Annotated in this window: 47 protein-coding genes, 20 tRNA genes and 3 rRNA genes; 61 read left to right on the forward strand and 9 right to left on the reverse strand. The window is 39.1% G+C overall.

Going from position 1 to position 48870, the window contains the following annotated elements; genetic code table 11:
* From BMZ31_RS18625 to rocF, 12 genes are all read left to right on the forward strand, one after another.
* Window positions 1–91, forward strand: a 23S ribosomal RNA gene (locus BMZ31_RS18625); the annotation flags it as partial.
* 133 nt (window positions 92–224) lie between these two features.
* Window positions 225–341, forward strand: a 5S ribosomal RNA gene (gene rrf, locus BMZ31_RS18630).
* A 30-nt stretch (window positions 342–371) separates the two neighbouring features.
* Window positions 372–446 (forward strand) — tRNA-Asn (locus tag BMZ31_RS18635).
* 45 nt (window positions 447–491) lie between these two features.
* Window positions 492–564: transfer RNA gene (locus BMZ31_RS18640), tRNA-Thr, on the forward strand.
* A 22-nt stretch (window positions 565–586) separates the two neighbouring features.
* Window positions 587–661: transfer RNA gene (locus BMZ31_RS18645), tRNA-Glu, on the forward strand.
* Between the two features lie 38 nt (window positions 662–699).
* Window positions 700–775: transfer RNA gene (locus tag BMZ31_RS18650), tRNA-Val, on the forward strand.
* Window positions 776–804: 29 nt separating this feature from the next.
* A tRNA-Thr gene (locus tag BMZ31_RS18655) sits at window positions 805–880 on the forward strand.
* Window positions 881–894: 14 nt separating this feature from the next.
* Window positions 895–979, forward strand: a tRNA-Tyr gene (locus BMZ31_RS18660).
* A gap of 56 nt (window positions 980–1035) precedes the next feature.
* Window positions 1036–1110, forward strand: a tRNA-Gln gene (locus tag BMZ31_RS18665).
* 135 nt (window positions 1111–1245) lie between these two features.
* A tRNA-Lys gene (locus tag BMZ31_RS18670) sits at window positions 1246–1318 on the forward strand.
* Window positions 1319–1389: 71 nt separating this feature from the next.
* Window positions 1390–1465, forward strand: a tRNA-Ala gene (locus BMZ31_RS18675).
* 467 nt (window positions 1466–1932) lie between these two features.
* A complete protein-coding gene (gene rocF, locus BMZ31_RS18680; RefSeq protein WP_090833445.1) occupies window positions 1933–2829 on the forward strand; it encodes an arginase in 897 nt (298 codons plus the stop codon).
* A 138-nt stretch (window positions 2830–2967) separates the two neighbouring features.
* Here rocF and BMZ31_RS18685 read toward each other — a convergent pair whose 3' ends face one another.
* A complete protein-coding gene (locus BMZ31_RS18685; RefSeq protein WP_090833446.1) occupies window positions 2968–3138 on the reverse strand; it encodes an aspartyl-phosphate phosphatase Spo0E family protein in 171 nt (56 codons plus the stop codon).
* Between the two features lie 223 nt (window positions 3139–3361).
* Between BMZ31_RS18685 and sigW the strand changes: the two genes are divergently transcribed.
* The 14 genes from sigW (at window position 3362) to BMZ31_RS18755 (ending at window position 16687) form a co-directional block, all read left to right on the forward strand.
* Window positions 3362–3925, forward strand: a complete 564-nt coding sequence (gene sigW, locus BMZ31_RS18690) for an RNA polymerase sigma factor SigW (protein WP_090833447.1) — start codon at window positions 3362–3364, stop codon at window positions 3923–3925.
* A gap of 15 nt (window positions 3926–3940) precedes the next feature.
* The gene (locus tag BMZ31_RS18695; RefSeq protein WP_090833448.1) at window positions 3941–4585 is read left to right on the forward strand and encodes an anti-sigma factor family protein; all 645 of its coding nucleotides are present in this window, start codon (window positions 3941–3943) and stop codon (window positions 4583–4585) included.
* 252 nt (window positions 4586–4837) lie between these two features.
* Entirely contained in the window at window positions 4838–5656 is an 819-nt protein-coding gene (cdaA, locus tag BMZ31_RS18700) for a diadenylate cyclase CdaA (RefSeq protein ID WP_090833449.1), read from the forward strand.
* A complete protein-coding gene (locus BMZ31_RS18705) occupies window positions 5649–6881 on the forward strand; it encodes a CdaR family protein (protein ID WP_090833450.1) in 1233 nt (410 codons plus the stop codon). Before cdaA ends, BMZ31_RS18705 begins: the two co-directional genes overlap by 8 nt.
* A gap of 40 nt (window positions 6882–6921) precedes the next feature.
* Window positions 6922–8271, forward strand: coding sequence for a phosphoglucosamine mutase (glmM, locus tag BMZ31_RS18710; RefSeq protein ID WP_090833451.1), 1350 nt, complete (start codon window positions 6922–6924; stop codon window positions 8269–8271).
* Window positions 8272–8765: 494 nt separating this feature from the next.
* Window positions 8766–10568: a glutamine--fructose-6-phosphate transaminase (isomerizing) gene (gene glmS / locus BMZ31_RS18715; RefSeq protein WP_090833452.1), complete on the forward strand. Its 1803-nt coding sequence runs from the start codon at window positions 8766–8768 to the stop codon at window positions 10566–10568.
* Window positions 10569–10674: 106 nt separating this feature from the next.
* Window positions 10675–10827, forward strand: a complete 153-nt coding sequence (locus BMZ31_RS18720; RefSeq protein WP_090833453.1) for a YpzG family protein — start codon at window positions 10675–10677, stop codon at window positions 10825–10827.
* Between the two features lie 219 nt (window positions 10828–11046).
* Window positions 11047–11373 (forward strand): PadR family transcriptional regulator, encoded by a 327-nt coding sequence (locus BMZ31_RS18725; protein ID WP_090833454.1) that lies wholly within the window; start codon window positions 11047–11049, stop codon window positions 11371–11373.
* On the forward strand, window positions 11363–11920 hold the full coding sequence (locus BMZ31_RS18730; RefSeq protein ID WP_090833455.1) for an HAAS signaling domain-containing protein: 558 nt from the start codon (window positions 11363–11365) through the stop codon (window positions 11918–11920). The genes BMZ31_RS18725 and BMZ31_RS18730 overlap by 11 nt, the downstream gene beginning before the upstream one ends.
* Window positions 11917–12870: a DUF4097 family beta strand repeat-containing protein gene (locus BMZ31_RS18735; RefSeq protein WP_090833456.1), complete on the forward strand. Its 954-nt coding sequence runs from the start codon at window positions 11917–11919 to the stop codon at window positions 12868–12870. Before BMZ31_RS18730 ends, BMZ31_RS18735 begins: the two co-directional genes overlap by 4 nt.
* Window positions 12871–12934: 64 nt before the next feature.
* Window positions 12935–13813 carry an alpha/beta fold hydrolase gene (locus BMZ31_RS18740; protein ID WP_090833457.1) on the forward strand — a complete coding sequence of 293 codons (879 nt, stop codon included), beginning with the start codon at window positions 12935–12937 and terminating at the stop codon, window positions 13811–13813.
* A gap of 145 nt (window positions 13814–13958) precedes the next feature.
* Window positions 13959–14804 (forward strand): MurR/RpiR family transcriptional regulator, encoded by an 846-nt coding sequence (locus BMZ31_RS18745; RefSeq protein WP_090833458.1) that lies wholly within the window; start codon window positions 13959–13961, stop codon window positions 14802–14804.
* A 163-nt stretch (window positions 14805–14967) separates the two neighbouring features.
* Window positions 14968–15309 carry a YckD family protein gene (locus tag BMZ31_RS18750; protein WP_090833459.1) on the forward strand — a complete coding sequence of 114 codons (342 nt, stop codon included), beginning with the start codon at window positions 14968–14970 and terminating at the stop codon, window positions 15307–15309.
* A 199-nt stretch (window positions 15310–15508) separates the two neighbouring features.
* Window positions 15509–16687, forward strand: coding sequence for a NupC/NupG family nucleoside CNT transporter (locus tag BMZ31_RS18755; RefSeq protein WP_090833460.1), 1179 nt, complete (start codon window positions 15509–15511; stop codon window positions 16685–16687).
* Window positions 16688–16995: 308 nt separating this feature from the next.
* Here the strand turns inward: BMZ31_RS18755 and BMZ31_RS18760 are convergent, their stop codons facing one another.
* The 3 genes from BMZ31_RS18760 to BMZ31_RS18770 form a co-directional block, all read right to left on the reverse strand.
* The gene (locus BMZ31_RS18760; RefSeq protein WP_090833461.1) at window positions 16996–18273 is read right to left on the reverse strand and encodes a cation:dicarboxylate symporter family transporter; all 1278 of its coding nucleotides are present in this window, start codon (window positions 18271–18273) and stop codon (window positions 16996–16998) included.
* 338 nt (window positions 18274–18611) lie between these two features.
* On the reverse strand, window positions 18612–19193 hold the full coding sequence (locus BMZ31_RS18765; RefSeq protein ID WP_090833462.1) for an undecaprenyl phosphate transporter UptA: 582 nt from the start codon (window positions 19191–19193) through the stop codon (window positions 18612–18614).
* Between the two features lie 154 nt (window positions 19194–19347).
* A complete protein-coding gene (locus tag BMZ31_RS18770) occupies window positions 19348–20976 on the reverse strand; it encodes a mechanosensitive ion channel (protein WP_254778922.1) in 1629 nt (542 codons plus the stop codon).
* A 211-nt stretch (window positions 20977–21187) separates the two neighbouring features.
* On the opposite strand from BMZ31_RS18770, the gene BMZ31_RS18775 reads away from it, so the two are divergent.
* On the forward strand, window positions 21188–22111 hold the full coding sequence (locus BMZ31_RS18775; protein ID WP_090833464.1) for a diacylglycerol/lipid kinase family protein: 924 nt from the start codon (window positions 21188–21190) through the stop codon (window positions 22109–22111).
* 36 nt (window positions 22112–22147) lie between these two features.
* Here the strand turns inward: BMZ31_RS18775 and BMZ31_RS18780 are convergent, their stop codons facing one another.
* The gene (locus BMZ31_RS18780; protein ID WP_254778924.1) at window positions 22148–22621 is read right to left on the reverse strand and encodes a putative metallopeptidase; all 474 of its coding nucleotides are present in this window, start codon (window positions 22619–22621) and stop codon (window positions 22148–22150) included.
* A gap of 255 nt (window positions 22622–22876) precedes the next feature.
* On the opposite strand from BMZ31_RS18780, the gene BMZ31_RS20515 reads away from it, so the two are divergent.
* Window positions 22877–23017, forward strand: a complete 141-nt coding sequence (locus BMZ31_RS20515) for a hypothetical protein (protein ID WP_175480308.1) — start codon at window positions 22877–22879, stop codon at window positions 23015–23017.
* 123 nt (window positions 23018–23140) lie between these two features.
* Here BMZ31_RS20515 and BMZ31_RS18785 read toward each other — a convergent pair whose 3' ends face one another.
* Together BMZ31_RS18785 and mgtE are read right to left on the reverse strand one after the other, a co-directional pair.
* Window positions 23141–24331, reverse strand: coding sequence for an FtsW/RodA/SpoVE family cell cycle protein (locus tag BMZ31_RS18785; protein WP_254778926.1), 1191 nt, complete (start codon window positions 24329–24331; stop codon window positions 23141–23143).
* A gap of 232 nt (window positions 24332–24563) precedes the next feature.
* Complete coding sequence (gene mgtE, locus BMZ31_RS18790; RefSeq protein WP_090833467.1) at window positions 24564–25922, reverse strand: magnesium transporter; 1359 nt, start codon at window positions 25920–25922, stop codon at window positions 24564–24566.
* A 261-nt stretch (window positions 25923–26183) separates the two neighbouring features.
* Between mgtE and BMZ31_RS18795 the strand changes: the two genes are divergently transcribed.
* From BMZ31_RS18795 to uvsE, 6 genes are all read left to right on the forward strand, one after another.
* On the forward strand, window positions 26184–26960 hold the full coding sequence (locus tag BMZ31_RS18795) for a hypothetical protein (protein WP_090833468.1): 777 nt from the start codon (window positions 26184–26186) through the stop codon (window positions 26958–26960).
* A gap of 229 nt (window positions 26961–27189) precedes the next feature.
* Window positions 27190–28266, forward strand: coding sequence for a D-alanine--D-alanine ligase (locus BMZ31_RS18800; RefSeq protein WP_090833469.1), 1077 nt, complete (start codon window positions 27190–27192; stop codon window positions 28264–28266).
* Between the two features lie 77 nt (window positions 28267–28343).
* A complete protein-coding gene (murF, locus tag BMZ31_RS18805) occupies window positions 28344–29732 on the forward strand; it encodes a UDP-N-acetylmuramoyl-tripeptide--D-alanyl-D-alanine ligase (RefSeq protein ID WP_090833470.1) in 1389 nt (462 codons plus the stop codon).
* 437 nt (window positions 29733–30169) lie between these two features.
* Entirely contained in the window at window positions 30170–30856 is a 687-nt protein-coding gene (locus tag BMZ31_RS18810; RefSeq protein WP_090833471.1) for an alpha/beta hydrolase, read from the forward strand.
* Window positions 30857–31111: 255 nt separating this feature from the next.
* A complete protein-coding gene (locus BMZ31_RS18815; protein ID WP_090833472.1) occupies window positions 31112–32584 on the forward strand; it encodes a degradosome RNA helicase CshA in 1473 nt (490 codons plus the stop codon).
* Window positions 32585–32696: 112 nt separating this feature from the next.
* A complete protein-coding gene (gene uvsE, locus BMZ31_RS18820) occupies window positions 32697–33662 on the forward strand; it encodes a UV DNA damage repair endonuclease UvsE (RefSeq protein WP_090833473.1) in 966 nt (321 codons plus the stop codon).
* A gap of 275 nt (window positions 33663–33937) precedes the next feature.
* On the opposite strand, the gene BMZ31_RS18825 is transcribed toward uvsE, so the two are convergent.
* Complete coding sequence (locus tag BMZ31_RS18825; RefSeq protein ID WP_090833474.1) at window positions 33938–34534, reverse strand: rhomboid family intramembrane serine protease; 597 nt, start codon at window positions 34532–34534, stop codon at window positions 33938–33940.
* 127 nt (window positions 34535–34661) lie between these two features.
* Here BMZ31_RS18825 and acpS point away from each other — a divergent pair, with 127 nt between their 5' ends.
* The 14 genes from acpS (at window position 34662) to BMZ31_RS18895 (ending at window position 46087) form a co-directional block, all read left to right on the forward strand.
* On the forward strand, window positions 34662–35012 hold the full coding sequence (acpS, locus tag BMZ31_RS18830; RefSeq protein ID WP_090833475.1) for a holo-ACP synthase: 351 nt from the start codon (window positions 34662–34664) through the stop codon (window positions 35010–35012).
* A 213-nt stretch (window positions 35013–35225) separates the two neighbouring features.
* A complete protein-coding gene (locus tag BMZ31_RS18835) occupies window positions 35226–36239 on the forward strand; it encodes a LolA family protein (RefSeq protein ID WP_090833476.1) in 1014 nt (337 codons plus the stop codon).
* A gap of 219 nt (window positions 36240–36458) precedes the next feature.
* Window positions 36459–37622, forward strand: a complete 1164-nt coding sequence (gene alr, locus BMZ31_RS18840; protein ID WP_090833477.1) for an alanine racemase — start codon at window positions 36459–36461, stop codon at window positions 37620–37622.
* Between the two features lie 171 nt (window positions 37623–37793).
* Window positions 37794–38075: a CopG family ribbon-helix-helix protein gene (locus tag BMZ31_RS18845; protein WP_090833478.1), complete on the forward strand. Its 282-nt coding sequence runs from the start codon at window positions 37794–37796 to the stop codon at window positions 38073–38075.
* 4 nt (window positions 38076–38079) lie between these two features.
* Complete coding sequence (gene ndoA / locus BMZ31_RS18850) at window positions 38080–38430, forward strand: type II toxin-antitoxin system endoribonuclease NdoA (RefSeq protein ID WP_009795787.1); 351 nt, start codon at window positions 38080–38082, stop codon at window positions 38428–38430.
* A gap of 330 nt (window positions 38431–38760) precedes the next feature.
* On the forward strand, window positions 38761–39594 hold the full coding sequence (locus BMZ31_RS18855) for an RsbT co-antagonist protein RsbRA (protein ID WP_090833479.1): 834 nt from the start codon (window positions 38761–38763) through the stop codon (window positions 39592–39594).
* On the forward strand, window positions 39591–39947 hold the full coding sequence (locus BMZ31_RS18860) for an STAS domain-containing protein (RefSeq protein WP_090833480.1): 357 nt from the start codon (window positions 39591–39593) through the stop codon (window positions 39945–39947). The genes BMZ31_RS18855 and BMZ31_RS18860 overlap by 4 nt, the downstream gene beginning before the upstream one ends.
* Window positions 39948–39951: 4 nt before the next feature.
* Window positions 39952–40353, forward strand: coding sequence for an anti-sigma regulatory factor (locus BMZ31_RS18865; RefSeq protein ID WP_090833481.1), 402 nt, complete (start codon window positions 39952–39954; stop codon window positions 40351–40353).
* A gap of 14 nt (window positions 40354–40367) precedes the next feature.
* On the forward strand, window positions 40368–41378 hold the full coding sequence (locus tag BMZ31_RS18870; protein WP_090833482.1) for a PP2C family protein-serine/threonine phosphatase: 1011 nt from the start codon (window positions 40368–40370) through the stop codon (window positions 41376–41378).
* A 60-nt stretch (window positions 41379–41438) separates the two neighbouring features.
* The gene (locus BMZ31_RS18875) at window positions 41439–41771 is read left to right on the forward strand and encodes an anti-sigma factor antagonist (protein ID WP_090833483.1); all 333 of its coding nucleotides are present in this window, start codon (window positions 41439–41441) and stop codon (window positions 41769–41771) included.
* Window positions 41768–42241 (forward strand): anti-sigma B factor RsbW, encoded by a 474-nt coding sequence (gene rsbW, locus BMZ31_RS18880; RefSeq protein ID WP_090833484.1) that lies wholly within the window; start codon window positions 41768–41770, stop codon window positions 42239–42241. The genes BMZ31_RS18875 and rsbW overlap by 4 nt, the downstream gene beginning before the upstream one ends.
* Window positions 42219–43010: an RNA polymerase sigma factor SigB gene (gene sigB / locus BMZ31_RS18885; protein ID WP_090833485.1), complete on the forward strand. Its 792-nt coding sequence runs from the start codon at window positions 42219–42221 to the stop codon at window positions 43008–43010. Before rsbW ends, sigB begins: the two co-directional genes overlap by 23 nt.
* Complete coding sequence (locus BMZ31_RS18890; RefSeq protein WP_090833486.1) at window positions 43007–43603, forward strand: PP2C family serine/threonine-protein phosphatase; 597 nt, start codon at window positions 43007–43009, stop codon at window positions 43601–43603. The genes sigB and BMZ31_RS18890 overlap by 4 nt, the downstream gene beginning before the upstream one ends.
* Window positions 43604–43906: 303 nt before the next feature.
* Window positions 43907–46087, forward strand: coding sequence for a Tex family protein (locus BMZ31_RS18895; protein WP_090833487.1), 2181 nt, complete (start codon window positions 43907–43909; stop codon window positions 46085–46087).
* 53 nt (window positions 46088–46140) lie between these two features.
* Here the strand turns inward: BMZ31_RS18895 and cmpA are convergent, their stop codons facing one another.
* The gene (cmpA, locus tag BMZ31_RS18900) at window positions 46141–46272 is read right to left on the reverse strand and encodes a cortex morphogenetic protein CmpA (RefSeq protein WP_090833488.1); all 132 of its coding nucleotides are present in this window, start codon (window positions 46270–46272) and stop codon (window positions 46141–46143) included.
* A 133-nt stretch (window positions 46273–46405) separates the two neighbouring features.
* Between cmpA and BMZ31_RS18905 the strand changes: the two genes are divergently transcribed.
* From BMZ31_RS18905 to BMZ31_RS18965, 13 genes are all read left to right on the forward strand, one after another.
* Window positions 46406–46879: a SprT family protein gene (locus BMZ31_RS18905; RefSeq protein WP_090833489.1), complete on the forward strand. Its 474-nt coding sequence runs from the start codon at window positions 46406–46408 to the stop codon at window positions 46877–46879.
* A 211-nt stretch (window positions 46880–47090) separates the two neighbouring features.
* A tRNA-Asn gene (locus BMZ31_RS18910) sits at window positions 47091–47165 on the forward strand.
* 4 nt (window positions 47166–47169) lie between these two features.
* Window positions 47170–47260: transfer RNA gene (locus BMZ31_RS18915), tRNA-Ser, on the forward strand.
* 18 nt (window positions 47261–47278) lie between these two features.
* Window positions 47279–47350 (forward strand) — tRNA-Glu (locus BMZ31_RS18920).
* A 211-nt stretch (window positions 47351–47561) separates the two neighbouring features.
* Window positions 47562–47637 (forward strand) — tRNA-Asp (locus BMZ31_RS18925).
* Between the two features lie 73 nt (window positions 47638–47710).
* A tRNA-Gln gene (locus BMZ31_RS18930) sits at window positions 47711–47785 on the forward strand.
* Window positions 47786–47958: 173 nt separating this feature from the next.
* Window positions 47959–48034, forward strand: a tRNA-Lys gene (locus BMZ31_RS18935).
* A gap of 10 nt (window positions 48035–48044) precedes the next feature.
* A tRNA-Leu gene (locus BMZ31_RS18940) sits at window positions 48045–48129 on the forward strand.
* A 62-nt stretch (window positions 48130–48191) separates the two neighbouring features.
* Window positions 48192–48277 (forward strand) — tRNA-Leu (locus BMZ31_RS18945).
* Window positions 48278–48337: 60 nt separating this feature from the next.
* Window positions 48338–48414 (forward strand) — tRNA-Arg (locus BMZ31_RS18950).
* A 9-nt stretch (window positions 48415–48423) separates the two neighbouring features.
* Window positions 48424–48500: transfer RNA gene (locus BMZ31_RS18955), tRNA-Pro, on the forward strand.
* Between the two features lie 23 nt (window positions 48501–48523).
* Window positions 48524–48597, forward strand: a tRNA-Gly gene (locus BMZ31_RS18960).
* Window positions 48598–48711: 114 nt separating this feature from the next.
* Window positions 48712–48870 (forward strand): 16S ribosomal RNA (locus BMZ31_RS18965); the annotation flags it as partial.

A 48870-nucleotide genomic window follows, 5' to 3' on the forward strand; every position in this document is an offset into this window, starting at 1 on the left:
TCCCTGAAAGATGATCAGGTTGATAGGTCAGAGGTGGAAGCGCGGCGACGTGTGGAGCTGACTGATACTAATAGATCGAGGACTTAACCAAAGTCAAAGATTTAAAAAGGTGAACTCGTTTTTACTCTTCTTCTAACATTATCTAGTTTTGAGGGAATGAAAAAAAATCATTTTACCTCTTGAAAAAAATCAAAAAGGCATTATAATAAAATATGTCTTCATAGTCTGGTGACGATAGCGAGAAGGTCACACCCGTTCCCATACCGAACACGGAAGTTAAGCTTCTCAGCGCCGATGGTAGTTGGGGGCTCTCCCCCTGTGAGAGTAGGACGTCGCCGGGCTGGTTGATTTTTTAAACCACATAATATTGTTCCGCAGTAGCTCAGTGGTAGAGCATTCGGCTGTTAACCGAACGGTCGTAGGTTCGAGTCCTACCTGCGGAGCCATACTTCTTTAAGTGAAAAACAGCTAATGAGAAGGTAAGCAAATATGCTTCCATAGCTCAGTAGGTAGAGCACTTCCATGGTAAGGAAGAGGTCAGCGGTTCGAGCCCGCTTGGAAGCTTGCCTAACATTTAATTTTATACGGCCCCTTGGTCAAGCGGTTAAGACACCGCCCTTTCACGGCGGTAACACGGGTTCGAATCCCGTAGGGGTCACCATTATTTTTTCGCAAAAGCGAATATTGCTTTCATTATTTGGAGGATTAGCTCAGCTGGGAGAGCATCTGCCTTACAAGCAGAGGGTCGGCGGTTCGATCCCGTCATCCTCCACCATTTTTAACTTTAAGACAAGTTATCAATATGCCGGTGTAGCTCAGTTGGTAGAGCAACTGACTTGTAATCAGTAGGTCGTGGGTTCGACTCCTATCGCCGGCACCATTTTCTTCATATGTGGAGGGGTAGCGAAGTGGCTAAACGCGGCGGACTGTAAATCCGCTCCCTCCGGGTTCGGCGGTTCGAATCCGTCCCCCTCCACCATTTATATTTTTTCAAAAAGTGGACAAGATAATTAGTGTCCTTTTTATTTTGAACATTGGGCTATAGCCAAGCGGTAAGGCATCGCACTTTGACTGCGACATGCGTTGGTTCGAATCCAGCTAGCCCAGCCATTTGTTTGAGCCATTAGCTCAGTTGGTAGAGCAACGAGCATAACTTCTATGAAATGCTGCGAGTTGTGGAGTTTACGTCTTGCAAAGAGGTAAACGGAACATCTGACTTTTCTAATTTAGGTTCCAAAAAATCATGAGCCATTAGCTCAGTTGGTAGAGCATCTGACTTTTAATCAGAGGGTCGAAGGTTCGAGTCCTTCATGGCTCATAAATAAGTTTGAACTCTCAGGTGGTATATCCTAAGGGTTCGTTTTTGTAAATGTAATACATAGTTGTCATGGGGCCTTAGCTCAGCTGGGAGAGCGCCTGCCTTGCACGCAGGAGGTCAGCGGTTCGATCCCGCTAGGCTCCACCATCACACTACATATTTTACCTTAAGCAATTATGCTTAAGGTTTTTTTATTTTGCTCGACTTATCCACTGTTGTCCCTATTTTATCCACTATTGTTGAAAAGAGTGAACTTTTTAATAGGTTGTCCACAACATACTCTAATTTCTTTGTTAAATGCTCTCTAATACGATACAGTTGACGATTTTTATTAAGTAATCAGCCCGACTCCTGTGGAAAACGGGCTTGAATGACCCCGCAGTGCGTTATGGCGAGAGGATTTCAGTTTATCCAAGGAAAAAGAGTGGATTCCCAACCTGTACTCAAAATACCACTAAATGAAAAGACAAATCCTCTCTGAAAATAATAGGAGACCATCAATCATAACTGAAAATTAAGAAAAAATCGCATATATATGCATGATTTTGTTGAGTTGAGTCATTTGTTTGAAAGCGGTTAAAATAGTAGTAATAGTGAATAAGGGGGAAATAGAGATGAAGAAGCTTTCAATCATCGGTATGCCTATGGACTTAGGACAAATGAGACGTGGCGTAGATATGGGACCTAGTGCAATTCGATATGCCGGGATCAATGAAAACCTAAAAGAACTTTTTGATGAAATCGAGGATTTAGGCGATATTCCTATTGGGAGACCTGAGGTTCAAATTAAAGAGGGAACAAATTTAAGAAATCTTGACTTGGTTGCAGAGAAGAACGAAATGTTAGCAGAAAAAGTCGATGAAGTTATCAAATCAGGTTCTTTTCCCCTTGTTCTAGGCGGAGATCATAGCATCGCTATAGGCACTTTAGCAGGTGTGGCTAAGCATTATAAAAATCTAGGTGTGATCTGGTACGATGCTCATGGAGACTTAAATACGGCTGAAACTTCTCCATCTGGAAATATTCATGGAATGCCATTAGCAGCAAGTCTAGGGATCGGACATTCAGTACTAACTGAACTTGGGGGATATAATCCAAAAATTCGCCCTGAGAATGTCGTAATCATTGGAGCTAGGGCTCTAGATGATGGCGAAAAAGAACTAATCAAGGAAATTGGTATGAAAGTCTATACTATGCACGAAATAGACCGTCTAGGAATGGCAAAGGTAATGGAAGAAACGATTTCTTATTTAAAGGAAAAAACGGATGGGGTTCATTTGTCTTTGGATCTTGATGGCTTAGATCCTAACGATGCACCAGGTGTAGGTACTCCAGTAATTGGTGGTATCAGCTACAGGGAGAGTCATCTTGCAATGGAGATGCTTGCGGAAGCAAATATTATTACTTCTGCGGAGTTTGTAGAGGTTAACCCAATTCTTGATGAAAAGAACAGGACGGCAACAGTAGCAGTTGCGTTAATGGGGTCTTTATTTGGTGAAAAGCTTTTATAGAATAATAATGAAAAACGCCTGTATTCGATAACAGGCGTTTTTATCTATTCGCATCAAATGATGAGATTATTTGGTTCTTCTGCAAAGAGAGTAGAACCCCAAGTTTAAATCTTATTTATTAAATTCCTTATCCTAAAGTTATTGATTCCGTCCCACAGCTAAAGAATAATATTGATTAAGGAGAGAATCTAGTTTCGCACTTGCTTGTACTACGTCACGGTCTGTTAATGATGAATGTGAAGCAAGTGTTATCATATCTTGTCGACATCTCTCAATTTCTCTAAGCAAGGAAATCCTTTGCTTTCCCATTGAAACCAAACCCCTTTTCCAATTTGTATAAAACTCATATTCCCCAAACTGGACTAGTTAAACTTTATTAGTAAATATTTGTTAATTTTTTTTGATTATTTTAAAGGCTAATCAGCATTTATTTGTTAAAATACTATTTATCAAAGTTTTTTTACATAAAATGAAACCTTTTCCGCTATCGATTCGTAATATCGTATAGCCGCATTAGAGCGGAGGTAAATAAATGGATGTAATCGTAAAGAAAAGGATAATGGAAGTCAAAAAAGGTGACCAAAATGCCTTTTCTGAAATTGTCGAAATTTATAAAGATAAAGTGTTTCAGCTATGTTATAGGATGCTAGGTAACCGGCATGAAGCAGAAGATATTGCTCAAGAAGCATTTATTCGAGCCTATGTTAACATCAACAGCTTTAATATGAATTTAAAGTTTTCAACCTGGTTATATCGAATTGCTACCAATCTCTGCATTGACCGAATTCGTAAAAAGAAACCAGATTATTTTCTCGATGCGGAAGTTTCCGGAACGGATGGTTTGACGATGTATTCACAAATTCCGTCGGACACACCACTTCCCGAAAAAGAATTGGAAAGTCTCGAACTGCAAGATACGATTCAAAAGGAAATACTTAAATTACCTGAAAAGTATCGAAGTGCAATCGTATTAAAATACGTGGAAGAACTTTCACTAAATGAAATTAGCGAAATTCTTGATCTTCCATTAGGAACCGTAAAGACAAGGATTCATAGAGGCAGAGAAGCATTACGACAACAATTGCGGTATGTTTAATGAGAGGTGAGAACATTGAAATGTCCGGAAGAAATTATAGCCTATATGCACGAGTATTTAGATGAGGAGCTTCAGCCAAAACAGGAAGAGGAGTTAAGAAAACATCTTCAAGAATGTAACGAGTGCCAAGTGATTTTTAATGAGTTGAAGAAATCGGAGGCACTTGTAAGAAGCATTCCTTTCATGCCTGCATCTGCAGATTTTACTGCGAATGTCATGGCAAAACTGCCTAAGGAAAAAAGAAAAGTAGGAATTCAGCGTTGGTTTAAACACCATCCAGTACTGACCGCTGCTTCATTATTCCTTCTCTTAATGTCGGGTACCTTATTTTCTGCATATAATCAGGAAAATGATTTTTCTGTTTCCAAACAAGAGAATGTCATTGTACAAAATGATACCGTCATTGTCCCAAAGGGAGAAGTAGTTAAAGGCGATCTGGTCGTTAAGAATGGGAACATAGAAATTGAAGGTGAAGTTCAAGGCGATGTGACGGTTATTAACGGCGAGAAATACCTTGCTTCTGCCGGGAAAGTAACTGGAGAAATCGAAGAAGTAAATGAAGCTTTTGACTGGCTTTGGTATCAGATAAAGAGTACGGCAAAAAGTTTGATTCATGTATTTAAATCAGAATCAAATAATGAGGACAAGTCACTCGAATAGAGTGACTGTTTTATTGTACAGAAGTTCATTGGTTTTTCAGACAACTATATTTTCTGCATACATCAAGTTGCTACCAATCGTATTATTGGATATGCTAACGGTTAGGGTATAGTAAGACGTCTAGATGTACATATAATTGGTACAGGACAAAATTATGTTATAATATAAAAGTTACATATCGTTTGGGAAAGTTTGGACTATGAAGAAAGATCCTGGGGGTCGTTCTTTGACTAATCATACGGAGGAATAACAATGCCGTTTGAAAATATCGCGTTATTGAAGTATTTGGCAAGTATTGTAGATGTTCTCCTAGTGTGGTACGTCATCTACAAACTGATTATGGTGATAAAAGGAACAAAAGCCGTTCAATTATTGAAAGGGATTTTTGTCATTTTAATTGTTAGGGTAGTCAGTGAATTTTTCGGCTTAAGCACGCTGAGTTGGATGATGGAACAAGCCATTACATGGGGCTTCCTTGCCATCATCATTATCTTCCAACCTGAATTGAGAAGAGCGCTCGAACAGCTGGGACGAGGACGCATTTTCTCCAGAACAGGTGGACAGGAAGAAGAGGAACAAGAAAAAACGATCGAGGCCATCTTGAAAGCTACGGATTATATGGCAAAGCGCCGAATTGGGGCATTACTTTCAATTGAGCGTGAAACGGGAATGAGTGATTACATAGAAACAGGCATCCATTTAGATGCTAGAATATCTTCGGAATTGCTAATTAATATCTTTATCCCTAATACGCCACTTCATGATGGAGCGGTCATCATCCAGAAAAACAATGTGGCTGCCGCTGCTTGTTACTTACCGCTATCTGAGAGCCCATTTATATCAAAAGAGTTAGGTACAAGGCATAGGGCAGCATTAGGCATAAGTGAAGTCACTGATAGTATTACAATTGTTGTTTCTGAGGAAACAGGAAATGTTTCATTAACTAGAAATGGTGAGTTACATCGAAACTTGTCTCCTGAGACTTTTAGGGAAATGATTACAAGTGAGTTCATGGCCACAAATTTCGCTTCTTCAACTCGTTGGAACTGGAGGGTGAAGAAAAATGGATAAATTGATGGATAACCGCTGGTTCATGAAAATAGTAGCCTTATTGTTAGCGCTACTTTTATATTCATCTGTACCGGAAAGCACAAGCACAAAAACATCCGAAGTGAATGTACCTGGTGAGCAAAATACAGAAACGATCGCAGACGTTCCTGTAAAAACTTATTACGATACTGAAAATCTTGTGGTATCTGGTATACCTGATACGGTAGAGGTTACGCTGAAGGGTCCAAACAGCCATGTCCAGTCGGCTAAAGCCTTACAGAACTTTGAAGTGTATATAGATTTGACGGATGCAAAGGTCGGTAAACAAACAGTCAAATTGCGCATTAAGGACTTATCAGACAAGTTGACTGCTACTCTAGAACCGGCATTTGCCAATGTTACGATTCAAGAGAAAGTAACAAAGGAATTTAATGTTGAAGCAGAATTCAACAATAGTATGATAGCTGAAGGCTTTGTGGCAGGCCAAGCGGTCGTTGAGCCTAATAAGGTAAAAATAACAGGCGCTAAAGATGTTATTGAAAGAATCGCATATGTAAAAGCAACCCTTGATATGAAGGGAACAATTCAAGATACGGTAACTAGAGAGGCAAGGATTCGTGTCCTCGATCGTGAGCTAAATAAATTAGAAGTTGTGGTAGAGCCTGAAACTGTAGAAGTAACTGTACCAGTAAAGAGTTCTACGAAGGAAGTTCCTATCAATGTAGTGCAAAAAGGTACACCGCCCACAGGGGTCACTATTACGGGCATTGATTTAGATATCGATAAGGCAACCATCATAGCTAGTGAAGAGGTCTTGAAAAACACTGAAGCTGTAAGAGTAGAAGTGGATGTAAGTAAAATTGATGAAGATACAACACTCACTCTGCCTGTCATCATATCGAATGGCATTTTAAAAGTAACGCCTGAGACAATTAAGGTGAATGTCAGAGTCAATAAGCAAGAAGGAAAAGAATTGAGCGGTATCCCATTAAAAACGCAAGGGTTATCCGAACAATATAAAGCAGCCTTTAAAGACCCTGTAAATGGAACAGCCAATTTATCTATCTATGGACCGAGTGAAACAGTCAGAGAGTTGGATGAGAGTGACTTTACTTTATACGTAGATCTGTCAACTCTTGAAGAAGGCGAACATGATGTGAAAATCCAGGTTAAAGGTCCATCAAATGTAAGCTGGCGTCTAGTAAAACAAATCGCTAAACTTACGATTACAAAGAGTGAAGTCTAGCTATTATTAGTAAGTTTGATAATGAAGGAGAGAAACATAAATGGGTAAATATTTCGGTACCGATGGGGTGCGCGGAGTTGCAAATAGCGAATTAACACCTGAATTAGCATTTAAATTAGGACGATTTGGAGGTTACGTTTTAACAAAAAACCAAGACCGTCCTAAAGTATTAATTGGAAGAGATACTCGTATTTCAGGTCATATGCTTGAAGGTGCTTTAGTTGCGGGATTATTATCAATTGGAGCGGAAGTTATGCGCTTAGGTGTTATATCTACACCGGGTGTGGCTTACCTGACGAAAGCACTTGGAGCTCAAGCGGGAGTAATGATTTCAGCTTCTCATAATCCAGTGGCTGACAACGGAATCAAGTTTTTCGGTCCTGACGGATACAAATTATCTGATGAGCAGGAACTGGAAATCGAGGGTTTGATGGATATGGATACAGATCAATTGCCGCGTCCTGTTGGTGCTGAATTAGGACAAGTTAATGATTATTTCGAAGGTGGTCAAAAGTACCTTCAGTATCTTAAACAGTCTGTCGATGAAGACTTCTCTGGCATCCATATTGCTCTTGACTGCGCTCACGGTGCTACTTCATCATTAGCAACACACCTATTTGCCGACCTTGATGCAGATTTATCAACGATGGGAGCATCTCCTAACGGTTTAAATATCAACGAAGGTGTAGGATCAACCCATCCTGAAGCACTTTCAGCTTTCCTTAAGGAAAGAGGTGCTCATCTTGGACTAGCATTCGATGGAGACGGAGATCGTCTTATTGCCATTGATGAAAATGGGGATATCGTAGACGGCGACCAAATCATGTACATATGCGGTAAGTATTTGAAGGAAACAGGTCGACTCAAGAAAGGCACAGTGGTTTCTACAGTTATGAGTAATCTTGGCTTCTACAAAGGTCTCGAAGCACATGGAATCCAAAGTGTACAAACAGCTGTAGGCGATCGTTATGTTGTAGAAGAAATGAAGAAAAATGGCTTTAACCTAGGTGGAGAACAATCGGGTCATATCATTTTCCTTGATTACAACACAACTGGTGATGGACTATTAACTGGTTTGCAACTAGCGAATATTATGAAAGTGACAAAGAAACCTTTGTCAGAACTTGCAAATGAAATGAAGAAGTTCCCACAAAAACTTGTTAACATCCGTGTAACGGATAAGCATCATGTTACCGATAACGATAAAGTAAAAGCTGTGATTGAAAGCGTAGAATCGGAGATGGCAGGAAATGGCCGTATCCTTGTCCGCCCATCAGGAACTGAGCCATTGGTACGTGTTATGGCAGAAGCTCCTTCTGAAGAACTTTGCGCAGAATATGTAGAACGAATTTCGGCTGTTGTTCGTGAAGAAATGGGATTAAAAGAATAGATGGACATCATATGCATAAAGGAACCTGATGGAGCCTTTATGCATATTTTTTATTATGGCCACTTCTCTGTTTTCTTGTTTTGAGAATTGGGTAAACATTGCAGGACGGTCAATTATAGTTTTTTGTTGACGTATATCAATTAATACTGTAAGATTATCCTGTTTTATGGAAACTCGTTTCCGCTTGATTCCAATTAGAAAGGTGGGTAGACGTTAACTGAATAACTTAAAGCGCCTGGACTAATCATGATGAGGATTAGTTGACGAGGAGGAGGTTTATCGAAGTATCGGCGGATGCCTCCCGGTTGATGACGCACAACCGAAGTTTCTTCTTTAAAACACTTTGGCAACAAGGTGAACAAAGAGAAGAAAATGCGCATACTAGAAGTACGGTTATGTTTAGCCGGCTTCCTTGAACATAATATTACGGAGATAAGGGGGCAAGGGATGCCTCCGAGCTTGCTTGCCCCCTGATACAGGGAGGAAAAGAAAATATGTGTGGTATTGTTGGATACATCGGTACAAATGATTCAAAAGAAGTTTTATTAAAAGGCTTAGAGAAGCTTGAATATAGAGGATATGACTCTGCAGGTATTGCGGTCATGAATGAAAACGGAGTTCAAGTATTTAAAGAAAAAGGGCGCATTGCAGACCTACGTTCGATCGTGGACTTGGACGTAATGGCTAATACGGGAATTGGACACACTCGTTGGGCAACTCATGGTGTTCCTAGCCGTAGAAATGCACATCCACATCAAAGTGCTTCTACTCGTTTCACACTTGTTCATAACGGCGTAATCGAAAACTACGACCTATTAAAGCGTGAATACTTGAAAGACGTTACTTTAGTGAGCGATACGGATACAGAAGTAATCGTTCAGATGCTTGAGCTATTCGTTAAAGATGGCTTAGAAGTGGAAGAAGCATTCCGTAAGACGTTAAAGTTGTTAAAAGGTTCTTATGCTTTAGCGTTATTGGATGAGCAAAACAACGAAACCATCTTTGTTGCAAAAAATAAAAGTCCATTACTTGTTGGTTTAGGAGAAGGTTTCAATGTTGTTGCAAGTGACGCAATGGCAATGATCCAAGTAACAAACCAGTACGTAGAGTTAATGGATAAAGAAGTTGTAATCGTTAAAAAAAATAATGTTACAATCAAGAACTTAAACGGTGAAGAAATTAGCCGTGCTCCATATACAGCTGAGCTAGATGCAAGTGACATTGAAAAGGGAACATACCCTCACTACATGTTAAAAGAAATCGATGAGCAGCCATTAGTGATGCGTAAGATTATCCAAAAGTATCAAGATGAAAAGGGTCAATTGACGATTGACTGGAACATCACGGAAGCAATGAAGGAATCGGACCGAATCTACATTATCGCTTGCGGAACTTCTTATCATGCTGGCCTAGTTGGTAAGCAGTTCATTGAGAAAATGGCTCAAATTCCAGTAGAGGTTCACGTTGCGAGTGAGTTTGTATACAACATGCCTATGTTGTCTGAAAAACCATTGTTCATCTTTATTTCCCAAAGTGGAGAAACAGCTGATAGCCGTGCAGTTCTTGTACATGTGAAAGAATTGGGCTACCGTGCGCTGACAATCACAAACGTTCCAGGTTCTACTCTTTCTCGTGAAGCGGACTACACTTTATTGTTGCATGCAGGTCCAGAAATTGCTGTTGCTTCAACTAAAGCTTACACAGCACAATTAGCTGTCCTCGCTATCCTTGCAGAAGTAACAGGAAGAAGCCGTGGAATTGAACTAGGATTTGATCTTGTAAGAGAATTCGGTATCATTGCTAATGCAATGGAAGTTCTTTGTGATTCAAAAGAACAACTAGAAAATATCTCTCGTGAATTCCTTTCAGTAACACGCAATGCATTCTTCATTGGTCGTGGAATTGATTTCTACGTAGGCTTAGAAGGAGCTCTTAAGCTGAAAGAAATCTCTTACATTCAAGCTGAAGGTTTTGCTGGCGGAGAATTGAAACACGGAACAATCGCTTTGATTGAAGAAGGAACTCCTGTTATTGCTCTTGCAACTCAGGAAAACGTAAACCTTAGCATTCGTGGTAACGTGAAAGAAGTAGTTGCCCGTGGAGCTAACCCATGCATCATCTCTATGAAGGGTCTTGAAACAGACGGAGACAGCTTCATTATCCCAGAAGTGCATGGTCTATTAACACCGCTTATCTCTGTAATCCCATTGCAATTGATTTCATACTATGCGGCATTACACCGCGACTGTGATGTTGATAAGCCACGTAACTTGGCGAAGAGCGTAACAGTAGAATAATCAATCATTACCAATCATAATTTTGGTCTTTATGACAGACTCTATAAAGGATGGTATTCATACTGAATACCATCCTTTGATTTATATCCTACTAAGAGGTGATTCGATGAGTATCAAAGATCAGTTAGATCCGCATTCTCAGCTTTTTCACCATAATTGGACGAGGCCGAAACGTTCAAAATCACAAGTGAATGGGCATACGATGGAGTCCCAAAACAACATTATTTTGAGATCCAATGCAAAAGCCCATCGCTGGTAAGGATGTAAATGAAGTGTATGATTATAGAAAAAGACTCCTTTATGGGGTCTTTTTCTATATTTAAGACTTTTTTTGATAAAATATGTAAAATATTTAACTCAGTACCTTGCATTATTCACTAGTGTGACTTAATATTTCATATATGGGAATTATTTCTATTGTTGTTATGCTATTAATCATTAATTAGTAGTGATTATTAATTAAGAGAGGGAGAGAAACATGAATGTTCAATTCAAAAAAGGCGTCCTCGAATTATGTGTACTCCTTCTTATTTCTAAAAAGGATCAGTATGGTTACGAATTAGCACAAAACATATCCAATAAAATTGAAGTTGCGGAAGGAACATTATATCCGTTATTAAGAAGGTTAACGAAGGAAGATTACTTAACGACTTACTTAGCAGAATCGACTGAAGGACCTCCGAGAAAATACTATTCGTTAACGGAAAAAGGCAAGGTGTACATGGATATGCTAGTGGTCCAATGGCAACAGTTTTCGTTTGCTGTGGATGAATTTATCGAGGAGGGGATGAGGCATGTTGAATAACGAATATATGTCTAAATTAGAATCTTTGCTGAGCAAAGTTCCGGAAAAGGACCGAAGAGAGATGCTTTATGACTATGAGGAGCATTTTCAGGTGGGTATGACGAATGGGAAGAGCCAGGCCGACCTGATTGCCGAGTTAGGCGATCCGCATGTGATAGCCCGTGATTTGCTTTCAGATTATCATGTAGGAAGGGTGGAAAAGGTTCAAACAACATCCAAAACAAGGGCCATTATCGAGACCATTAGTTTAGTTTTTTTTAATCTTATTTTTGTTGTCGGACCTTTAGGTGGGATATTCGGAGCCTTTATTGCACTATGTGGAGTATCATTAGGTTTGTCCGTAATGCCATTTGCTATTTTAGGGTCTTATTTCCTCGGATATAGTTATGAAAGCTTTGCTGTTAACTTTTTTGCTTCCCTTACAGTGTTAAGTTTAGGGTTATTAATGGGTATCGGGATGATGGCCATAGGCAAAGTTTTTTACAGACTATTCGTAAGTTATATCAAGTTCAATTTTAAAATTGTTAAAGGGGGGAAAGCGGCATGAAGAAATTTGTATATCTGTTGCTAGTTATGTTTGCCATTGGAGTTACGGGAACATTGCTTTCGGTTAGTGCTGCAGGTGGATTTTCTTTAGATACATATTCAGTTTCAGACAAGGAAGTCATCTCCGCCCAAGACATTCAAAGGATCTCAGTAGATTTGTCTTCAACTGATATAACGGTTATCCCGACGGAGGATAAAGAAATTACAGTTGAACTAGAAGGTAAGATCAGCAAAAAATTGAAAAAGAAGATTGAGTTGGTTGTGAAAGAGAGCGGGAAGACCTTAAAGGTTGGTTTAAGAAATGAAAATCAGATTAAGTTTAATATTGGGGTCTTGATTGTAGATACAAAAGTGAATATATTTTTACCTGAAAAACTCTATGAGTCTATTGATTTAACCACATCTTCGGGGGACATTACGATACAAGATCTTGAAGGGAAAGGGTTATCTTTAAAGGCAAGTTCTGGGGATATCGTGGCAGAAAATTCGAAGGCAAAAGAAACCTTTAAGATTAAAACCTCAAGTGGTGAGATTACATCTAAAAATAATGAAGCAGACCGTTTTGAAATGAGTGCGAGTAGCGGGGACTTGTTGGTTGTTGATCAGAAGGCAATAGAAACTGTCCTTGAAACTTCTTCTGGAGAGATGAAACTGGAAAATATAATTGGTGGTTTATCTGCTCAAGCCTCGTCTGGAGATATATTTGTAGTAAATGAAGAAGTAGCAGGTAATATCCATGCGGATACATCGAGTGGAGATATCAAAATTGAGTTCGTCAATAAACCAACATCATTAGCATTAGAGTTTAGAGGCAGCTCTGGTGAAGGTAACATCGGCTTAGAAGGGCTTCATTATGATGAAAAAAATGAGCATGAGATAAGCGGGAAAATTGGCTCGGGGAAATACCAATTGATAGCCAATACGAATTCAGGAGATTTTTATTTAGACTAGGACATACTGTGGATTCGCTATAGCAAGTGTCTAGTTTGTATTTTTCCAAGATGGGATGTGTGAAATGAAGGAGCATAAGATTTACAAAAATGAGCATGGAAAAAAGGAAATCTTGAATTCCTATGAGGAGTATTTGCCTTCTCTTGATGTCCCAATAGAAAGAGAGTATGTAGATACCCAATATGGTAAGACTCATGTACTCATACTAGGACCCAAAGATGCAAAGCCGCTATTTATCTTTCAAGGGGGCAATTGTATTAATCCTATGACACTTTCTTGGTTTTACCCATTGTTCGAGGAATATAGGATTTATGCACCTGACACGATTGGTCATCCAGGTTACAGTGATCAAATGAGAATATCAGCAAGTGATAATAGTTTTGCTATGTGGACAACAGAGTTACTTGAACATTACTCCATTGAAAAATGTGCATTTCTTGGTCCCTCGTTTGGGGCTGGAATTATACTGCGATTGGCAACTTTTATACCTGATAAGATTGCTTGTTCTGTTTTGGTTTCGCCTGCAGGGCTCAAATTAGGTTCAAAGATTGGAATGATTAAGAAAATACTATTGCCTCTCCTACTGCTAAAAGTGACATCCAATCGGAAGTACATGGCTAGAATTGCTGACAACATGTCATATGAAAGCATGAAGGACATGGATAAAAGCATAATAGCCAATATTTTTAAGCACGTAAAACTCGAACGGGAAATGCCAAAGCTTACGACAAAGGGGGAACTGAAAGATTATTCCGCGCCAACACTAGTCATGGCTGGCAATTATGATGTATTCTTTCCTGCTGAGAAGATTAAGAATGCAGCTGCAGATGTTATTCCAAATCTAGTCACCTTTAAATCATATGACATGGGGCATTTTCCGTCACCTGAATATGTAGTTAAAATTAACGATGAAATAAAATCGTTTCTAAGGGAACATTATTAATTAAAACATAAACCTTAAATAGAAGCGGTTTATGATATACTTTTTTTATTAAAAGGCTATGTTAAAGTACATTGTTGATTTTCTGCAATTTGGTGACTGGAGCGTAAATCAACAGAGCCTATTAAAAATGAGGGGCAAGTTCTGGATGGTTGATAATTGTTTAGGAAGAATCAGGTCTTATTATGCAAGATTAAGCGAAAAAGAAAAGCGAATTGCCGATTATATCTTAGCACATCCAGAAAAGATCATTCATTGTACGATCAGTGAGATTTCTGAGGATCTTGGAATCGCCGACGCGACCGTTTTTCGCTTTAGTAAAAGAATTGGCTACAAGGGGTATCAGGCGTTTAAGATAGCATTAGCTTCAGAAATGGTCAGCCCTAGTCAGGCTATATATGAGGAAATTCATGATGAAGATGATGAAAAGTCGATTACCCAAAAAGTATTTCAATCCAATATACGTACACTTGAAAATACATTAAATATGTTGGATCGCCAAATGTTGAAGCAGGCTGTACATATGCTTTTAAATGCTAAACGAATTGAGTTTTATGGGACTGGTGGATCGGCTGTAATCGCTTTGGATGCCTACCATAAATTTATTCGATCCGGCATTCAAGCATATGCATTTCCCGATTCGCATTTTCAACTCATGGCTGCGTCACAGTTAACTTATTCAGATGTGGCTGTCATTATTTCTCATACCGGTAAGAATAAGGATACGCTGGCCATCCTGCAGGCAGCAAAAGAGAATGGTGCCAAAACGATAGGGATAACAAGTTTTCCAAAGTCTCCACTTGGTCAGAATGTTGATGTTGCCCTGTTTTCGAGTTCAGAGGAAACGGAATATCGCCCCGAAGCGTTGGCGTCCCGAATCGGACAATTAAGCATCATTGATGCTCTTTATGTGAACGTGATGGCATTAAACAAAGATCACGCAAGCACTTCCTTTGGGAAAGTAAGTAGAGCCATTTCGCAAACGCGTTTATAAAAAGTGATAAACCTGGTCCGGGTGGGATCAGGTTTTTTGTTTTGGATTTATTCACAGTTGAATTCAAATCAAAGGAAGCTTAGATTATTCTCCGTTATTGAATAAATTTTCCTTCCATGAAAGATAATATTTTCAAGTCAAACAAAAAAAGGAGAATTTAAAAATGAAACGTTATAGCTTTATGATGATGGCCGTTATGTTTTTGATTGGCCTTACTGGATCGGTTTCTTATGCAGCACCAAATACCGCTGACTGTCAGGAAACCCTAAAAGTTCAATTAACGGATAAACAGAAAACAGAATTAGATGTTCTATATCGAGCTACTTTCGCAAAAAAGAAACAAATCGTGGACAAATACGTGGAATTTGGTGCCATTACGAAGGAAATGGGTGACAAAAAGAAGCAATGGCTTGATAAGAAATATGAAAAGTTAGTTGCAAATGGTTATGTACCACATAAGTGTCATTACAAGCATCGAATGCACAAAGCTCAAAATGGTCAATAACGTCATAGTGTGAATAATTTTAATTGCATGAAATTAATGCAAAGCGTTGAATTACGAAAGCATTTTCATTACAATAAGTTCGAGGTCTGACGTCTAATCAGTCAGGCCTTTTTATTAGTTAGAATTGTATATCTCAGGTTAGGGAAGTATAGAAAACAATGACATCATTGTTATTACAAAAACAAGGAGAGAAGAAGAAATGAAATATTTGCTATTTTTGGTTGCGCTTGCATTAATTTTCGTTTTAGCATTTGTTGCTAGTAATGATAAGAAGAAAATAAAGTTCAAGCCGATTGCTATCATGCTTGTGCTTCAGTTAGTTTTAACATTCCTACTCTTAAATACAGGAATTGGCTTAATCATAATTAAAGCGATTTCACGTTTGTTTGATCGCTTGCTAGCATTTGCCGCTGAAGGTGTAAACTTTGTATTTGGTGGACTTGCAAACGAGGGAGCTATGTCTTTCTTCTTGAATGTACTTCTTCCAATCGTTTTCATTTCAGTATTAATTGGGATTGCGCAACACTTACGAATTCTGCCTGTCATTATTAAAGGTCTTGGACTAGTTTTAAGTAAAATAAATGGTCTTGGTCGACTTGAATCATATAATGCTGTAGCTTCAGCTGTTTTTGGGCAATCTGAAGTATTTATCTCTGTAAAGAAACAACTTGGTCATCTTCCGGAACGCAGATTATATACGCTTTGTACATCTGCGATGTCAACTGTTTCTGCATCAATCCTTGGTGCATACATGACGATGATCGATCCAAAGTATGTAATCACAGCTCTTGTTTTGAACCTTTTCGGCGGGTTCATCATTGCGAATATTATCAATCCTTATGAAGTGTCTGCAGAAGAAGATAATATTGAAATTCAACAAGAAAAGCAAACGTTCTTCGAAATGCTTGGCGAATACATTATGGACGGATTTAAAGTAGCGATTATCGTTGGAGCGATGCTAATCGGTTTCGTTGGACTGATTGCGATGATCAACTTCGTTTTCGATCTTATCTTCGGAATGAGTTTCCAAACACTGATTGGTTATGTATTTGCACCACTTGCGTTCATCATCGGTGTTCCATGGTCTGAAGCGGTAAGCGCGGGTACGATTATGGCAACAAAGCTCGTTTCTAATGAATTTGTCGCGATGATGGATTTAGCTAAAATTACAGGAGATTTGTCAGCAAGAACAATCGGCATTATCTCAGTATTCCTTGTTTCTTTCGCTAACTTCTCATCTATCGGTATCATTACAGGTGCAGTTAAGGGATTGAACGAAGAAAAAGGAAATGTAGTAGCTCGTTTCGGTTTAAAATTACTTTACGGTGCAACGCTTGTCAGCTTGCTTTCTGCAGCGATCATCGGGATTATGTTATAAGAGGGAAGAGGCGACTGCACTCAGTGTGGATGCCTCTTTTTTTTGATATCGTTTTCTGAATTTTTCCGAGAACTCATATATTTAGATGAACATAACAAATAATGAAAAAACACCGCATATTTATCAGATATACTTACATAAAGTTCTCTGAACATAACATAAGTTTATGTACCAGCCATTCGATAAAAATTAGAACTTAATTAGCGACGAACTCAGCTAATATCTCATTGAAAATCGCTATAAGCAACGGCACGCCAAAATTTGAAACAAAAAAGAATCCGAGCACCTATGCTCGGATTCTTTTTTGTTTATTCTGTAGCTAATTTCTTTTCTTTTACTTCATTTAAATAAGCAATTGCTTTGGTTTCGTCGTACTGTTTTTCCCATTTTGAAAGTACGATTGTTGCTAGAGAGTTACCGACTACGTTTACAGCCGTTCTGGCCATATCAAGGATGCGGTCGATTCCTGCAATAAAGGCTAAACCTTCGACCGGAATACCAACTGTGCCAAGAGTCGCTAACAAGACTACGAACGACACACCTGGTACACCAGCAATCCCTTTAGAAGTGACCATTAGTACTAATAGTAATGAAATCTGTTGGGCAATCGTCAAATCGATATCATACATTTGTGCAATAAAAACTGCTGCCAGTGCCTGATATAAAGTAGAGCCATCTAAATTGAAAGAATAGCCAGTTGGAATGACGAAAGACGTAATGGCTTTTGGACATCCAAAGCGTTCCATTTTTTCAATCAATTTTGGCAAGACTGTTTCTGAACTGGCAGTAGAATATGCAAGAATTAGTTCATCCTTCAAGATGGCGAACAAGTTGAAAATGTTGACTCCCACCATGCGGGCTACGATACCAAACACTACGACCGTAAAGAATAACATCGTCCCATAAACGGTAATAACTAATTTGCTAAGTGGGATGAGTGACTCTAAACCGAACATGGAAACGGTAACGCCAATCAATGCGAACACACCGAATGGAGCAAATTTCATAATTTGATTTGTTACGTAAAACATTGCGTCAGCAGTACCTTGGAAAAAGGCTAAAACAGGTTTGCCCTTTTCGCCAATCGCAGCGACACCCAATCCGAAAAATACAGAGAAAAAGATGATTGCAAGCATATCGCCACGCATTAAAGAATCGAACAGGTTTGCTGGTACAATGTTGACAAATGTATCAGCGAAGCTGTGGCTCTTCACTTCTTCAGTCGTATTCATATAGGAGCTGATATCACCTTTACTTAGATTACCCATATCCACGCCAGAACCAGGTTGAAAAATGTTAGCTGCTAACAAACCAACGATAATGGCAACGGTTGTGATTATTTCAAAATAAAGAATCGTCTTACCGCCGAGCTTTCCGAGTTTCTTAATATCACCTACACCGGCCACACCAACGATGATGCTTGAAACGACGATGGGAATAACAATCATCTTGATAAGACGGATGAAGATTGTACCAATAGGTTGTAAATAGGTTTGAACAGCGGGATTTCCAAAGAAAATCGCTCCAACAGCGATCCCTAAAATTAACCCGATTAGTATTTGCCATGCTAATCCAATTCTTTTCAAAAAATCATTCCTTTCGACATGTAACTATCTTGTTCGCCAATTTTCTTATTACCCTACATACTAAGTTTTACACTTTATTATTGTCAAATAATAATATTTATCTGATATCCAAGAAAAATCTGCTATTTCAGATGAGCTTTAAGTGCTCTTTAAACAAAATTTCTTTTTTTCGTAGTATTGAATGGAAGAATAGGCAGGTTAATAAGAATGAATGACATCAAAGTTGGATTTCGTTCAGCGAGGTCACTTAGGTATTTTGCCCAATAGTTTACCTCGCTTATTCTCTTGCTTTGGTAGAATGACAAAGGGACTGCCGATATGTCGGCAGTCCCTATTGCTTATTTTTTCCTCTTGATAAGTAGATATATAATTCCTACTACTAGGGCGAATATAATGGCAGGAATGACATATGGGTGAGCTATTTCTTTAATATCAGCCCATCTTTCTCCTAGCACCGTCCCTAGATATAAAAAGAAAATCGTCCATGGAACAACAGCAGCTACTGTGTAGAGCGTGAATTTAGTTGCTGACATTTTCGCGATACCTGCGGGTATTGAAATGGCGTGCCTGACAACTGGGATGAAACGCGCTGAGAAAATGACACCCGCACCATATTTTTCAAACCATGCTTCAGAAAGGTCGATTTGTTTCTTATTGATAAAAACATACTTGCCGTACTTTTCAAGAAACGGACGGCCTCCATAATATCCTGCCCAATATAAGAAGAGTTGAGCAAGTGTTCCCCCAATGGTACCAGCAATCACAGCTCCAGGAAAACTGATGATTCCCTTTGAAATCATATAGCCTCCATAGCCGAGAACAATTTCACTTGGAATGATTTCAATCATAAGGCCAATTGCGATTCCAAAGTATCCGAGATCAGAGAGAGCCATTAGAATAGACATTACAAATTCTTTCATATTCCACCTGCACTTTGAATGATTTGTCCATCATATCTTAACATAATCAAAATATGATAGGAAAGCAGAGACAATTCCATAATTTTAGACGAGCAAGAAAAAGCCACCGGTTCAATCACCGGTGGTTTTTCGCATTCCTCGAGAGTTTTTATTTTTATACTTCAGTATTTGGATCGTTTGGTTGATAGTTAACCGGGTTATTTGGATTAAATTGGCTAGTCTGCTTGTTAATAGTAGGATCTGTCTTTGTTTGTGCAAAATTCGCCTGTGTTGTATCTACTGTTGTTTCCTCAATTTTTTGATCGAGTCTTTCTAAATACTTACGTGCAAATTCTTTTCCGCCAAGACCAAATGACAATCCAAATGCAAGAGCCAAGCCACCAAGAATCAGGATGAAGGCAGCGTTAACGATTGATGCAGCTACTCCAAGTTGGTCCAGGGCCATGAAAATGGAGATAGCAATAATCGCATATTTAGCAACGGATGAAAGAAGAGTGAAGTGAGGTCCTTGTAAGACACTTTCCAAAAGCTTCTTTACCAGATTTCCTAGGAATAGACCAACTGTAATGATGACTACAGCGGCAAATACGTTAGGAAGGTATGCAATTACCCCTGTTGCAAGTGTTACTAAGAAATCAAGCTTCACGTTGTTTAACGCTTCAACTACAAAGAGCATAACAATGAATATTTGTGCAATATAACCAACCATTTTTGAAAAGCTGATATTTGTTGCTGTCGTTGAATTTGGTTTCTTTATGCCCATACCATGGAAGAATGAGTTGAAACCAATGCGATCTAGTAAACCAGTAACAAATTTATTCACCCATTTACCAAGCCATAATCCAATAAGGACAAGAAGGATAGCTACTGCGATGTTTGGAAGCATTGTTAAAATATCATTTAACATGGCAACTGCTGGTTCAGAAATACCTTTTAAATCTAAGCGTTCTAAAGCTGTAATGACGGTTGGAATAAGGATAAGTACAAATACGATTGTACCAATAATCGAAGAAAGGCTTGTACCTTCAAATAATTTTTTCATTCCAAAACGTTCAACAAGTTTTTCCGTACCAATCGTTTGTAGGAAGTTTGTGACAAGATCACGAACAAGCTTCGCTACGAACCAGCCTACAAAGAGAATCAATGCAGCTGCAAATAATTTTGGTAAGAAACCTAAGATATTCTCAAGCATGTTAGAGAAAGGACCTGATATACCATCGATGTTAAGAGCGGCCAAAACACCTGGTAAGAATAATAAAATCACAAGATAGAATGCAATTTTTGCAACTTTATCAACGAGTGTTGAAGGATCTTGGTTATTCTTAGTTACATTCAACTTATTAAACATTTGATGCATTTTTAAAGTCTTGCCTGTTTTCTTGATGATAAAGCTTAATGCTGTAGCGATAAGCCAAGCGATTAATAAGATAAGAGCAGCTTTTAGAATGCTAGGAACTGCGGCAGTAATCGATGATAGCATGCTGACTAACGGTGTGGCGATAATGTTTAAATCTAAAATGTTAAAGAACAAGATGAAGACAAAAGCTAGAAGTAGGAAATAGATAATTTTACTGATAATCTTTTCTGAAGAGTATTTGCGATTCGGGTTCGTATTTGAAAATAGACGGTTATCCAGATTAGTCTTTTTCAATGCCTTATAAACACCTTTTTCAATTACCTTGGCAATAAGCCATCCTACAAATAATACAAGTAAAGCAATCAATAGATCAGGCAATTTATATATAAATTGATCCCAACCATCCCAGTAACGATTATTTTCCAAATTCATACACTCCTTCTGAAGACTGTTTGTAAGCTTACTTAGACATTGATATACCCAGAAGGAAAACGGCTAAACTGCATATATTATTTTGGTTTTCTTAAAAGACGATAAAAATCTACAAGAACGGATATACATAATTATCTTGTTTAGTGATGGTAAAGATATTGGTATAGGTAAGAATAAAAAGCGACAGCATGGGAGGGCAATTTTTATGAAGAAATATCAAAGGGCAATGCTCATTTATAATGGAAATGCAGGTCAAGGAGATTTAGAAAAGACGTTAAGTGCTTGTGTTCCAACCCTTCTGGCCCATCTGCCACATCTGCTTATACTGCAAACAACTGAAAAGAATGAAGCAAAAAAATTATGCGAGCAATACGGGGAAGAGATGGATTTAGTGATTGTACTTGGAGGAGACGGAACTCTACATGAGTGTGTAAATGGATTAGCTAATCTTGAGAAAAGACCTGTCATTGCTTTGCTTCCGGGTGGAACGTGTAATGATTTTAGCAGGGCCCTTGGTATGTCCCAAAACCTCAAAAAAGCGGCAGAAGAAATATTGTCAGGTGAAGTTGTGCCGGTAGATGTTATGCAAGTGAATGAGGATTTCTTTCTGAATTTTTGGGGGATAGGTCTCGTCGCAGAAACGTCCACGAATATCGACGATGCAGAAAAAGCTTTATGGGGAAAAATGAGTTATTACTTGAGTGCCATTCGTACAATTAGACAAATGGATCCATTTTATTATTCGATTCAATGCGATGGTGAACGAATCGAAGGGGAAGCAGTCATGATACTAGTGGCAAACGGCAACTTCATTGGAGCAAAGGGTCTACCGTTTAAGGGAATCAGTTATGATGATGGCATGGCCAACCTTTTTATAATCAAAAATACAAATTTAACATTATTAAAAGAATTACTGCTTACAGATGTAACAGCTGACGATGATAGTCTGGCTAATGAAGTGATGCATTTCTGTGGTCAAGAATTGATTGTGGAAACTGATTCTCCTATGACTGCAGATACTGATGGAGAAGTTTACATGAAAACACCAGCTATCATCAAGGCAAAGAAACATCATTTGCGCATGATCAAGCCGGTGGTTGAAATTTCACAGATAAACGTTCTCGCTTAGCTCTATTTTTAAACGTGCTGAAGAGTCGGTAAATAATTAGGTAAAGGATTCTATATACTTAAGTCTCTTTACTGTCATATCCATCAACAATTTGTGATTTAGAGATTTTGCCATGTCTAGCATTAAACGAAGTACCTTCAGAATGCCGGTTCGATATCCGTTCTTTATCGCATTCTGGTCACACTTGATTTCGGCTTCTATAGAAACCTCGCCCTTAAGGACTGGGTGATGGATGTGCCCCAGTTCATGAAACAAAATGGCCTCTTTGATGTCTTCTTCAGAACAAAATGTTTCATAATCGAAAACCACGATAAACTTTTCGTATTCAGGATCCAAGGAATCAAAGCATAAGGTTAAAACGCGGCTATCGATGTTCCAAAGTTCTAGCCAGTTTTCATCTGTTAACCCAAAGGCACGTAAAACCGCTTTTTTATCTTCAAAAATGGCTACTTTCCCCGACAGTTGATATTTTCGCTCATCAAGCACTTCACATAAGCAAATCAATGTCATTCCCCTTTACAAGTTAATCTCTGTTGGCGATGGAATGGAACAGTTCTAATTAGTTCAATTTATGTCCAAATCAATTTTTTTAAGACATGTATTGCGAAATAAACATGGTGTCATACACTGCGGGTTCAACTTAGCTTATATTTATGAAGGGATTTCCTTACTTCTAGGAATTGGAAGTTATAAATTGGTGTATTTTACAGAAAAATGGGGAATGATATCGCATATACACAGTTTGTGGGAACAGAGGTGGCAAGGATGGAGAACAACTATGAACACCTTTTATTTATAAAAGAGTTAGGTCGTCTAATAGAGGATTACGTTAACTGTTTCGATTCGAGGGTCAAAAGTGAAATTTTTAAAGATATCAAATTGCTGGGCAAGGCAATTGACCATTAATTAACTACTCAAAATAAAAATAATAAAACCGTCTGGTGGAATCCAGACGGTTTCTTTTTTGGAACAATGATGATTGGAGTGCCTGGAACGGAAATCAACAACCAAGATTAACAGAGCCTTGTTTTAAAAGGATGCACCTACGAGGGGCTTTGATGAAAACATATAGTTCTTATGATGGTAGCGAATGCTGTATATCAGTCCCATTGCAAACATATTTCCCATTAATGAACTGCCTCCGTAACTGATAAATGGAAGCGGAATGCCTGTAATCGGTAAAACTTGAATCGTCATTCCGATATTCTGAAAGACGTGAAAAGTAATCATGCTGATGACCCCGGCACAAATATAAGTATTGAAGGGATCGTTCGTATCTAAAGCTGTTTTCGTCAAATGGAAAATTAATAAGAAAAATAGGCTAATGACAAAGGCGCCGCCTACAAAACCGTATTCCTCCCCAATCACACTGAAGATAAAATCAGTATGACTTTCGGGAATATAAACTTCTCTGCCATTGAATCCTTTGCCTGTCATCATTCCCGAACCTATTGCCTGCATGGATTTTACAAGATGATAACCAGAACTGCTACCGTGGTTTTGTGGGTCAATCCAAGAATATATTCGATTAAATTGATAGGTCTTGACTCCAAGAGACTTTTCAAGAAGGTTAGGCATCCAAATAACAAGGTAAAGAATGAATCCTGCTATTGTCGCACCAAATCCATAAAGAGGGAAAATAATCTTCCACGAAATTCCCGATACCAATATCATCCCAGTAAGTATGGAAATGATCACAAGTGCGGTTCCGAGATCCGGCTGTTTCATGATGAGGCCAAGTGGCAAAGCTGTAGCGAAGCCTAATTTACATAATAAGATGAAATCTTTTCGAAGGGACTTTTCTTGGTGATATTCATGATGAGAGGAAATAATCTTGCCTAAAGTGATGATCAAGAAGACTTTAATGAACTCCGAAGGTTGTATAGAACCGATTCCTTTTAAAATAAACCAGCTTTTCGCACCATTTCGTACAGGTGCAATGCTTTCTGGTGCTACAATTAATACCAATAAGAGAAAGATTCCAAATCCGTAAAAAGTCCAGCTAAGTCGTTTAAATTGTTCACTATCAAATAGAAGTGAAAACGCGATGATTCCTGCTCCGACTACATACCAGAAGACTTGCTTCATAAGGAAGTTTTCCTCGTACTGAGCAGCTGCTTGAGCACTATAAATCGCAGCACAACTAACCAAAAAAAAGAGAAATAAAATGAGCGTTAAACTCCAGTCAAATTTATCAAGGGTTTTTTCTGTCTTTTCCACCAATCTCACCTGCCTACAACTTACATCCATCTATATCTTCATGCTATCAAACAAACGAAGATTTTTCATCCAAAATTTAACACAGAATAAATTCTTCACTCTATAAGACGAGGATGCCGAACAATTTGTTTCAAACTAGGTAAAATTGCCAGTGCCTGGAGCGCAAATTAACAGGCATGTTAATCAGAGTCTGATAAAACAAAAAAACGCGAATTCCAATTGGAATCGCGTTTTACATAAGATAGTTGATGAACATTGTGGCGATGCCAAAATACGTTACTAATGAAAAAATATCATTCAAAGTGGTAATGAACGGACCTGATGCTACTGCTGGGTCAATTTTTATTTTATAAAGAATGAGGGGGATAATTGTACCTGCTAATGTACCAATAATCAGCGTCAAGAATAGGGAAAAGCCGACGACAAGTCCTAAAACTGGGTTACCTTGCCAAAAGTAGGCGATCATACTGATCAGTATTCCGCACGTGATGCCAATGATTAATCCAACGCCAAATTCACGTCCAATGAGTTTCATGATTACTTTTTTATCAATATCATGAGTGATAAGTCCACGGACAACTACAGCAAGCGATTGTGTCCCGGTATTTCCTGTCATTCCCGAAATCATCGGCATGAAAAATGTCAGTGCGACAACTTTTTTTAATGTATCTCCATAACTGCTAATGATTTGACCCGATATAAGGCCTATAAAAAGTAAAAGAATGAGCCAAGGAAGACGGCGATAAGCAGCCACCCAAGCCTTTGTTTCAAAATCGATAGACTTACCAGACGCAGAAAGCTTTTCAATATCTTCGTTTGCTTCTTGGATGACGATGTCGATGATATCATCGACGGTAACAATACCTACAAGAACATTTTCATCATCAACGACCGGAATTGCCAGGAAATCGTAGCGTTCTGTCATACGCGCTACCTCTTCTTGGTCTGTTGTGACTGTAACAGATAGGACACGTTCATACATAATGTTACGAATGATTTCATCTGGATCAGCAACGAGTAAATCTCGATAGGAAACAACGCCAACTAGCTTGCGATCTCCATCTATGACATATAAGTAATTCAACGTCTCTGCAAATTCAACAAATGATTTGAGTTTATCGACCGCTTCGCGAACGGTATAGTAGTTTCTAATCCAGACGAAACGATTCGTCATGATCCTACCGGCAGTTTCAGGTGGGTAATTCATAATGTCCTGGACGATTTTAGACTCTTCTTTTTTCATTCCAGCCAATAGAGAAGAGATTTTTTCTGGAGATAACTCCTCCAAAAGGGAAGCGAGATCATCATTGTCCATTAAGTCCAAGACCTTACCGGACTTTTCAATTCCAAGCTTGTTTAACACTTCAAGCTGCTCTTCTTTATCTAATTCCTGCATTAAGTCTGCAAGCAAATCGATGTTGAGGAACAAGAGGAAGCGGATTTTATGCTTATGAGGTAGATTTTCATATATTTTAGCAACATCATATGGTTGTAACTCGTCGAGAATCGTCTGAAAGTCTTTTCGTTTGTTCTCTTTAAGTGCTTTGATTGTATATAAAGTAATTTGATCTTCAGTCATATTTTTTATCATTTTTGTCACGCTCCTCTCAGACGGGGCGTTTTCCCGTTTGTGACCACCTTCATTATATGAAAAGCGCACAGTTTTTTAAATGCTTCGGGAAAAAATAAAAGCCTAAGAAAGTATATTAAAAAAATAAGAGGACGAAAAGAAAAAAACTTATTTGTAATCGACTTGTAAAAAGATATATTTCCTGTTTTTTGATAGAATAAGGAGTGTTGAGTTGAAGAAGAACAGTTTTCGAGAAAGCTGTTAAGGGACGGGGGTAACAGTTTGAAAAAGCATAACCAAGACATGCGTGATTTAATATACGTGCATTTGAATCAAACCGATCAATCAGTTATGTCTTACGGCATTGAATTTCAGGAATTCTATTCTGCTTTTTCAGACTCGCTGAATCATTTGCTTCTTCTAAAGCACCGGTTTGATGACGGCGATTTTAATATGCACACACTGCTCGAATACGTTCCGCGCGACAGAATTGATAAACTGGCATCAGATAATGTTTATGGTTACGGAAACTTTTGCTGGATCGATTTTGCTGAAGTAGAGGGACTTAATGAATTGACAGGACAGGAAACGGCGGAGTTATTATACTTAGGTCACCTAAAACAGCATTTGAAAATCCCTTTTTATAACCAGTTGAACAATCGTTTTGCTTACTTGGCTCATGATGACGGCTGGTTTAATAAAACATATTATCGCAGTATGAAGGATTTTTATGATTTGCTCAGTATGGTAATAGCTTTGAAGTTGAGCCATCTAAAGTATGAAAAGTCCCTTTTCGGAATTAGGAAGAAGCGGACATACCCTGCAGTGAATAAGGAACTGCTTTTATCCCTAACCCCGCTCTTAAAAGAAGGGATTTGCTTCTCAATCCGTGATGCCGAAACGCAACGGGCAAAAGTTGAAATTCCTATTTGGATAATGGGCGATTTCGACAATATGGATGATATGTATGATGAGTATGAACAAATTTCGCGAACAAATTGTTATGCGAAGCTTGTTTTTGATAAAAAGACAAAAGAATGGAAACTGCAAGTTCTTTAAGCAAGAAGCGGACCTTTACGTCAGGGCCGCTTGTTTTCTTCTTTGGTGATTTTGTTAGGATGAGAGCCATTTTAACTTCTAAACTTAAGGGGTTTTAGTCCAACCCTATGTTTCATATATTAATAAAAAGGAAACAGTAAAGTTGGAAATAAAATCAGCAGGATACTCTCTTTCTTTTTTCAGGAAAGTGGTAAAATAAAACGTGTGAAAGACAATATGGAGGTTCGTTATGAAAACAAAACTTGGGTTATTATACGGCGGAAAATCCGCAGAACATAAAGTGTCCTTACAAACAGCGTTAGCAGTGATTAAAGCTTTGGATATGGAAAAATTCGAAATTCATCCAATTTACATAACAGAAGAAGGACGCTGGATCAAAGGTTCTCAATTACAAGCCCCTGCAGAAACGGTTCAGGAATTGGCTTTCTCAGGAAGCGAGACATTGTCACCAATGGCTTTAGCCCCTACTTTATTTACCGCTGATGAAAAGGGTGAATCGCTTGATGTAATCTTCCCGCTTCTTCATGGACCGAATGGTGAAGACGGTACCGTTCAAGGATTGCTCGAGTTGCTAAACTTACCTTATGTAGGTAATGGTGTTTTAGCATCTGCTGCCGGCATGGATAAAGTTATGATGAAAAATGTCTTTGCGCAAGCTGGATTAGGGCAAGTAAAATACGTTGATATTATCCGTAGCGAATGGGAAAAAGGGAAAGATGCGGCTTATGACCGCGTTGAATCAGAATTAGGCTACCCATGTTTTGTAAAGCCAGCTAACCTTGGGTCAAGCGTTGGTATCAGCAAATGCTCAAGCAGAGATGAATTGGAAGAGGCCTTCGTTGAAGCATTCCAATTTGATCGTAAGTTGATTATCGAAGAAGGCGTAGTTGCTCGTGAGATTGAAATTGCTGTACTTGGGAATGACGAACCTGAGTGTTCTGTTGCTGGGGAAATCGTTCCAAAGAAAGCTTTCTATGACTATAAAGCTAAATATGAGGATGGCGACACAGGATTGGTCATCCCTGCTGACATTACTGCTGAACAATATGGTGAAATGAAGGAAATGGCGATTGCTGCTTTCAAATCTCTTGATTGCTCAGGACTTGTCAGAGCGGATTTCTTCTTAACTAAAGAAGGTCGTATTGTCATTAATGAAGTAAATACGATGCCAGGTTTCACTCCATTTAGCATGTTCCCTCTGCTTTGGAAAGAAACAGGAATTGAATATCCTCAATTGATTGAGCGCCTTGTTAATCTTGCAAAAGAAAGACATGCAGAAAAGCAAAATATCAAACATACGATGTAAAAATTACAACGAAGATATACCTTGGAAACACGGCTTTCATGCCGTGTTCCTTCATTTTCAGATTAAGGAGGAAAGAGATGTTTAATAGAAGTGTGCAACAAATAAATGAAATGATTACTTTATTGAATGACGTAACGTCTTTTAATGAAGTGATGGTTCACGGCGTAACGATTGACTCCAGAAAGATTGAAAAGGGCAATTTGTTTGTTCCTTTCAAGGGAGAAAAGGTAGACGGGCACCAATATGTGGAAGATGCGATTAAAAATGGAGCGGCAGCGGCTTTTTGGCAGGAGGATGTGCCAAATCCGCCCATGCATTTGCCGATATTGATTGTTAAGGATTGTCTGATTGCCCTGCAGGAACTGGCGAAAAGTTATCGTCAGCAACTTTCAGTGAAAGTCATCGGAATCACGGGGAGCAATGGAAAGACCACTACAAAGGATATGATGGCCAACCTTCTTTCTATTCAATTCAAGGTGAAGAAAACGGAAGGGAATTATAATAACCACATCGGTCTTCCATTAACGGTGTTGCAATTAGAAGAAGATACTGAAATGGCTGTTTTGGAAATGGGGATGAGTGGTAAGGGTGAAATTGAATTCCTGACAAAATTGGCTCAGCCTGATGTGACGATTATTACCAATATAGGGGAATCTCATCTTCTTGATTTAGGGTCAAGAGACGGAATAGCGGAAGCGAAACTTGAGATTGCTGAAGGCTTAAGTGATGGCGGGCTCTTGGTTTATAATGGCGATGAACCGCTTTTAACGGAGAGAGTAAACAAGTTCGGCGAGCGTATTCGATTGCAAGCGTTTGGACGCAACGAAAACAATTACGTGTATCCAATTGACATTGAACAAAGTGATAGCGGTAACCATTTCAATATCAACTTATCCGAAGTACGCTTTTTCTTACCAGTATTAGGTACGCATAATATCTTAAACGCACTTGCAGCTATGTTGGTAGCCAAGGACTTAGGTATTCCTTTTGAAAAAATGAATGAAGGCTTATCTTCCCTAAAGCTTACGCAAATGCGGATGGAGTTAGTTGAAGGTGCAAATGGTGAAAAAATCATCAATGACGCATATAATGCCAGTCCGACATCCATGAAGGCAGCCATTGACCTTGTCTCGAACTTACCTGGTTATAAGAAAAAAATTCTCGTTTTAGGTGACATGCTTGAACTTGGACCACTAGAAGAAGAATTTCATATGCAAATCGGCGAGTCGCTCGAAGGCGAAAAAATCGATTTACTATTTACTTATGGTCAGTTAGGAAAATTGATCGCAAAAGGAGCCGAGAAGTCTCTTGGGAGTGGAAAAGTATATGTTTTTGAAGACAAATCCGCTCTGGCAAAAGAATTAACGCAAAAGGTTGATGGTCAAACGCTCGTTCTAGTAAAAGCATCACGTGGAATGAAACTCGAGGACGTTGTGACGAGTTTGCAGACTAAGACTGTACAATAATCCTTTAATTTAGGCTCTGTTAAAGACCAATGTTGATATTTTAGCTTAGTTGATTGTAGCGTAGGGGTGCGAGACTCCTCGAAAATGCTATCGCATTTCCTTCGTGCGTGGGATTATTCGAGGAAGCCTATTCAAAGTCCTGCGGGAAAAGCGGGTCAGGGGAGACCCCGCAGGAGTGAAGCGACGAGGAGGCTCCCGAACCGCCCAAGAAGAATTTGCCCTTGAAAAAGCCGGCATTAGGGCTTTTTCATAATTCGTCAGCGGAAAGCGAGTGCCCTGGAGCGAAAATCAACAACCAAGTTTAACAGAGCCTTAATTTAAATATTTTTCATTATTCCCTTATGCACGATCAAAAAGAAGGTTGGATTTTTGCATAAGGGGTATAATGGGATATGGTGGTTCACCTTAAAGAAAATCATGATGATGAGGAATAAAATATGATCGGGTGTTTATGTATTCACGGTTTTACCGGTGGACCTTGTGAAGTTGAACCACTTGTTGATTATTTACGTCAACACACAGATTGGACTTTTAGCGTTCCAACTTTACCAGGTCATGGTGATCCACTTTCTTTAAAAGGCGTTTCTTATATGAAATGGATTGAACATGCGGAAGCTGAATTAAAGAAACTTCTTTCAAATTGCGAGCAAGTTTATGTGGTTGGCTTTTCGATGGGTGGGCTAATTGCCAGTTATTTAGCAGCAAATTACCCAGTGGACAAGCTTGTTCTGCTCAGTGCAGCTGCCAAATATATGAATCCCCGCCAAATGGCCTCAGATTTAAAGCTTATCTTAAATGATTCACTCCGAGGAAACTTGCGGGACAATGAATTATTCCAACGCTATCGACGAAAGATAAGGGAAACACCTCTCACTGCAACTTTACAATTTAAAAGTCTTGTTAGCCACACACTCCCGCATCTTAGGCGTATTGACGTTCCTACCTTTATTGCTCAGGGAGAAAGTGATGGCATCGTTCCTCCTAAGAGCGCGGAATACTTATACGAAAACATTGGGGCGAACGAGAAGAAAATCCGTTTTGTTAAGGATTCAAAACATCATATTTGTCATTGCGAGGAAAAAGACGCCCTATTTTCCGAAGTGATGGACTTTTTAAAAGGATGACACACTGCATTCACAATTGTATCCTTTTATTGCAATTGAACATGGAAGATGGTATGATTATCATCAAAGTGTCTAGAGATTAATTTTAAAATTAGGGCATGCTCCTTCTTGGAGAATGTCTTTTTTTGCTAAAGTGACTAAATATCACTTTTTCGAACTTTTTCATTTAAGTTTTGTTTGATAAGGTGACCATTAGCATACAGGTGCTTAAAACTTAAAAATATATATTGAGATAGAAGAAGGAGAATGAAAACATTGACAAAGTTTGAAGATTTAGGCCTTAGCCAGGCTACCCTTAAGTCAGTTCTAAAGATGGGGTTTGAAGAAGCTACACCAATTCAAGCGCAAACCATTCCAATGAGCTTAAAAAATATTGATTTGATCGGACAAGCGCAAACTGGAACGGGAAAAACGGCTGCATTTGGAATTCCTTTGGTAGAAAAAATTGATACAACTAAAGATTTCATTCAAGGGATTGTTGTTGCTCCAACTCGTGAACTTGCTATTCAAGTTTCAGAAGAGTTATACAAAATCGGTTCTGGTAAAAGAGTAAAGGTTCTTCCAATTTACGGTGGACAAGACATTAGCCGTCAAATTCGTTCTCTTAAGAACAATCCACATATCATCGTAGGAACACCTGGACGTATTATTGATCATATCAATCGTAAGACGCTTAAGTTGGGTAGTGTTCATACAGCAATTCTTGACGAAGCGGATGAAATGCTGAATATGGGCTTTATTGAAGATATTGAAGCGATTCTATCTGAAGTACCAACAGACCGTCAAACAGTACTTTTCTCTGCTACAATGCCAGCTCCAATTCAAAGAATGGCTGAAAAATTCATGAAGGAACCTCAAATCATTCGTGTACAAGCGAAAGAAATGACTGTTCCGTTGATTGAGCAGTATTATATTGAAGTACAAGAGAAGAACAAATTCGACGTTCTTACAAGACTTCTTGATATTCAATCACCTGAATTAGCAATCGTTTTCGGAAGAACTAAGCGTCGTGTAGATGAGTTGTCTGAAGCGCTTATTCAAAGAGGATACATGGCTGAAGGAATTCATGGTGACTTAAGTCAGGCGAAGCGTATGTCTGTTCTTCGCAAGTTTAAAAATGGTTCGGTTGATATCCTAGTTGCAACAGACGTTGCTGCGCGTGGATTGGATATTTCAGGCGTTTCTCACGTTTATAACTTTGACATTCCGCAAGACCCTGAGAGCTATGTTCACCGTATCGGACGTACTGGCCGTGCGGGTAAAGAAGGTATGGCAATCATGTTCATGACTCCAAGAGAGAAGTCATACTTGTCAGTTGTAGAACGCACAACGAAGCGTAAAATGGAAAAGATGGCTGCTCCAACTCTGGATGAGGCACTTGAAGGTCAACAAAAAGCAGTTGTAGATAAAATTCTTGCAACAATCGATACAAATAACCTTCAATATTACAAGCGTGCAGCTACTGAGTTGTTAGAGTCTAACGATGCTCAAACTGTTGTTGCAGCAGTATTGAAAATGTTGGTAAAAGAACCAGACCAAACTCCGATCAAACTTACAGAAGAAGTTTCTCACGTCAAGAGAGACCGCAAGCCACAAGATCGTAAGCGCAGCGGTGGTGGAGATTCAAGAGGCGGATATGATCGTCGTAAGAAAGCTCCTGTAAAATCAGGTAGAACTGGTGAAAAACGCGGAACAGGCAAACCAAGAACACATAATCGTTCTGTTTAATATATAAATGGTGAGAGCATAGGATATGAATCCTGTGCTCTTTTTGTATATAGCGATTTTTCCTGATGACCAAAGGGGCATACTATCCTGTAAAAGGCAAAGGAGTGTTCTTATGACCATCATCAAATTGGGATATGTCGCAATGAGTGTTCATCTCCAAAATTGTTCTCCTTCCCAAACGATGACATATACTCAATTTCAAAAAATAAGCGATCGAGAAGCGGCATTGAAAAAGCTTGAACGCATCGCTATCTCTAATCTTGAAAATTGCCTACGCCTTTTAAAACATAATGCAGCGCATGATATTCACTTTTTTCGATTAAGTTCTAAATTGATTCCCCTTGCTAACCATGAGGAATTAATGGATTGGAAATACATGCGACCTCTGAAAGATGCCTTAAAAAACATAGGGGAATACATAAAGGTTCATCCTATGAGAATAGACTTTCATCCGGATCACTTTGTTGTCTTGAATACTAAGCGTGATGATACGCTAAAAATGTCGATTAAGACTTTGGCGATGCATGAAGCACTTTTGCGGGGAATGAAAATTGAACCACAGCATCGGTGTGTTTTGCATGTTGGAGGAGTATATGATGATCGTGAGGAAGCTTTGGAACAATTTATCGATAACTGGAGCGACATCCCGAAGGTGATACAGAAAATGATTATCCTTGAAAATGATGATACCTCTTTTACGCTCGATGATACTTTGTATTTATGTGAAAAGCTTGAAATACCTCTTGTTTTTGATTATCATCACCATCTTGCCAACAAGGGAACTGCACCTTGGGAAAAACAATGGGAAAACGTTGTAGACACTTGGAAAAATTCTTTGTTGCCAGTTAAAATGCACATTTCAAGCCCGCGGTCTGAAAAAGATTTTAGAGCGCATTCAGACTATATTGATCCGGTAATGTTTATGGACTTTTTGAAAGTAGTAAAAGGATCTGTTGACGAAATACATTGCATGATTGAGGCGAAACAAAAAGATGAGGCGCTTTTCAGACTGGCTGAGGACTTAAATGAGATTGAAGGTGTAGAGAGGATTGATCAATCGAGTTTCCTTTTAAAATAACTTTTGTTTTCTAATGCCTGTTCAGTTATCGGAATGTATACTAACCTATAGGTAATGAAAGATACAAATAGTGGTATCGATCAAAGAATTTAGTTTCACTTGGAATTTGCAAAGCTGGTTAGAACCTTCGGATTAACCAGCTTTGTCCTTGGTCATTTTTGCACTTTGTTGATTGGAGCGGAAATCAACAGGCAAGTTTATCAGAGCCTAAGAGAAAGAGAGATTGGTATAGAACTTAGGCTTAAATAAGGAAAGGTTTCCTTATGCTTCTGCTTTTAGAAAGTTGTTTTCTTGCCAGAAAACGATAATAATCCGATGATAAAACCTGCTAAAAAGCCAAATAAATGGGCAACAATGTTAACGTTTGGTTGAATAAACGTCATCACAAGACTGATGACTGCCAAACTAAGGATAAGTTGTGAATTTGGTTTTGTCATCCAACCTTTTCGGAAAAGAATGATGCTAATATAAAAGCCAAAAATGCCGAATATAGCTCCGCTCGATCCGACATGCGTGTACGTTAGTGGTTCTAGGAAAAGGGTAGCTACATTTGCAGTAATTCCTGCAATGATAAAAACCAGTAAAAATTTAGTTTTACCAATCATTGTTTCTAATGCAGGGCCAAATAAAATGAGCGAAAAACAATTGAATAGCAAGTGAGAGAAGTTAGCGTGTAAGAACAAGGGAGTTAATAGACGCCAATACTCTCCTTCCCATATGAACAAATTAACGCCAGCGAACTTCACTAGCAACCATTCATTTGATAGTAAATCGGTTGAGAATAAAAAGGCGATTATTTGAATGGCAACAATAAGGGTAACAATCGGATATAAGCGAATGAATTCGCGAAAACTTTCGGTTCTTGTAAACATTTTTAGCCTCCTCAAGGAAAAGTGATATGGCTATTACCATTATATCTTAGCCGAATATAAGCTATAAAATCATGTTTGTACAACAATATGTATGACTTAAGTCAATTTAATAGAAGGAGGTAAACATATGATAACTGGCATAGGCATCGATATTATTGAACTAAAAAGAATTGAAGAAATGATGAATCGTCAAAAGAAGTTCAGTTCCAGAATTCTTACCGAAACAGAAATACTTGAGTTTGAAGCTTTGTCTAGTCGCCGTAAAGTGGAATACTTAGCTGGCAGATTTTCTGCGAAAGAAGCGTATTCAAAGGCTATCGGAACAGGAATTGGCCAACAGCTTTCCTTTTTAGATATTGAAGTGAGTAAAGATGAAAAAGGGAAGCCTTACATCTCAAAACCAAAATCCAAAGGTGTTCATCTTTCCATCTCTCATAGTCATGAATACGCAGTTGCGCAAGTCATCATTGAGGGATAGTTTTTTTATAAAATATCAAAAGCTTGTCAATCGAATGAGCATATTCCCTTAGGTTGTCTCATATATTCGTAGTGCAATAGGAGAGACAAGTTAGAAGGTGTAATCGATGGTCGGAAATCCTCTAGATGTTAGGGAGCGTAGTTCTGGACATTGAGTGTAACCATTTTTCTCTCCGAAACCACACTTGAAATGAGACAAGAAGGGGTTGGAAAAATGAAGAAAAAGTGGATGTTGCTTCTCACCGGGCTGATGGTTATTTTCATCTTATCTGCCTGTGGCTCCAAATCGCAGGATGATGTGGTGAAGGAGTTGAATGGTAAGATTGGAGATTTGTCCGGCTATAAAGCAAATGCAAAAATGACGCTTAAGATGGGAACGGATTCTCAGGTGTACAATGTGGAAATCTGGCATAAAGACCCAACATTCTATCGTGTGAATCTAAAGAATGCAAAAAAAGACCAAAGTCAAATGATTTTGCGTAACGATGAAGGAGTCTTTGTTCTGACTCCAGCGCTAAACAAAAGCTTTAGGTTCCAAAGTGACTGGCCACAAAATAGCAGCCAAGCTTACTTGTATGAATCTCTGATAAAAGACATTCTGGAAGACAAAGAAGCGAAATTTTCTTCTACCAAAGATCATTATGTGTTCGAAACAAAGACAAGATATCAAAACAATAAGATGCTACCGGTCCAAGAAATCAAACTTAATAAAAAGGATCTAACACCGGCAAGTGTAAAAATCATGGATGTTGATCGCAATGCACTTGTAACGGTTGTATTCTCCAAGGTTAAATTAGATGCAAGCTTTAATAAAGATGATTTTGAAATGCAAAAGAATATGACGCGCGCTCAAATTGGTCTTCCTGCAATGGCGGAAGCGGGAGATAAGGCTTTCTCTGTCAAGTATCCAATTGCTGAAATTAAAGGTGTAGATTTAATCGAAGAGAAGGCGATGGATACTGAAGAAGGTAAGCGTGTTGTATTGACATATGACGGGGAAAAATCATTCACTCTTATTCAAGAGAAAGCTGTAACTAAGACTGCTGCGGCTTCACCAACATTTGTAAAAGGGGACCCTGTTGACTTAGGATTTACTATTGGTGCCATTTCTGGTCACTCCATCAAATGGTCTTATGACGGTGTCGATTTCATGCTAGCCTCAAACGACCTTTCTCCAGATGAAATGGTTATGGTTGCTCGATCTGTCCAAGGTGATATGGTTAAATAAGAAATACCCGTAAAGGCTCTTATTCATAGGGGCCTTTTCTTTGTGTCTGTTCATATTATATGAGAATAAAACAAGGAGAATTGTCTAGCGGCATCAACGTATGAAACTAATCATTTAATTAGCTGAATTATATTTGACTTTTGACTGGTTGGGGCTAATAATCGTAATAAAACAAACGCGCCCTCGTAAGATAGTTTAGAAGGTTAAGGAAGTGGAGTAATGGAAGAACAAGGATTTTTCTATAGGGATACATGGGCAGAAATTGATTTAGATGCCATTTCAGATAACATTACGGCAGTGAAAGGTCATATACCTGAAACTGTGGATATCATTGCGGTTATAAAGGCCAATGCATATGGTCATGGAGATATTCAAGTAGCTGAAACTGCACTTCAAGCTGGTGCCAAGTATCTGGCAGTTGCTTTCATGGACGAAGCTATCGCTTTAAGGAAAAAGGGAACAACAGCTCCCCTCCTCGTATTAGGGGCAACCAGACCAGAAGATGTTGCCATTGCAGTAGATCATGACATCACACTCACAGTTTTTTACTATGAATGGTTAACGGAAGCACTACCATATCTCGGTGAAGATGACCAGCTCGCCATCCACGTCAAGTTAGACACAGGAATGGGAAGACTTGGTGTGAAGGAACCAGCGGAATTAAAGTCCATAGAAAAGAAGTTGATAGAAGAAAAACGATTTAAATTTGAGGGGATATTTACGCATTTTGCAACTGCGGATGAAACCGATCGATCTTATGTGGAAAAGCAATTAACCCGTTTCAACGAAATGCTGGATGTGCTGGATGAAAAACCAGCCTATATACATGCAGGCAACAGTGCAACTGCATTACGATTCCCTCATGCACATTTCAATGCAGTGAGGTTAGGGATTGTTATGTACGGACTAACCCCTTCGTTAGAAATAGAACCAGAACTTCCTATCCCTTTAACAGAAGCATTCTCATTGCATTCAAGGCTTGTTCATGTGAAAAAGCTTCAAAAGGGTGAGAAGGTTAGCTATGGTGCGACATACGAAGCGAAAGAGGATGAATGGATTGGGACGATACCAATTGGTTATGCGGATGGATGGATTAGAGGGTTACAAGGGCAGGAAGTACTTGTCGCTGGGAAGCGAGCTCCGATTGTCGGAAGGATTTGTATGGATCAATGTATGGTTAAGCTTCCTAATGAGCTTGCTATCGGCGAGAGAGTAACCTTGATAGGGGATCAAGCCGAAGAGACCATTTCAATAAACGAAGTTGCGAAAAAATTAGAAACCATTAATTATGAAGTCCCTTGTATCATTTCAAACCGTGTTCCCCGTTTGTTTAAAAAAGGCCAACGGATTGTAGATCTCAAGAACTCCATCCTTCAAGGATAGTGAATTAGATTGGGAAAAAGATATTTTTATCATAACCATGCATAAAGATTTGTTTTTAAAGCGGATAATACAGTAGAAATTGCTGAATGCCCTTTGCTTTAGGCTTCATTCGTGGTATTATTAAAAATGGTAGAGAAAAATGGTGTGTAGTGATGGTGGAGGTGTATGTTTGTGTCTGAGTCCAGCGCAACAACGGAAATCTTAGTGAAATTACCGCAACATCTTTTAACCGAGTTAGATGGTTTTGTTAAACAGGAAAACGTCAATCGCAGTGATTTTATTTATCAGGCAACAAAGATGTACCTACGCGAACGTAAAAAGAGACAAATTCGCGAAGCCATGAGACGTGGCTATATGGAAATGGCTAAAATAAATTTAAGAATTGCATCAGAAGCATTTCTGGCAGAATATGAGGCAGAACACACAGTCGAACGTCTAGTAAGCGGGGGATAATCCTTTGATTGTCAAACGTGGTGACGTTTATTTTGCAGACCTATCCCCAGTTGTTGGTTCTGAGCAAGGAGGAGTCCGTCCTGTTCTTGTCATTCAAAACGACATCGGGAACCGGTTTAGTCCCACAGTAATTGTTGCGGCGATCACAGCTCAAATTCAAAAGGCTAAGTTACCGACACATGTTGAAATTGATGCGAAGCGCTACGGATTTGAACGAGACTCTGTCATTTTACTAGAGCAAATTCGAACAATCGATAAGCAGCGGTTAACCGATAAGATTACCCATCTCGATGACGAAATGATGGAAAAGGTGGATGAAGCCTTGCAAATCAGTTTAGGTCTCATCGAATTCTAACATAAGATTACGCTCTTTAAGGAAAGAGCGTTTTTTTATACATAATCGATTCATACATCCAACCTCATATGTCCTGTAAAGACAAGCATTCGACGGCTTGTCTTTTATTTTTTTATAAAAAAATAAAAAAGAGGTTTAATAGGTAAAATAAAGGGTAAAAAAGAAAGTCGCAATTTGTAAAAAACGATTATCGTTAAAGTTGACGAGATTCATTTATTTGTTTTAAATGAAAATAGAAAGCGGAATTATGACTATTTTTCAAAAATTGAGTTACTGTTAATAGATTTGAAATTCAAAAGGTATCCTAGTGCTAGGAATGGGGAGGATGGAATGAACAAATTAATACTGAATTATGTAACCGAGAATTACGAAGAAATTTTAAATGATTGGATAGAAAGTACGAAAGAAGGAGCGGATGACCGAGTTTTAAGAGTGATCTCGGACAATGTTTTTTTAGCAACGAGCCGAGAATATCTTGATATGATCATCTCGAATATTAAGGGTGTTAAAGAAGAGTATTCTAACCGCTTGATTGATTTTGCTGAGAAAATCATCCGTCTTGGCTGGCCTCTCCACTTTGTAACTGAAGGGTTAAGCAGTTTTGGTCGAATTGTATTCGAAGGCATGCAGGAAAAAGGGATTGTCACACCAGAAAATCAATTGGAGATCATCTATGAATTTGATAGCTGGATGAGACCTTTGAATAATGAACTTGTAAATACGTATTCCAGAACTTGGGAAAGAACGGTATCCCTGCAAAAAATTGCACTGCAAGAGCTTTCTGCCCCGTTAATTCCTGTTTTTGAGGGAATTACGGTCATGCCTTTGGTTGGTACAATTGATACAGAAAGAGCAAAGCAAATCATGGAAAATCTTTTGAATGGTGTAGTAAAGCACCGTTCAGAAGTAGTACTTATTGATATTACAGGTGTTCCTGTTGTAGATACGATGGTTGCACATCATATCATTCAGGCTGCGGAAGCTGTTCGCCTTGTTGGAGCGAAATGTATGCTTTGTGGAATAAGGCCTGAAATAGCCCAAACAATTGTAAATCTAGGTATTGATTTAAATAAATTTACGACAAAGAACACATTGAAAAAAGGGATTGAAGCAGCGTTGGAAATGACTTCACGCAAACTTGTTAAAATGGAGGGAGCAAATTGAGAATACCTATCTTAAAATTGCACGATTGTTTGTTAGTCTCGATTCAATGGGAATTGGATGACCAAACGGCCCTTCAGTTTCAAGAAGATCTTCTTCATAAGATTCATGAGACGAGTGCAAATGGTGTAGTAATTGATATCACGTCAATTGATTTTATAGATTCTTTTATTGCCAAAGTTTTAGGTGATGTAATTAATATGTCTAAACTGATGGGAGCAAAAGTTGTTATTACAGGCATTCAACCAGCGGTTGCCATCACGCTTATTGAATTGGGCATTGGCTTGGAAGATGTCCTAACAGCTTTAGACTTAGAAAAAGGTTTGGAGAAATTACAACAGGAATTGGGGGATTGACTGTATGAATAATCAATCCTGCGTAAAAATAATAAACGAATGGGACATCGTAGCTGCACGCCAGCTGGGTCGCAATGTCGCAAAGGAGCTTGGTTTTGGAATTGTAGACCAAGCGAGAATCACGACTGCAATCAGTGAGTTGGCGAGAAACATCTACTTATATGCCGGCCAAGGACAGGTTTGCATAGAAAAAGTCTATGACGGCGGAAAAGCGGGATTGCGAATTGGAGCAACTGACAGCGGACCTGGAATTAGCGATATAAGGCAAGTAATGGAAGATGGTTTTACCACATCTGGTGGGTTAGGAGCAGGCTTGCCTGGTGTAAAAAGACTCATGGATGAATTCAGCATAGATTCTTCACCAGGGCATGGGACAGATATACAAGCCACTAAATGGCTCCGTTAGGGGGAGAAACGGCTATGGACTTCCGAGAAATGATGGAGTCAAAGTATCGGGATATTTTGATTAAGTATATAACCGAACAATCCGAACAATCTTTATATCAGGGACAAAAATTTAGCAGACAATCTATTGAACATAAAATTTCTCCAGAAGAAATCATCAACCTTCATAAGAGTTTATTGTTTGAACTCTATCCAGAGGTACCTGAAAGTGTCATGCATTCCTTCGATATTCTGTTGGAAGTTATGATGGGGTACGGAGTAGCTTACAGAGAACATCAAAGCCTAAGAAGTCAACAACTTGAACTTAGAACGGAAATGGAAATCGCAGCAAATGTACAACAGACATTGTTGGGAACTTCCATTCCGAAGGTCAAGGGCCTTGATATTGGTGCGTTAAGTGTTCCGGCTAGACATATGAACGGGGATTATTATCACTTCGTCCATGATGAATCGAACTGTATTAATGTAGCAATTGCTGATGTAATCGGCAAAGGGATTCCTGCTGCTCTTTGTATGTCCATGATTAAGTATGCGATGGATAGTCTTCCAGAGCATCGTCATAATCCTAATGAGGTGCTTGAAAATTTAAATCGTGTTGTTGAACAAAACGTTGATCCAAGCATGTTCATTACGATGTTTTATGGCATGTATAACGTAAGGAATCATACTTTTTATTATTCTTCTGCTGGTCACGAACCAGGTTTTTACTATGATGCTTCTAAAGATGAATTTTCAGATTTGGAAGCAAAGGGACTCCTATTAGGTATCGAGAAAAAGACGAAATATCGACAATATGAAAAAGAAATCCAACCTGGAGACATGATTGTATTGATGTCAGATGGTGTTACAGAATGCAGAACCGAGGAAGGTTTTCTTGAAAAGGACTCCTTGATCCAATATATAAAGAAGTACATGCATCTTGAGGCCCAAGAAATTGTGGCTAATATTTATAGAGAACTTGAAAAACTACAACATTTTCAATTACGTGATGACTTTACATTAATTATCTTAAAAAGGAATGTTTAATCCTTAGATAGTTGGGGTAAATGTAAAAAGCGTGATTGATATAAAAAGGGTGGGTCTTTTATGAATATTAATTTAGATATGAATGAAAATGATGGGATTGTGGAAGTTCAGGTAGAAGGAGAAATCGATGCTTATACAGCTCCGAAGCTTCGTGAAGCAGTTTTCCCTCTTTCGGAAAAAGAAAATGTAAAAATGACGATAGATTTAACTGGTGTATCTTATATGGATAGTACTGGTTTAGGTGTTATTGTTGGAGTTTTCAAGTCTGTACGTGCCCATAATGGCGAATTTAAACTTGTTGGTCTTTCTGACCGTTTAAAGAGACTTTTTGATATAACAGGTCTTGCAGATATAATCGACATAAATAGTGAGATAGAAGGTGGAGTTAAATGAATCAAGCCTTTGATTACATTGAGATGAAAATTCCGGCTAAGCCAGAGTTTGTTGGAGTGATTCGTCTTACTTTATCGGGGATTGCCAGCAGAATGGGCTTTTCCTATGATGACCTTGAAGATTTGAAGATTGCAACAAGCGAAGCTTGTACGAATGCCGTGCAACATGCATATAAGAAAAATGAACAGGGTGAAGTCAAAATCGGCTTCGGACTATATGCAGACCGTTTAGAAGTTATGGTTGCGGATAGTGGTGTAAGTTTTGATTTTGAATCCGCGAGAAAAGGGATTGGACCTTATGGCGAAAATGACTCTGTTGAGTTTTTACGCGAAGGAGGTCTAGGTCTATATCTAATTGAGACGTTGATGGACGAAGTAAGAATCCATCAAAAAGAAGGTGTTACAGTCTTTATGACTAAATACCTTGAAGGAGAGCAGGTGGAGATCGATGCCGAAACAATCTCAACCTAAACAGGCGAAACAAGAAACAAATGATCTAATCAAGGCGTATCAACTCTATCAAGATTCCGAAGCTCAGGAGAAATTAGTTATCCAGTACAAAAGCCTGGTTGAGACGATAGCAAGGAAATATTCAAAGGGTCGTTCTTTCCATGAAGATATCGTACAGGTAGGGATGATTGGTTTATTGGGAGCGATTCGCCGATATGATGAAACTTTCGGTAAAAGTTTCGAGGCTTTTGCTGTTCCAACCATAATTGGAGAAATAAAACGATTCTTGCGTGATAAAACTTGGAGTGTACATGTTCCACGTCGTATAAAGGAACTAGGTCCAAAAATAAAGACAGCAGTCGAAGATCTTACGACAAAACTCCACCGGTCTCCTAAGGTTGAGGAAATTGCGGAACTGTTGGAAGTATCGGAAGAAGAAGTGTTAGAAGCGATGGAGATGGGGAAAAGTTATCAAGCCCTATCTGTGGATCATTCTATTGAAGCGGATTCTGACGGTGGAACTGTGACATTGCTTGATATCGTGGGAAGTATTGATGAAGGTTATGAAAAAACGAATCAGAGACTCGTATTGGAAAAAGTGCTTCATGTACTGACGGATCGTGAGAAGAGCATCATCCAATATACGTATCTTGAAAACTTGAGTCAAAAAGATGCTGGGGATATGCTTGGAATATCACAAATGCACGTTTCAAGGCTACAGAGAAGGGCGATTAAGAAGCTTCAAGAAGCTATTAATGCGGAAACAACTAACTCGGAGTGCCTTTCATGAACCATTTATCCAAAGACAACATAGAAGTTTTTGCTCATCAGTCTTCTAAAGAGGGTAAAGCTTTTTGTGGCGATAGTTACTATTACACGGCAACAGATGACTATTTTGTCTGTATTCTTGCAGATGGACTTGGCAGTGGAAAGTATGCTTTTGAAGCTTCTTCTGCTGCTGTAGCTATTGTTGAAAATCATCATCATGAAGACGTGGATACTTTAATGAGGCTTTGCAATCAGTCGATGCTTGCGAAAAGGGGCGCGGCTGTCTCTATTTTAAAAATTTACTTCCAATCTAGAGAATTTGTCTATAGTTGCGTAGGCAATATAAGGTTTTTCTTGTATTCGCCCCAAGGTAAACTCACATATCCATTACCGGTTACAGGTTATTTATCCGGCAGGCCTCAGACATATCATACGCAGCGTTTTTCCTATGCGCCTCAATCTAAATTCTTAATTTTTTCCGATGGTTATGAACTTCAAGGTATTAAAACATTACTTAATGGAGTCTTGCCAACAGAAACGATTGCAAATGAAATTAGAACAAATCATACAAGAGCGAATGATGATTCAACATTTATTATTGGAAGCTTACTCTAAAGGTAAGCTTCTTTTTATTATGGCTCTGTTAAACATGGTTGTTGATTTTCGCTACAGGGCACTCGCTTTCCGCGGGCGGTTCGGGAGCCTCCTCGTCGCTTCACTCCTGCGGGGTCTCCCTTGACCCGCTTTTCCCGCAGGAGTCTCGCACCCTTACGCTACAATCAACAAAGCTAATAAATCGACATTGGTCTTTAACAGAGACTTTGGTATAGATTTCCATTGTTCAGTAATGGTAATAATGAAAACGAAGCATGCATTTGTTACAATAAGGGATAAGACGTTGATAAAGCGGAGGTAATTATGGAAGAAAAATTAACGGACAAGCAAGAACAACATTTAAAGTTGATTGCAACGGAACAGAATTTTTCGATCAAACAAGTGCGCAATGTTATTTCCATGTTAAAAGAGGGGAATACGGTTCCGTTTATGGCGCGTTATCGTAAAGAGCAAACCGGTGCATTGGATGAAGTGCAGATTCGGGATATTATTGAACGTTGGCAATATATCGGAAACTTGGAACAAAGAAAAGATGAAGTTATCCGTTTGATTGGTGAACAAGGGAAATTAACGGATGAATTGCAATCTCAAATTGAAAAGGCATTAAAGTTACAAGAAATCGAAGACTTATATCGTCCATATAAGCAAAAGCGAAGAACGAAAGCAACGATTGCGAAAGAAAAAGGTCTAGAACCTTTTGCGGATTGGTTAATGACTTTTCCTCGTGAAGCTAATATAGAAGCAAAAGCAACCGAATTTATTTCGGAGGAAAAAGAAGTACTATCTGTTGAGGATGTCATAACAGGTGCTAAAGATATCATTGCCGAACGAGTATCTGATGACGCAGATGGACGTAAGTGGATAAGAACAGAGACATTCAAAAAGGGTACGGTCCAATCTGTAGTTAAGGACGAGAGTAAAGACGAGAAAAAAGTATACGAAATGTACTATGAATATGAGGAGCCGGTAAATCGCATTGTGCCTCATCGTGTTCTAGCCCTGAACCGTGGTGAAAATGAAGACGTTCTTCGTGTAGCTATAAAGGTAGAAGCCGACTTTATACATAAATACCTTTCGAAAAAATGGGTCAAGTATTTGAATTCGCCAACTGCAAATATTGTGATGGAAGCAGTGGAAGATGGGTATAAACGCCTTATTCAACCATCTATTGAACGAGAAATTCGCAATGAGTTGACTGAAAAAGCCGAGGAACAAGCAATCCATATCTTTTCTGAGAATTTAAGAAATCTTTTGCTGCAGCCTCCGTTAAAAGGGAAAGTAGTACTTGGGGTCGATCCAGCTTATCGTACAGGATGTAAGTTAGCAGTTGTGGATGAGACGGGTAAACTTCTTAAGATTGATGTGATTTATCCGCATAAACCAGTGGCAAAAGAAAAAGAGGCGAAGGCTAAATTTATTCAAGTAGTAAAGGATTGCGGAGTTGAGATGGTGGCAATCGGGAACGGTACAGCTTCCCGTGAAACAGAACAATTTGTATCTGAGATCCTGAAAGAGTTAGATAGGGAAATTTACTATATTATCGTTAACGAAGCGGGAGCGAGTGTTTACTCGGCTTCAGATCTTGCGCGCGAAGAATTTCCCAACTTACAAGTTGAAGAGCGAAGCGGTGTCTCAATCGCTCGACGTCTACAAGACCCGCTTGCGGAATTGGTGAAAATTGACCCTAAATCAGTTGGAGTTGGTCAATATCAACATGACGTTTCACAAAAGAAACTATCAGATTCCTTAACGTTTGTTGTTGAAACGGCTGTTAACCAGGTAGGGGTAAATGTAAATACTGCGTCTTCCTCGCTTCTTCAATATGTAGCAGGATTATCGAAGACGGTGGCTAACAATATTGTTAAAAAGCGTGAGGAAGAAGGAAAGTTTACGAGTAGGGCGCAATTGAAAAAGATTCCTCGACTAGGGGCTAAAACGTATGAGCAGGCTATCGGATTCTTACGAGTGGTTGGTGGAAAAGAACCGCTTGATCGCACGGGGATTCATCCTGAAAACTATTCAGAAGTTAAGGCGCTCTTAACAAGTCTAGGATTTACAACAAAAGATTTGGGTTCTGAAGCTTTGGTTAGTTCGTTGAATAAACTGGATTTACAAGCAACTTCCCAAGCGTTGAATATTGGGGAACTGACACTGAAAGATATCATTGAAGCTCTAGTAAAGCCTGAACGAGACCCGCGTGATGAACTTCCGGCACCGCTTCTAAAAAAAGACGTTCTTAAAATGGAAGACTTGAAGCCTGGGATGGAACTACAAGGGACAGTTAGAAACGTAGTTGATTTCGGTGCATTTGTGGACATCGGAGTAAAGCAAGATGGGCTTGTCCATATTTCTAAGATCAGAAGGCAATTTGTAAAGCATCCAATGGATGTTGTATCCGTTGGTGACGTTGTAACCGTGTGGGTAGATTCAGTTGATACAAGCAAAGGAAGAGTATCATTGACGATGTTATCCCCTGCAGAATAATGGTGTAGGCTTGTCCTTATTACAATAAAGAAAAACGAGGGCTGTTCTTATGATCAGTCCTTCGTTTCTTTAGAAACAAGATCTTTCTTTCTGTAAAAAAACCAGCATTGGTTTAGTAGTTTGATTTGATAGCGATCTTTTTCATAGAAAGCTCTTTTCATTTGATTGCGAAACCATGTTGGCATAAACGAACCTCCTAGTCGAAATCACTCTGTTATGGCCAAGGGAAGGTATGTTCATATCCTTAAAATCCATGTGGATTCTTCAGTTTATGCTATAATAGGTTGTCATGTTCATGATTAAAGTGGGGCGGGAATATTGGAAGAACGAGAACTTCAAAGGTTAGTTGAAAACATATCGATTGAGTTTTTCGCTAAGCCGTTTCGACATAAAGCTATTTTTAATCCGAAATTAAGAACAACGGGTGGACGTTATTTATTACGTTCACACAATATAGAGATAAATAAGAAGTACTTAGAACAATTGGGTCATGATGAACTGGTAGGGATCATTAAACATGAGCTTTGCCATTATCACCTTCATATTGAGAAAAAAGGTTACCAGCATAGGGATGCGGATTTTAGAGAGTTATTAAAAAGGGTGGGTGCGCCACGTTTTTGTAGTAAGCTACCCGAATCTTTGCCTAAAAAAAGAAGTGTGAAAATCATTATTTATCGTTGCAGTGGTTGCGGCCTGCAGTATAAACGGAGAAGGGCAATGGATACATCCCGCTACGTATGTGGAAAGTGCAGAGGTAAATTAGTGAAGTTATTGGAATGGAAAGAGGAGTAAATCTTTGAATCCATATAATATAGATGATATTTTCCACGTTGTATAAAGGGTAACAATTTCTGGAAATGCGATTATATCTGACTTTAAAAAACGGAGAAAAATTAATGTGAAATCGTCTTGACTTTCATATTAGTCCTCATTATAATGTAAAGAGTCGATAAGGTGCTTCGCATCCTCGACTAAGCCAAATAAATGTATACCATTTAATTATTCCGCAGTAGCTCAGTGGTAGAGCATTCGGCTGTTAACCGAACGGTCGTAGGTTCGAGTCCTACCTGCGGAGCCATTATGGGGAAGTACTCAAGAGGCTGAAGAGGCGCCCCTGCTAAGGGTGTAGGTCGGGTAACCGGCGCGAGGGTTCAAATCCCTCCTTCTCCGCCAGATATATTTTATAAAAATGGCCCCTTGGTCAAGCGGTTAAGACACCGCCCTTTCACGGCGGTAACACGGGTTCGAATCCCGTAGGGGTCACTTTGATATTTTAAAAAGATATGAAATTTGGTTCTGTGGTTTCATGGACAAACTTCATTCTTAAATATGGTCCCGTGGTGTAGCGACGAGCGACACTACAGTGAATAAGCTACGAGTTGTCTCGACGCATCCGCTTCTTTGTAAAGGCAAGCAGAGGAAGAGACAGTTAATAAGTAAATTCGGAGCATGGACAAACTCACTTTTATGTTACGGTCCCGTGGTGTAGCGGTTAACATGCCTGCCTGTCACGCAGGAGATCGCCGGTTCGATCCCGGTCGGGACCGCCACTTTTCTTATAAACTTATGTATAATGTAAGAAGTAAATGAGAAAAGTAATCTAGTGTAACAAATTCAAATTAATGGGCTATAGCCAAGCGGTAAGGCATCGCACTTTGACTGCGACATGCGTTGGTTCAAATCCAGCTAGCCCAGCCATTTTTTATGAACATCTGACCTTCTAGTTTAGTATTCTAAAAGAAATGAGCCATTAGCTCAGTTGGTAGAGCAACGAGCGTTTCTTCTATGAGAAGCTGCGAGTTGTGGAGTTTACGTCTTGTAAAGAGGTAAACGGAACATCTGACCATCTAGTTAAGGGTGCAAATGAGCATGAGCCATTAGCTCAGTTGGTAGAGCATCTGACTTTTAATCAGAGGGTCGAAGGTTCGAGTCCTTCATGGCTCACCATTTAAATATCGCGGGTGTGGCGGAATTGGCAGACGCACTAGACTTAGGATCTAGCGCCGCAAGGCGTGGGGGTTCGACTCCCTTCACCCGCACCATTAAATTAGTCCTTGCAATATAGCAGGATAGATGATAAGATTGTCTTTGTCGCTAATCTAATGCGGTCGTGGCGGAATGGCAGACGCGCTAGGTTGAGGGCCTAGTGGGGGCAACCCCGTGGAGGTTCAAGTCCTCTCGGCCGCACCAAAAAAAGTGTTGACAAAACAAAATGACTTTTATATAATAATAAAGTCGCTTATAAGAAATGCGCCCGTAGCTCAATTGGATAGAGCGTCTGACTACGGATCAGAAGGTTATGGGTTCGACTCCTTTCGGGCGCGCCATTTTTATAACGGGAAGTAGCTCAGCTTGGTAGAGCACTTGGTTTGGGACCAAGGGGTCGCAGGTTCGAATCCTGTCTTCCCGACCATGCGAGTTCTCTCAATAATATATGCGGGTGTAGTTTAATGGTAAAACCTCAGCCTTCCAAGCTGATGTCGTGAGTTCGATTCTCATCACCCGCTCCAAATTGTTCCTTGAAAACTAAACAAACAAAAATGTCAACAAAACAAGTAATAACAAGTGAAGGCAACTTCGTTGCTGGAACTTGCCAGAGTTAGTAATTGAGCTAATCTCACTCTTTATCGGAGAGTTTGATCCTGGCTCAGGACGAACGCTGGCGGCGTGCCTAATACATGCAAGTCGAGCGGATTGATGGGAGCTTGCTCCCTGATATCAGCGGCGGACGGGTGAGTAACACGTGGGCAACCTGCCTGTAAGACTGGGATAACTTCGGGAAA

Source organism: Bacillus sp. cl95 (genome assembly GCF_900115925.1).
Classification (GTDB): domain Bacteria; phylum Bacillota; class Bacilli; order Bacillales; family Cytobacillaceae; genus Neobacillus_A.

Bases quoted from the DNA above. Each gene is read 5' to 3' on its own strand.
- BMZ31_RS18800 (WP_090833469.1), top strand. From the start codon at position 27,190: ATGAAAACAAAACTTGGGTTATTATACGGCGGAAAATCCGCAGAACAT.
- sigB (WP_090833485.1), top strand. From the start codon at position 42,219: ATGCCGAAACAATCTCAACCTAAACAGGCGAAACAAGAAACAAATGAT.
- BMZ31_RS18740 (WP_090833457.1), top strand. From the start codon at position 12,935: ATGAAGGAGCATAAGATTTACAAAAATGAGCATGGAAAAAAGGAAATC.
- sigW (WP_090833447.1), top strand. From the start codon at position 3,362: ATGGATGTAATCGTAAAGAAAAGGATAATGGAAGTCAAAAAAGGTGAC.
- BMZ31_RS18720 (WP_090833453.1), top strand. From the start codon at position 10,675: ATGAGTATCAAAGATCAGTTAGATCCGCATTCTCAGCTTTTTCACCAT.
- BMZ31_RS18890 (WP_090833486.1), top strand. From the start codon at position 43,007: ATGAACCATTTATCCAAAGACAACATAGAAGTTTTTGCTCATCAGTCT.
- BMZ31_RS18865 (WP_090833481.1), top strand. From the start codon at position 39,952: ATGAATAATCAATCCTGCGTAAAAATAATAAACGAATGGGACATCGTA.
- BMZ31_RS18705 (WP_090833450.1), top strand. From the start codon at position 5,649: ATGGATAAATTGATGGATAACCGCTGGTTCATGAAAATAGTAGCCTTA.
- BMZ31_RS18870 (WP_090833482.1), top strand. From the start codon at position 40,368: ATGGACTTCCGAGAAATGATGGAGTCAAAGTATCGGGATATTTTGATT.
- BMZ31_RS18855 (WP_090833479.1), top strand. From the start codon at position 38,761: ATGAACAAATTAATACTGAATTATGTAACCGAGAATTACGAAGAAATT.
- BMZ31_RS18825 (WP_090833474.1), bottom strand. From the start codon at position 34,534: ATGTTTACAAGAACCGAAAGTTTTCGCGAATTCATTCGCTTATATCCG.
- BMZ31_RS18685 (WP_090833446.1), bottom strand. From the start codon at position 3,138: ATGGGAAAGCAAAGGATTTCCTTGCTTAGAGAAATTGAGAGATGTCGA.
- cmpA (WP_090833488.1), bottom strand. From the start codon at position 46,272: ATGCCAACATGGTTTCGCAATCAAATGAAAAGAGCTTTCTATGAAAAA.
- rsbW (WP_090833484.1), top strand. From the start codon at position 41,768: ATGAATCAAGCCTTTGATTACATTGAGATGAAAATTCCGGCTAAGCCA.
- BMZ31_RS18730 (WP_090833455.1), top strand. From the start codon at position 11,363: ATGTTGAATAACGAATATATGTCTAAATTAGAATCTTTGCTGAGCAAA.
- rocF (WP_090833445.1), top strand. From the start codon at position 1,933: ATGAAGAAGCTTTCAATCATCGGTATGCCTATGGACTTAGGACAAATG.
- BMZ31_RS18835 (WP_090833476.1), top strand. From the start codon at position 35,226: ATGAAGAAAAAGTGGATGTTGCTTCTCACCGGGCTGATGGTTATTTTC.
- uvsE (WP_090833473.1), top strand. From the start codon at position 32,697: ATGACCATCATCAAATTGGGATATGTCGCAATGAGTGTTCATCTCCAA.
- glmM (WP_090833451.1), top strand. From the start codon at position 6,922: ATGGGTAAATATTTCGGTACCGATGGGGTGCGCGGAGTTGCAAATAGC.
- BMZ31_RS18735 (WP_090833456.1), top strand. From the start codon at position 11,917: ATGAAGAAATTTGTATATCTGTTGCTAGTTATGTTTGCCATTGGAGTT.
- cdaA (WP_090833449.1), top strand. From the start codon at position 4,838: ATGCCGTTTGAAAATATCGCGTTATTGAAGTATTTGGCAAGTATTGTA.
- BMZ31_RS18755 (WP_090833460.1), top strand. From the start codon at position 15,509: ATGAAATATTTGCTATTTTTGGTTGCGCTTGCATTAATTTTCGTTTTA.
- BMZ31_RS18725 (WP_090833454.1), top strand. From the start codon at position 11,047: ATGAATGTTCAATTCAAAAAAGGCGTCCTCGAATTATGTGTACTCCTT.
- glmS (WP_090833452.1), top strand. From the start codon at position 8,766: ATGTGTGGTATTGTTGGATACATCGGTACAAATGATTCAAAAGAAGTT.
- BMZ31_RS18775 (WP_090833464.1), top strand. From the start codon at position 21,188: ATGAAGAAATATCAAAGGGCAATGCTCATTTATAATGGAAATGCAGGT.
- BMZ31_RS18895 (WP_090833487.1), top strand. From the start codon at position 43,907: ATGGAAGAAAAATTAACGGACAAGCAAGAACAACATTTAAAGTTGATT.
- mgtE (WP_090833467.1), bottom strand. From the start codon at position 25,922: ATGATAAAAAATATGACTGAAGATCAAATTACTTTATATACAATCAAA.
- BMZ31_RS20515 (WP_175480308.1), top strand. From the start codon at position 22,877: ATGGAGAACAACTATGAACACCTTTTATTTATAAAAGAGTTAGGTCGT.
- acpS (WP_090833475.1), top strand. From the start codon at position 34,662: ATGATAACTGGCATAGGCATCGATATTATTGAACTAAAAAGAATTGAA.
- BMZ31_RS18780 (WP_254778924.1), bottom strand. From the start codon at position 22,621: ATGACATTGATTTGCTTATGTGAAGTGCTTGATGAGCGAAAATATCAA.
- BMZ31_RS18745 (WP_090833458.1), top strand. From the start codon at position 13,959: ATGGTTGATAATTGTTTAGGAAGAATCAGGTCTTATTATGCAAGATTA.
- BMZ31_RS18750 (WP_090833459.1), top strand. From the start codon at position 14,968: ATGAAACGTTATAGCTTTATGATGATGGCCGTTATGTTTTTGATTGGC.
- BMZ31_RS18810 (WP_090833471.1), top strand. From the start codon at position 30,170: ATGATCGGGTGTTTATGTATTCACGGTTTTACCGGTGGACCTTGTGAA.
- murF (WP_090833470.1), top strand. From the start codon at position 28,344: ATGTTTAATAGAAGTGTGCAACAAATAAATGAAATGATTACTTTATTG.
- BMZ31_RS18875 (WP_090833483.1), top strand. From the start codon at position 41,439: ATGAATATTAATTTAGATATGAATGAAAATGATGGGATTGTGGAAGTT.
- BMZ31_RS18765 (WP_090833462.1), bottom strand. From the start codon at position 19,193: ATGAAAGAATTTGTAATGTCTATTCTAATGGCTCTCTCTGATCTCGGA.
- alr (WP_090833477.1), top strand. From the start codon at position 36,459: ATGGAAGAACAAGGATTTTTCTATAGGGATACATGGGCAGAAATTGAT.